Origin of the sequence: Psychrobacter aquimaris, from assembly GCF_016107525.1 — a bacterium.
GTDB lineage: Bacteria > Pseudomonadota > Gammaproteobacteria > Pseudomonadales > Moraxellaceae > Psychrobacter > Psychrobacter aquimaris.
In genome coordinates this window covers 1-57,671 of the sequence record NZ_JABASR010000012.1, presented here as the reverse complement: position 1 = coordinate 57,671, position 57,671 = coordinate 1, and the positions used below count along the sequence as shown (strand labels likewise).

46 protein-coding genes, 2 tRNA genes and 2 pseudogenes (1 of these 50 running past the window's edge) are annotated in these 57,671 nt (G+C 42.0%); 32 read left to right on the top strand and 18 right to left on the bottom strand.

What is annotated here, in order from left to right:
* The 6 genes from JFC10_RS11335 to JFC10_RS11310 form a co-directional block, all read left to right on the top strand.
* A protein-coding gene (locus JFC10_RS11335; RefSeq protein WP_198332887.1) for an ATP-binding cassette domain-containing protein crosses the window boundary here: on the top strand, positions 1-52 show its end. It extends 1,898 nt beyond the left edge of the window; the window shows 52 of its 1,950 coding nt (coding positions 1,899-1,950); the start codon falls outside the window, past its left edge; it ends in the stop codon at positions 50-52.
* A 474-nt stretch (positions 53-526) separates the two neighbouring features.
* Positions 527-1,111, top strand: a complete 585-nt coding sequence (gene petA / locus JFC10_RS11330; RefSeq protein WP_198332886.1) for a ubiquinol-cytochrome c reductase iron-sulfur subunit — start codon at positions 527-529, stop codon at positions 1,109-1,111.
* A 22-nt stretch (positions 1,112-1,133) separates the two neighbouring features.
* A complete protein-coding gene (locus tag JFC10_RS11325) occupies positions 1,134-2,339 on the top strand; it encodes a cytochrome b (protein ID WP_193012905.1) in 1,206 nt (401 codons plus the stop codon).
* The gene (locus JFC10_RS11320) at positions 2,339-3,055 is read left to right on the top strand and encodes a cytochrome c1 (protein WP_193012895.1); all 717 of its coding nucleotides are present in this window, start codon (positions 2,339-2,341) and stop codon (positions 3,053-3,055) included. Before JFC10_RS11325 ends, JFC10_RS11320 begins: the two co-directional genes overlap by 1 nt.
* 214 nt (positions 3,056-3,269) lie before the next feature.
* Entirely contained in the window at positions 3,270-3,884 is a 615-nt protein-coding gene (locus JFC10_RS11315; protein ID WP_193012896.1) for a glutathione S-transferase N-terminal domain-containing protein, read from the top strand.
* A 158-nt stretch (positions 3,885-4,042) separates the two neighbouring features.
* A complete protein-coding gene (locus JFC10_RS11310) occupies positions 4,043-4,480 on the top strand; it encodes a ClpXP protease specificity-enhancing factor (protein WP_198332885.1) in 438 nt (145 codons plus the stop codon).
* An 87-nt stretch (positions 4,481-4,567) separates the two neighbouring features.
* Here JFC10_RS11310 and dcd read toward each other — a convergent pair whose 3' ends face one another.
* The 8 genes and pseudogenes from dcd to JFC10_RS11270 form a co-directional block, all read right to left on the bottom strand.
* Positions 4,568-5,143, bottom strand: coding sequence for a dCTP deaminase (dcd, locus tag JFC10_RS11305; RefSeq protein ID WP_010199897.1), 576 nt, complete (start codon positions 5,141-5,143; stop codon positions 4,568-4,570).
* 156 nt (positions 5,144-5,299) lie between these two features.
* Positions 5,300-6,403: a DUF2804 domain-containing protein gene (locus tag JFC10_RS11300; RefSeq protein ID WP_198332884.1), complete on the bottom strand. Its 1,104-nt coding sequence runs from the start codon at positions 6,401-6,403 to the stop codon at positions 5,300-5,302.
* A 12-nt stretch (positions 6,404-6,415) separates the two neighbouring features.
* Positions 6,416-6,853, bottom strand: a complete 438-nt coding sequence (locus JFC10_RS11295; RefSeq protein ID WP_198332883.1) for a hypothetical protein — start codon at positions 6,851-6,853, stop codon at positions 6,416-6,418.
* An 83-nt stretch (positions 6,854-6,936) separates the two neighbouring features.
* Complete coding sequence (gene apbC / locus JFC10_RS11290; RefSeq protein ID WP_198332882.1) at positions 6,937-8,163, bottom strand: iron-sulfur cluster carrier protein ApbC; 1,227 nt, start codon at positions 8,161-8,163, stop codon at positions 6,937-6,939.
* Between the two features lie 234 nt (positions 8,164-8,397).
* Positions 8,398-9,643: pseudogene (locus tag JFC10_RS11285) on the bottom strand (magnesium transporter).
* Positions 9,644-9,820: 177 nt separating this feature from the next.
* Positions 9,821-10,621, bottom strand: coding sequence for a 3-hydroxybutyrate dehydrogenase (locus JFC10_RS11280; RefSeq protein ID WP_198332881.1), 801 nt, complete (start codon positions 10,619-10,621; stop codon positions 9,821-9,823).
* A 126-nt stretch (positions 10,622-10,747) separates the two neighbouring features.
* Entirely contained in the window at positions 10,748-11,377 is a 630-nt protein-coding gene (locus tag JFC10_RS11275; RefSeq protein ID WP_198332880.1) for a CoA transferase subunit B, read from the bottom strand.
* Positions 11,378-11,555: 178 nt separating this feature from the next.
* Positions 11,556-12,269 carry a CoA transferase subunit A gene (locus tag JFC10_RS11270; protein ID WP_193013059.1) on the bottom strand — a complete coding sequence of 238 codons (714 nt, stop codon included), beginning with the start codon at positions 12,267-12,269 and terminating at the stop codon, positions 11,556-11,558.
* Between the two features lie 346 nt (positions 12,270-12,615).
* Between JFC10_RS11270 and JFC10_RS11265 the strand changes: the two genes are divergently transcribed.
* The 6 genes from JFC10_RS11265 to JFC10_RS11240 all read left to right on the top strand — a co-directional run bounded on the left by JFC10_RS11265 (position 12,616) and on the right by JFC10_RS11240 (position 21,259).
* On the top strand, positions 12,616-14,031 hold the full coding sequence (locus JFC10_RS11265) for a GntP family permease (protein WP_198332879.1): 1,416 nt from the start codon (positions 12,616-12,618) through the stop codon (positions 14,029-14,031).
* Between the two features lie 382 nt (positions 14,032-14,413).
* Entirely contained in the window at positions 14,414-16,504 is a 2,091-nt protein-coding gene (metG, locus tag JFC10_RS11260; protein WP_198332878.1) for a methionine--tRNA ligase, read from the top strand.
* Between the two features lie 400 nt (positions 16,505-16,904).
* Complete coding sequence (locus tag JFC10_RS11255; protein ID WP_198332877.1) at positions 16,905-17,957, top strand: ABC transporter substrate-binding protein; 1,053 nt, start codon at positions 16,905-16,907, stop codon at positions 17,955-17,957.
* A gap of 105 nt (positions 17,958-18,062) precedes the next feature.
* On the top strand, positions 18,063-19,103 hold the full coding sequence (locus JFC10_RS11250; RefSeq protein WP_045455214.1) for an ABC transporter substrate-binding protein: 1,041 nt from the start codon (positions 18,063-18,065) through the stop codon (positions 19,101-19,103).
* A gap of 430 nt (positions 19,104-19,533) precedes the next feature.
* Complete coding sequence (locus tag JFC10_RS11245; RefSeq protein WP_198332876.1) at positions 19,534-20,433, top strand: ABC transporter permease; 900 nt, start codon at positions 19,534-19,536, stop codon at positions 20,431-20,433.
* 31 nt (positions 20,434-20,464) lie between these two features.
* A complete protein-coding gene (locus JFC10_RS11240; protein ID WP_045446787.1) occupies positions 20,465-21,259 on the top strand; it encodes an ABC transporter ATP-binding protein in 795 nt (264 codons plus the stop codon).
* A 100-nt stretch (positions 21,260-21,359) separates the two neighbouring features.
* Here JFC10_RS11240 and JFC10_RS11235 read toward each other — a convergent pair whose 3' ends face one another.
* Together JFC10_RS11235 and JFC10_RS11230 are read right to left on the bottom strand one after the other, a co-directional pair.
* Complete coding sequence (locus JFC10_RS11235; RefSeq protein ID WP_198332875.1) at positions 21,360-22,037, bottom strand: response regulator transcription factor; 678 nt, start codon at positions 22,035-22,037, stop codon at positions 21,360-21,362.
* 36 nt (positions 22,038-22,073) lie between these two features.
* The gene (locus tag JFC10_RS11230) at positions 22,074-24,164 is read right to left on the bottom strand and encodes a PhnD/SsuA/transferrin family substrate-binding protein (protein WP_198332874.1); all 2,091 of its coding nucleotides are present in this window, start codon (positions 24,162-24,164) and stop codon (positions 22,074-22,076) included.
* Positions 24,165-24,406: 242 nt separating this feature from the next.
* On the opposite strand from JFC10_RS11230, the gene JFC10_RS11225 reads away from it, so the two are divergent.
* The 13 genes from JFC10_RS11225 (at position 24,407) to JFC10_RS11170 (ending at position 44,727) form a co-directional block, all read left to right on the top strand.
* Positions 24,407-25,783, top strand: coding sequence for a cytochrome c (locus tag JFC10_RS11225; protein WP_227685829.1), 1,377 nt, complete (start codon positions 24,407-24,409; stop codon positions 25,781-25,783).
* Entirely contained in the window at positions 25,783-26,751 is a 969-nt protein-coding gene (locus JFC10_RS11220) for a c-type cytochrome (protein ID WP_198332872.1), read from the top strand. The genes JFC10_RS11225 and JFC10_RS11220 overlap by 1 nt, the downstream gene beginning before the upstream one ends.
* Positions 26,752-26,984: 233 nt before the next feature.
* Entirely contained in the window at positions 26,985-29,339 is a 2,355-nt protein-coding gene (locus tag JFC10_RS11215) for an FdhF/YdeP family oxidoreductase (protein ID WP_198332871.1), read from the top strand.
* Positions 29,340-29,409: 70 nt separating this feature from the next.
* Positions 29,410-30,507, top strand: a complete 1,098-nt coding sequence (locus JFC10_RS11210) for a formate dehydrogenase accessory sulfurtransferase FdhD (RefSeq protein ID WP_198332870.1) — start codon at positions 29,410-29,412, stop codon at positions 30,505-30,507.
* 772 nt (positions 30,508-31,279) lie between these two features.
* Positions 31,280-32,926, top strand: coding sequence for a sodium:solute symporter family protein (locus JFC10_RS11205; protein ID WP_198332926.1), 1,647 nt, complete (start codon positions 31,280-31,282; stop codon positions 32,924-32,926).
* Positions 32,927-33,035: 109 nt separating this feature from the next.
* On the top strand, positions 33,036-33,170 hold the full coding sequence (locus tag JFC10_RS14910; RefSeq protein WP_226914643.1) for a putative transporter small subunit: 135 nt from the start codon (positions 33,036-33,038) through the stop codon (positions 33,168-33,170).
* A 195-nt stretch (positions 33,171-33,365) separates the two neighbouring features.
* Positions 33,366-33,439 (top strand) — tRNA-Cys (locus JFC10_RS11200).
* A 123-nt stretch (positions 33,440-33,562) separates the two neighbouring features.
* A tRNA-Leu gene (locus tag JFC10_RS11195) sits at positions 33,563-33,649 on the top strand.
* Positions 33,650-33,813: 164 nt separating this feature from the next.
* Complete coding sequence (locus tag JFC10_RS11190) at positions 33,814-35,172, top strand: tyrosine-type recombinase/integrase (protein ID WP_198332869.1); 1,359 nt, start codon at positions 33,814-33,816, stop codon at positions 35,170-35,172.
* A 180-nt stretch (positions 35,173-35,352) separates the two neighbouring features.
* Positions 35,353-38,703, top strand: a complete 3,351-nt coding sequence (locus JFC10_RS11185) for a helicase-related protein (protein WP_198332868.1) — start codon at positions 35,353-35,355, stop codon at positions 38,701-38,703.
* The gene (locus JFC10_RS11180) at positions 38,700-39,506 is read left to right on the top strand and encodes a DUF4391 domain-containing protein (protein WP_198332867.1); all 807 of its coding nucleotides are present in this window, start codon (positions 38,700-38,702) and stop codon (positions 39,504-39,506) included. The genes JFC10_RS11185 and JFC10_RS11180 overlap by 4 nt, the downstream gene beginning before the upstream one ends.
* Positions 39,507-39,562: 56 nt before the next feature.
* Positions 39,563-41,452 carry a site-specific DNA-methyltransferase gene (locus JFC10_RS11175; RefSeq protein WP_227685827.1) on the top strand — a complete coding sequence of 630 codons (1,890 nt, stop codon included), beginning with the start codon at positions 39,563-39,565 and terminating at the stop codon, positions 41,450-41,452.
* 11 nt (positions 41,453-41,463) lie between these two features.
* Complete coding sequence (locus tag JFC10_RS11170; RefSeq protein ID WP_198332866.1) at positions 41,464-44,727, top strand: restriction endonuclease; 3,264 nt, start codon at positions 41,464-41,466, stop codon at positions 44,725-44,727.
* Between the two features lie 82 nt (positions 44,728-44,809).
* Here the strand turns inward: JFC10_RS11170 and JFC10_RS11165 are convergent, their stop codons facing one another.
* Complete coding sequence (locus JFC10_RS11165) at positions 44,810-45,880, bottom strand: hypothetical protein (RefSeq protein WP_198332865.1); 1,071 nt, start codon at positions 45,878-45,880, stop codon at positions 44,810-44,812.
* A gap of 100 nt (positions 45,881-45,980) precedes the next feature.
* Between JFC10_RS11165 and JFC10_RS11160 the strand changes: the two genes are divergently transcribed.
* The 5 genes from JFC10_RS11160 (at position 45,981) to JFC10_RS11140 (ending at position 49,623) form a co-directional block, all read left to right on the top strand.
* The gene (locus JFC10_RS11160) at positions 45,981-46,877 is read left to right on the top strand and encodes a competence protein CoiA family protein (RefSeq protein WP_198332864.1); all 897 of its coding nucleotides are present in this window, start codon (positions 45,981-45,983) and stop codon (positions 46,875-46,877) included.
* Entirely contained in the window at positions 46,802-47,449 is a 648-nt protein-coding gene (locus tag JFC10_RS11155; RefSeq protein WP_320157973.1) for a Holliday junction resolvase-like protein, read from the top strand. Before JFC10_RS11160 ends, JFC10_RS11155 begins: the two co-directional genes overlap by 76 nt.
* Before the next feature lie 445 nt (positions 47,450-47,894).
* Entirely contained in the window at positions 47,895-48,332 is a 438-nt protein-coding gene (locus tag JFC10_RS11150) for a hypothetical protein (protein WP_198332862.1), read from the top strand.
* Positions 48,333-48,501: 169 nt separating this feature from the next.
* Positions 48,502-48,924, top strand: a complete 423-nt coding sequence (locus JFC10_RS11145; protein ID WP_198332861.1) for a hypothetical protein — start codon at positions 48,502-48,504, stop codon at positions 48,922-48,924.
* A gap of 99 nt (positions 48,925-49,023) precedes the next feature.
* Entirely contained in the window at positions 49,024-49,623 is a 600-nt protein-coding gene (locus JFC10_RS11140; RefSeq protein WP_198332860.1) for a hypothetical protein, read from the top strand.
* 74 nt (positions 49,624-49,697) lie between these two features.
* Here the strand turns inward: JFC10_RS11140 and JFC10_RS11135 are convergent, their stop codons facing one another.
* The 7 genes from JFC10_RS11135 to JFC10_RS11105 form a co-directional block, all read right to left on the bottom strand.
* A complete protein-coding gene (locus JFC10_RS11135; RefSeq protein ID WP_227685826.1) occupies positions 49,698-49,949 on the bottom strand; it encodes a helix-turn-helix transcriptional regulator in 252 nt (83 codons plus the stop codon).
* Positions 49,950-50,132: 183 nt separating this feature from the next.
* Positions 50,133-50,591, bottom strand: coding sequence for a hypothetical protein (locus JFC10_RS11130; RefSeq protein ID WP_198332859.1), 459 nt, complete (start codon positions 50,589-50,591; stop codon positions 50,133-50,135).
* 186 nt (positions 50,592-50,777) lie between these two features.
* Positions 50,778-51,689 carry a recombination directionality factor gene (locus JFC10_RS11125; RefSeq protein ID WP_101204331.1) on the bottom strand — a complete coding sequence of 304 codons (912 nt, stop codon included), beginning with the start codon at positions 51,687-51,689 and terminating at the stop codon, positions 50,778-50,780.
* Positions 51,690-51,796: 107 nt separating this feature from the next.
* Entirely contained in the window at positions 51,797-52,894 is a 1,098-nt protein-coding gene (locus tag JFC10_RS11120; RefSeq protein WP_068326692.1) for a YqaJ viral recombinase family nuclease, read from the bottom strand.
* A 109-nt stretch (positions 52,895-53,003) separates the two neighbouring features.
* On the bottom strand, positions 53,004-53,996 hold the full coding sequence (locus JFC10_RS11115; RefSeq protein ID WP_068034979.1) for a DUF932 domain-containing protein: 993 nt from the start codon (positions 53,994-53,996) through the stop codon (positions 53,004-53,006).
* A 49-nt stretch (positions 53,997-54,045) separates the two neighbouring features.
* The gene (locus JFC10_RS11110; protein ID WP_082787166.1) at positions 54,046-54,336 is read right to left on the bottom strand and encodes a hypothetical protein; all 291 of its coding nucleotides are present in this window, start codon (positions 54,334-54,336) and stop codon (positions 54,046-54,048) included.
* A 142-nt stretch (positions 54,337-54,478) separates the two neighbouring features.
* Complete coding sequence (locus JFC10_RS11105; protein ID WP_068034978.1) at positions 54,479-55,399, bottom strand: YagK/YfjJ domain-containing protein; 921 nt, start codon at positions 55,397-55,399, stop codon at positions 54,479-54,481.
* 694 nt (positions 55,400-56,093) lie between these two features.
* On the opposite strand from JFC10_RS11105, the gene JFC10_RS11100 reads away from it, so the two are divergent.
* Together JFC10_RS11100 and JFC10_RS11095 are read left to right on the top strand one after the other, a co-directional pair.
* Positions 56,094-57,173, top strand: a complete 1,080-nt coding sequence (locus tag JFC10_RS11100; RefSeq protein WP_068034977.1) for a hypothetical protein — start codon at positions 56,094-56,096, stop codon at positions 57,171-57,173.
* A 43-nt stretch (positions 57,174-57,216) separates the two neighbouring features.
* A pseudogene (locus JFC10_RS11095) lies at positions 57,217-57,671 on the top strand (transposase); the annotation flags it as partial.

The following is a 57,671-nucleotide window of genomic DNA, read 5'->3' as shown; positions in this document are numbered from 1 at the left end:
TGAAGATGAAATGATGAGCAAGCTTGAGCGTTGGAGTGCGCTTGAGAGCTAACGTTAGCGACTGAAGCGATGTCTTATAGAACTCCGAGTTTTATAAGACACGAAAGGTAATGAAATAATCACCGTTTTGTTCTTATAAAGCGGTGATTATTGGTTTACGACTACTTACACAGTAGTTAGGTACTGAAAGTTAGTGAACATTGCCTTAATTTCAAGTATCATTCGCTATTGCTGAAAATCCTTATTAATTATAAGGTCATCACGTTCACAATCCTTGTTAAAACAAAGTCGACGTTAAACATTGATAATCCAGCTATTTTGGCTTGGTTGTCACATTCAACCTTATAATATGTCCTATCGAGGTTGCTTTATTTTTAACGCAATAATTTATTTTATCACCGAAATAGCTTAGAATAGCAACAATTAGCAAAATTAGGCACAGCTAAAGTGGCTTGATATTGTATATTTTCTAAGCCACAAACCCAGTGTGGGATAATCCCATTTCATTCACCTGGAGGAAGTATTAATGAGCCAAGCCGAAGGCGTTAATGTACAACGCCGTAGAGTTCTTATTGCCTCAACTGCCGCAATTGGTGCAGCTGGGGTAGCTGCCGTGGCGACACCTTTTGTCCGTTCTTGGTACCCAAGCGCTAAAGCTGAGGCTGCAGGGGCTGCAGTGACCCAAGATATTGGTTCTATCGAAGATGGACAAATGATCGTTGTCAAATATCGTGGCAAACCTATTTATGTGGTTAAACGCACAGAAGACATGCTAGCGACTTTAGGGCCAGTAACACCTTTACTGTCTGACCCTGAATCTAATGCATCATTACAACCCGAATACTGTAAAAATCCAGAACGCTCTATCTCGCCAGAAATCTTGGTGGTAGAAGGCGTCTGTACACATTTAGGTTGTGCACCAAACTACCGTCCTGACGTTGGCGCGGCTGACTTGGGCGGTAATGATTGGTATGGCGGATTTTTCTGCCCATGCCACGGGTCTAAATATGACTTGGCGGGTCGCGTCTTTAGTGGCGTTCCTGCACCTCTTAACTTACCTATCCCAGATTACAACATGGATGGTACCATCTTGACGATTGGGGAGGCTTAATATGAGCATGGGTAAAAAGTTAATGCATTGGGTGGACGCTCGCTTTCCAGCGACCGAAACCTATGAATATCATATGTCAAAGTACTATGCACCAAAAAACTTTAACTTTTGGTACTTTTTTGGCGTGTTATCAATGGTGGTACTGGTTAACCAATTGGTAACAGGTATTTGGCTGACCATGATGTACAACCCAAGTGCCGAAGGGGCATTTGCGTCTGTTGAATACATCATGCGCGATGTCAAAGGGGGCTGGCTCATCCGTTATATGCACTCGACTGGCGCGTCTGCGTTCTTTGTGGTCGTATATCTGCATATGTTCAGAGCACTGCTGTATGGTTCATATCAAAAACCACGTGAGCTTATTTGGCTCATCGGTATGGGTATTTACTTAGCATTGATGGCAGAAGGTTTCTTCGGTTACCTACTTCCTTGGGGCAACATGTCATTTTGGGGTGCACAGGTTATCTTGAACCTTCCTGCTGCTCTACCTGTGATTGGTGATGGGCTTGCAGAATGGGTACGTGGTGATTATATTATCTCAGGTATCACCCTAAACCGCTTCTTTGCTCTACACGTGGTTGCTATCCCATTAGTACTTGTGGGCTTAGTATTCATGCATATTGTAGCGCTACACCATGTGGGTTCAAACAACCCTGATGGTATTGATATCAAGAAGCTTAAAGACAAAAACGGTGTACCATTAGATGGTATTGAATTCCATCCGTACTACACGGTACACGATATGATTGGTATCGTGGTCTTCTTTATCTTATTCTTTGCAGTGGTATTCTTCTTCCCAGAAGGCGGCGGTTTCTTCCTTGAGCCACCAAACTTTGAGACAGCGAACTCACTGAAAACACCAGCACACATTGCACCAGTATGGTATTACACGCCATTCTATGCCATTTTACGTGCGGTTCCTGACAAGCTAGGTGGTGTGATTGCGATGGGTGGTGCGATTGCCGTACTATTCTTGATACCATGGCTAGACAGATCGCCTGTGCGCTCTATACGTTATAAAGGTATTTTATCCAAGATTGCGCTAACTGTCTTTGCGATTAGCTTTGTAGTATTGGGCTACTTGGGTGCGACACCTGCGACGCCGACATCCACTATCATGGCACGTGTATTCACTATTCTATATTTCTTGTTCTTCTTACTAATGCCGTTCTATACTGCTATTGAGAAGTGTAAACAGCCACCCGAACGCGTTACCGGAGGTCACTAATGAACACGCTAATTAAATCCCTAGCGGGTCTAGGCTTAGGCGCGGCATTAACCTTGACGGCTGGTACTGCACTGGCAGCTGGTGGCGGTGGATGTGGTACATTCACCAATGCTGACGGTGTGGTAGAACACTTAGCTTGTAGTACTGCCCCTATTGATTTTACCAATAAGGGCTCGCTACAAAACGGTGCGAAGATCTTTATGAACTACTGCGCTGGGTGTCACTCAGCCAAGTATGTTCGTCACTCGCGCATTGCTAAAGATTTAGAGATACCACCTGAGCTGGTCGAAAAGTATTTGATGGTCACCACCGATCAAATCGGTGACCATATCACTGCTGAAATTGATCCTGAAATTCAAGCGTCTTGGTTTGGCGCAGCACCACCAGACCTATCACTTGAAACCAGATTACGTGGCGATGACTGGGTATACACTTACCTATTGTCATTTTATGAAGACCCAAGCCGTCCTTGGGGTGCCAATAATTTAGTACTTGCAAATGCTGCAATGCCTCATGTCTTGCATAATATGCAAGAAAAATTGAGCGCTGAAGAGTTTGAAAGTGAAGTGGGCGATTTGGTTAACTTTATGGCGTGGATGGCAGAACCTAACCGTCATGACCGTCAAGTGATTGGTTTCTTCGTGATTTTATTCTTATTAGTATTACTCATTCCAGTTTACTTATTGAACAAAGAATTCTGGAAAGATGTAAAATAATTAAGTATTAAAAAATATATTGTCATCATAAAAAGGCACTACTTTGGTAGTGCCTTTTTTTATTCATCTTTTAACAATTAAGCATTTAGTCTCACTATCCTTGTTGAGAAAGCAGAGAAGTAAAGCGCTTATCATCAATGTTTACGTACGTTGCCTTGATAATCAAGGCAACTTTGTTTACGATGACAGGCTTTACTATTAACATTAGGCTTTCATGATTGATGCAAACGACATTCCAAGTAGTCAGCTGATTTTATACGCTGATGACGGCTACGACAGTCATGTGGTGCGCCTATTGCTTGAGGAAAAAAAGCTTGCCTATTATCTATCACGTTTGCACTCTGAGCGTCCTGAAGATTTGACTGAGCTTAATCCCTATCATACGTTGCCTGTTCTGCAACAACGTGAAATTGCACTGTATGAGATTAACGTTATCTTTGAGTATCTTGAAGAGCGTTATCACACCAATAAGCTACTGCCTGATACCCCGCAAGAGCGTGCCCAATTTCGCCAGCTGGCTTGGCGTATTCAGCACGATTGGCTGGTACTCGGTAAGCGTCTACTCATGCACCCTAATAGCTTTAATAAAGCACAAGCTGCTATTGCGAAAAAGCAATTAAGCGATTCTTTAATTACTTTGTCACCACTGTTTGCTCATAAGCCTTATTTTATGGCAGACGAGTTTGGGTGGTGTGATGTGCTGCTAGCGCCACTACTGTGGCGACTTGAAGAAATGGGAATCGAGCTACCACGCGCGATTAGTCGTCCCCTATTTGACTATCAACAGCGAGTCTTTGAGCGTACTAGCTTTCAAAAAAGTGTGCGTTAATTAGACAGCTGCCGACAGCTTGCTTACAATAGGAAGCAGTCTAATATAAGCGAATAAAACGAAAGCTAAGCAAATTTTATTGATGTTTTATCGGTAGTAAAACGCTGAAAAAAGTATTTTTTAATCATTAAAGACCATTAAATATAGGAAGCCAACAGATGAGCGAAACCACCTCTATTACTCCAACACGTCCCTATATGGTGCGCGCGCTATATCAATGGATAGAAGACAACGCACTTACCCCTTATCTGATGGTTGATGCCACTGCTGAAAACGTACAGATTCCAAGGGAACACGTGCAAGATGGTCGTATCGTATTGAATATCGCCAGCCGTGCGACTGGTAATATGAGTATGGAAAATGATTATATTCATTTTAGCGCGCGTTTTGGCGGCGTGTCACAAGAGATTTGGGTACCACTGACGGCGGTGCTAGGTATTTATGCGAAAGAAAACTCGCAAGGGATGTTTTTTGACCCCAATGAATATGATAACTATCAACCTGAAGAGGATGCGATAGCAAGCTCACAAAAAAGCCCTACTGCGACACCTAAAGCCAAACGTGATAATAAAGCGGGTTTGAAAGTGTTGAAATAGTGAAATCGGACACATAAAAAAGCCAGTCGTATCAAATATGACTGGCTTTTTTTATTGTCAACATAAAAGGGTGACGATTTTAGAAAATTAGGTTCTTGGCAATGTCACACCGCGTTGACCTTGATATTTACCGCCGCGATCTTTATAGCTGGTTTCACAAACATCATCAGCATCACTTTGGAAAAATAGCATTTGTGCTACCCCTTCGCCTGCATAAATACGCGCTGGTAGATTGGTGGTATTACTAAATTCTAAAGTAACATGTCCTTCCCACTCAGGCTCCAGCGGCGTCACGTTGACGATAATTCCGCAGCGCGCATACGTTGATTTACCAAGACAGATCGTCAAAACGTCACGTGGAATACGGAAATATTCCATGGTGCGTGCTAGCGCAAATGAATTGGGCGGAATAATACATTCGTCGCCGACGATATCAATAAAACTTTTTTCATCGAAATTTTTAGGATCAACGACTACTGAATGAACATTGGTGAAAACTTTAAACTCAGGTGCACAGCGCACATCATAACCATAGCTTGACGTACCGTAGCTGACCAAACGCTCGCCTGCATCATTGAATCGCACTTGACCCGCTTCAAACGGCTCAATCATGCCATGTTCTTCGGCCATTTTACGAATCCAGCGGTCAGATTTGATAGACATTGTTGTTCCTTAGCAAATATTAAATGATGGTGATGGTCTGAATAGTATTTTGATAGCGACGATTATACGGAATTGATGGCCCGATTTATAGAGCAGTAGCGACTTTAAAATCAATACCTCTAATAACTTCCTCATCATCACTCTATATTTTACAGACTACCATTTGGCAAAGTGATCTTCTGCTAAGCCCATTACTTTATCGATTTTAATAACTTCGTCTTTTAGACGAATCTCACCACTATAAAAGCCAAGCCATTGCTCAAAAATACTGGCAATCACACCAAAGTTATCCATCTTCTTATAAACAGTCATCGGTGTAAAGGTTAAATCAATATCAACATTGCTCCAGCCTAGGTTTTGATGATAGATACGCCAAGTATTTTGCACGGCTGTATCCACTTCTTGACGTATAAATAGCACTGGTGGTAAATAATAAATCTGCCCATCTAGCCAGCACGCATTTTCGCTGACCCCTGTTTCATTGACACCCATCGACAAGTTCAACGTAAAATGACGACCATCGGGTAAATAGCTGTTGATACAGGTCCAAAACCAATTGGTCTTGTGACGCATATAGCCGAGCGTCCAATCTAGATTGGCGATAGTCGTTTCGGAAAAGTGGATTTGTTTGGCTTGAGCATCCACGTTAAATTTTGAATTGGCTTTAATCAGTAAATGACCAGCTAGGGCTATTAACGGCTCTTTTTGGGTGAACGTCCAGCCTCGTCTACCCGTCGGCGTACAGATAGCAAGTGGCTGCGAATGCCGCGCCAATGTTGCATGCACTGCAAGAGACTGACTGTCCAGCATTACCTCAACTTGTAAAGGCGTAAAAACCAAGTTTACGGTGAGCTTGGGATGAGTAAATAGCATCTGACCTTGATAGCAGCTACCTTCTAAACTCGTTTGTCGAGTCAACGGCTGCAAGGCTTCACAAACCTCTAACTCATCCGTCGCATCGTTATAAACATAAATGAAGGCGCTACTTGCCAACTTAATCGTTGCCAATGCCAGACAAATCCGATAAGGCGGTTGGATAATTTGAATAAAACAGAATTGATTGGCTTTTAAATCTTTGCGCCAGTTTGTCAGCGCCTTTTGCGAGATTAGATGACTGTGGTAGTCCAAATAGTTGATATTTTTTACTTGTGCAAAAACACCAAAAACAGGCTGAGAATTTTTAATAAGTTCATTGAGAACAACTGGCTTCATGCTGGTGGATAAGTGTTGTTGATCTTGCTCGTTGCTATTTTGATTCATGATTGAGGCATCCTAGCCAAACTTTTCTAAAGGTACTATTTTTCCTTGATAACTCACGGCAGTATGTACAGTTTTTCTTTTTGCCTTCGCAGAACCCACAAAAAACGCTTCCGTTATCACCTTAACTTCAATGCTGGTCAATCCATCTGCCAGTATTTCTGTCACATCGGTAGCGGCTATCGCGCTCATCCATAAAAAGTGTCTCGGAAACTTAAGTAAGAGGTCAGTTAACGCCTGTGAAAATTTGTTAAAGTCAGCAATCACCATTCGGCGATTGCTAAAGTTGGCGTTGACCTGATGGCGTTTACTACTCCCATCTTTATAGTAGCAAACGGCAATCACTTGATTGTTTGAGAGCTCAATCACGTATATCGGCGGGCGCAATAATTTCAAAAACATATACTGCGTGGGAATATCCTCTAAATGGCGTTGATAAATAGATAAGCTCACAATACTCCCTTTTTGAAAATCTAAGCCCTTCAAATTTCATTTACTTAGGCTATTTAACTATTACTAGAAGCAATTAAAAACCATTAAAAAATACGCTTATCATCGATAGGCTTTGCAAATTTATTAATATTGGCTTCGATATTTTTAGCAATGCTCATATAGTAAGGCGCAAATTCATCATCCGCTAAGACGCTTGGCTCACCTTTATCCACTTGTGCACGAATTCCACTGGCAAGTGGCAGCTGCCCTAATAGCGGCACCCGATATTGTTCAGCGATTTTCTCTCCACCGCCTGTACCAAAGATAGCTTCGGTATGATTACAGTTACTACAGGTATGCAGCGCCATGTTTTCAACCACACCAAGTACTGGAATGTTGGTTTTATTAAACATCTCAATGCCTTTTTGCGCATCAAGTAGTGCAACGTGCTGCGGCGTCGTAACAATCACGGCACCCGTCACTGGAATACGCTGCGCCAATGTTAGCTGAATATCTCCCGTACCTGGTGGCATATCAATCACTAAGTAATCCAGCTGCGGCCAATTGGTTTGGTTATACAACTGCATCAGCGCACCAGTGGCTTTTGGTCCACGCCACGCGACAGGCGTATTGTCACCATCGAGCAAGCTACCAATCGATAGCATCGCCATACCATGCGCATTGATAGGAACAAACTGCTCATTTTCCAGCTCAGGTTTGATATTATCGACGCCCAGCATCGTTGGCATACTAGGACCATAAATATCGGCATCCAGTACGCCAACACGGTTGCCTAGCTTTTGTAATGCCAAAGCAATGTTGACCGTGGTGGTGGATTTACCAACGCCACCTTTACCTGATGCTACGACGATAATATGGCGAATGCGTGGATGCGCGGCAAGTGACGCTTGTGTCGGCGCTGCTTTGGTAATCGGCGGTTCGGCATCAGCCGTCTTACTATCAGCTGTTTCTGACGACTGACTTTGACTATCCATTGCATTGGTGGTCTTGGGCATTGCCTTTGGTAAGCTTGATCCTGTCCCTTTCGCTGGTGCTGGCAAACGAACATTCATGTGAATAGTCTTGATACCATGCGGATGTAGCAGTTGCCCAAGCTCTTGTTGGATGATTTCAGGATTACTATTTACGGGTAGACGCAAGTCTAAGGTGAGCTGGTCACCATCGCGCTCAAGCCCCGTTACCATGGTGGCAATGCTGACAGTACCTACTTCGTAACCCAGCAGCACCTTGTCCACAGCACTATCGCGCTCTGCCCGCTGCTCTGGTGTTTCTGGTTTTTTGGTGGAGGTTTTCTTCATAAAGTTAAACATAGCGACCATTACTTCCTATACAAGTGGGTGGGCATGGCAAAAACTCAGTGAATACTGTCGTAAATAGCGTAAACAGTATACCTCATGAGCATTTTAGCCAAACCTTTTATAGTGACAGTGTAGCTGAATTACCCATATAAAAAAACCACAACGATAGTGGGATTAAGCTTTATAGAAGGTAGTCTATAAGGCTAATATTTATATAATGATTACTATCTTTTAAGCAGTTTTACTTTAGCCTATAGACAAAAACTGTGAAGCAATAAACAAATAAATCAGCACACCTGACGCATCACAAACAGAAGTAATCAAAGGCGCACTGGCAGTGGCAGGGTCAAAACCTAATTTATTAAGCACAAAAGGTAGGCTCATACCAATCATCACCACAGACATCATGCTCAGTGCCAGCACTAACGATACCACGGCATCACCACGTACATAACCGATGATTGAGATAGCAACAGCCATCGTAGCCCCAAGCATCAACGCAACTAGCGCTTCTCGACCCAACAATGAAAACCAGTCGCGCATGACCACATCACCAGTCGCCAAAGCTCTCACCATCAAAGTCGCTGACTGCGAGCCAGCGTTACCGCCACTGTCGACCAATAAAGGTAAAAATAACACCAACCAAAACAACCGCTTACGGTATAACACTCGAATGCTGATGTCTTTTAATTTGCCCACCATGGTCGAGACACCGCCCGACTTATGGAAATCATCGGTAGCCTCATCACTGGCGACGTCCATCGCATCATCGTGGGTAACAATACCGACCAAAGCACCACTATCATCGGTAATCGGCAAGGCAATTAAATCATAGCGGGCGACCATTTTCGCAACGTCTTCTTGATCGTCGTTGACATCACAAGATATGATGGAATTGACCATAATGTCATTAATCATCTGCTCAGGAGCAGCTAAAATAAGTACTCGTAAAGAGACAACGCCTAATAACTTACGCTCGTCATCAATCACATAAGCATGATAAATAGTCTCAGCATCAGGTGCTTCTAGTCTAAGGGCTGCCAGTGCTTCAGTTACGGTCATATGAGCAGCTAAAGTCGCATAATCAGACGTCATCAACGCACCAGCAGTGCGCTCCTCATAGGCAGATAACTTACGAATATCTTCACGTTGTGCCTGTGCCAATGCTGGTAACAAAGCATCCCGCTGCTCCTAATTTAGGTGCTTATATAAGTCGGTACGCTCATCTGCGGGCATCTCGCCTACTATCTTTGCTAGGTTTGCGCGCGGAAACTCATGTGCCATCGCGACCTGAATATCCCTCTAGGTAAGAAAATACCGTAGAACGATTTGGCAGCCGTTCCAATAGCTGCCAAGCAAGATTTGGCTCCATGAGTGCCAGAGCATTAGAAACATCAATGGGTCGCTGGTCTTGGAATTGATTAACTGATTGCTCAAACTTCTGCTGTTCGATCGCACAGTTTAACTTTGCTGCAAAATCTTTATTATTCATTATCTTTACTCTGTGCGACCCAAAACGGTCTTCAAGCGCTCACAAAAAAAGAGCCAATCTAATTGGCTCAAATTAATATAAAACCAGATGCTAATGGACTGACCTTTTATTTTATTAGCAAGCTAATGATCCTTAAACCAATCAAACAGCCCGCAAACCCATTAATTCACTACTCAGTTAATTCATAAACCAACCATGACTGGCAACGATAGACTGACCTGTGAATACATTGCTCGGGAATGCCGCTAAAAATAATGCCAATTGGGCAATATCATCAACGGTCGTGAATTCTTTATCTACCGTATTCACCAGCATAATATCATTGACTACAGATTCTTCACTGATACCTTTTTCAGCCGCTTGTTGCGGAATTTGCTTTTCGACCAATGGCGTTTTGACAAACCCTGGGCAAATCACATGTGCGCGTACATTATGCTCAGCGCCTTCTTTTGCCAATACACGGCACAGCCCAAGTAGACCGTGTTTCGCCGTGACGTAAGGCGCCTTAAACATTGATGCCTCATGCGAATGTACTGAGCCCATATAGATAACCGTACCGCCCTTGTCATCCTTATACATGTGCTGTACCGCCGCTTTAGTGGTTAAAAATGCGCCATCTAAATGAATGGCGAGCATTTTTTTCCAATCATCAAACGCCATTCTGTTGATTGGGTCGATAATCTGAATACCAGCATTAGAGACCAAGATATCAATACTGCCAAAGGTATCAACAAGCTGCTGCACACCATTATTTACGGCATCTTCAGACGTTACATCCATGGCAATGGCAAGTGCACGCCCGCCTAGCGCTTCGATAGCATCGACCGTTTTCTGGGCGGCTGCAAGATTAATATCAGCAATACCAACCGCCGCGCCTGCCTTCGCATAAGTCTCAGCGATATTACGTCCGATACCACTGGCAGCGCCAGTGACTAATGCCACTTTGCCCGTTAAATCCTGTTGTAATTGGGTCGCCATATATTGTCCTTAATAATGGGTAATGATATGAAGTTATGAGGTAAACCAGTAAATAAGCCACTAAAATCTAGTGGCTATCAAATAAAGTATTACGCAGCCTTTACACTATCAGGTCATGTATCAAAACTATTGAGCAATGCTCACTGGCGTTTTTGCTTGTAGCTCATCAAAGCTAACGCCATCTGCCAGCTCAACCAGTTTCAATCCATTGTCCGTCACATCGAGTACTGCAAGCTCAGTAATAATACGATCAACCACCCCTTTACCTGTCAATGGCAGCTCGCAATTAGCAAGAATTTTTGGCTCACCGTGTTTGTTGACCTGCTCCATCAATACAATCACGCGCTGCACACCAGCGACTAGATCCATTGCGCCACCCATGCCTTTGACCATTTTTTTGGGAATCATCCAGTTGGCTAAATCGCCTTTTTCTGACACTTCCATCGCACCCAATATCGCCAGGTTGACATGACCACCGCGAATCATCGCAAATGACTCTGAACTACTAAAATAACTGGCGCCCGCCTCTGCGGTCACGGTCTGCTTACCAGCGTTGATCAAATCCGCATCGACGTTATCCGCCGTTGGAAACTCGCCAATACCTAATAGACCATTTTCTGACTGTAGCCAAACATCTACATCTTCAGGAATATAATTAGCAACTAAGGTGGGTAGCCCAATACCTAGGTTTACATAATAGCCATCTTCTAATTCTTTTGCGGCACGCTGTGCCATCTGCTCTCTTGTCCATGCCATGGTAACTTCCTTATTTTTATAACTACCCCAAAAAATATGATTAGCGGTGTCAAACTCGCTTCGTCTACTAAATATAGCACTTTCACTCGTTTGCCTTGCTACCCAAATTTTTAGGAATAGTATTACGATATTCTGTTATTAATTTAATATTTTAAAAACTTTTCTATAAAGCCTTTAATTAATTGCCTTCAACAGCTTTAGTCGTGGTTTTTTCAATACGCTTTTCAGGATTACTATTCAAGACGATACGCTGCACAAAGATACCCGGCAGATGCACTTCATCAGGATCAAAGGTGCCTGTCTCTACGATTTCTTCGACTTCAACGATGGTGATTTTTCCTGCCATGGCGCAATCTGGATTGAAGTTACGCGCAGTCTTGTTAAAAATTAAGTTACCCGCTTTGTCCGCTTTTTGCGCTTTTATTAATGACACATCAGCGCGTAATGAATGCTCAAGTATATAAGTGCGACCATCAAAATCACGGGTTTCTTTGCCTTCAGCGACCAGTGTACCGACGCCAGTTGCGGTGTAGAAGGCAGGAATACCAGCACCACCTGAACGTAATTTTTCAGCCAAGGTACCTTGCGGCGTTAATTCAACTTCTAACTCGCCTGCCAAGTATTGACGCTCAAATTCTTTATTTTCACCCACATAGGATGAAATCATTTTTTTAATCTGGCGCGTTTGTAATAGTAATCCCAAACCAAAATCATCGACCCCAGCGTTATTACTGATGCAAGTTAACTCTTTAACACCACTATCACGCAATGCGGCGATTAACGCTTCAGGAATACCGCACAGACCAAAACCACCGATAGCGAGTGTTTGTCCATCGCTGACGATACCTTTCAGTGCTTCTTCGGCACTGCTATATACTTTTGATTGACTCATGCTTATCTCCTTGCAAGTCTATTTTTTGTTATTAACTTCTATCATCAATGATTATGAGTGGGTAACATCACTCAATATTTCCATATTTATATTAATACAATTTCTATCGATATATCATAATTAAAAATCTTGTGCTAACTTAACATATTATTCTCGTAGCGAGAAGAGAATAACCGTAAGAACATACAAGCCAGCGCAGTAGCGGCATATATGGTAGGTCAATATCTTATTAAGACAGATTGATGTTTAATAACATATCAAATATTCCATATTTTGAGTGATTTTATTGACCAATATCAATACGTTCTGCATACTCGCTGCCTTAATTTTGCCAAGGAGGGCGATCATGTTTAGTACCTTTGCTATTGTCATTACTTTATTATTATTGATGTTTTTTGCTTATCGCGGTTATTCCGTGCTGATATTAGCACCGATTATGGCGACATTAGCAGTCTTACTGTCAGGTGATTTTTTAAGCACAATTCCTGTCTATACTGATGTTTTTATGGGGGCGCTAAGTGGATTTTTACTTAAGTTTTTCCCTATATTCTTGCTGGGTGCACTATTTGGGCGTTTGATGGCAGACTCTGGTGCGGCGACCGCAATTGCCAATACCGTCGTCGCAAAGCTCGGTGCTAGCAAAGCCATACTCGCGGTGATTTTGGTCTGTGCCATTTTGACCTACGGCGGCGTATCGTTGTTTGTTGTGGCCTTTGCCATTTATCCCATCGCCAAAGACTTGTTTAAGGCGGCTGATGTTCCAAAACGCTTGATTCCAGCAGCAATTGCTCTAGGGTCGTTTACGTTTACGATGACAGCATTGCCAGGTACGCCTGCCATTCAAAATGCCATTCCGATTCCTTACTATAATACCAATGTCTTTGCCGCGCCTATCTTGGGTATTATTGGCGGTACCATCATGTTCATCTGTGGTTGGTTGTGGCTACAGTCACGAGCCAGAAAAGCCAATGCCGCAGGTGAAGGCTATGGTCAGCATGACGAAGAAGATGTAGGAGGCGTTGGCGCAATCAAAAAAGAAAATGACACGCTCAGTACGCATCATACCTCATTTACTATTGCTATGATTCCGCTGATACTGGTCATTGGTTTAAATGCTGTATTAACTTACGCTGTCTTTCCATCAATGGATTTTAGCGGCTTGCAAACCCAATTTCCAGAGCTGAATATCGCAGGCTCACTGGGTTTATGGTCAATTATCATCTCGTTAGTCGTGGCTTGTATCGTTTTAATTGTGCTGCGTATCGGTCATTGGAATAACCTACAAAAAACCATCAACCGTGGTACTTATGATTCAATGTTGCCGATTTTTAACACCGCCTCAGAAGTAGGATACGGCGCGGTTATCGCCTCGCTGGCAGGCTTTCTTATCATTCGTGACAGCATTTTAAATCTAACACCTGATAATCCTTTAATTTCGGAAGCCGTCGCGATGACCACGTTAGCTGGTATTACTGGCTCATCGTCTGGTGGTTTAAGTATTGCCCTCTCGACGTTGGGTGCAGACTATTTAAGAATGGCGCTCGCAGCGGGTATTGACCCAGAACTCATGCACCGTGTTGCTGTGATGGCAGCGGGTGGTCTGGATACCTTGCCACACAGTGGTGCGGTCATCACCTTACTCGCGATTTGTGGTTTGACCCATAAACAGTCTTATCTAAACGTCGCCATGGTCACGATGGTGATTCCACTCATTGCTGTGGTCGCCGTTATCACTTTAGGGACGATGTTTGGCTCATTCTAGGAGGCATTAGAATTTGAATCATTTATCAGTATCGACTATGAATACCTAAGCGGATAATACGTAAATAAAAACCCACTCGGCAACTTGCTTAGTGGGTTTTTTATGGACTCTTTCTCATTATCACTTCTAAATACAACTGACTATTTATCTCTCAGAATTGAGTGATACTCTATATACCGTATAGAGTTAAGCGCTTTATTAGTTACTGTATTAATTACTAAGGAATATCACAAAATTATCTGAATTACGGTATCATAGGCACACTTTTTGAATTTTTCTTATTTTTGGAAATTTTTGGTCTTGATAATATCGTGTCCAATAAGCATAAACCGCTTAGGACATTTGATAACTAACCCGTTTATATAAAAATATAGGTGATTTTGTGCGTGAGATTCTAGTAACCAGTGCGCTGCCCTACGCCAATGGAGACATCCATTTGGGGCATCTTTTAGAGCATATTCAAACTGACATTTGGGTACGTGCGATGAAAGCACAAAGCCATAAAGTCACTTATGTGTGCGCGGACGATGCTCATGGCACTGGCATTATGCTCAAAGCAGAAGCCAATGGCGTGACGCCAGAGGAGCAAATTGCAGCGGTAAAAGCCTCACACGAAGCGGATTTTTCGAAGTTCTTGATTAATTATGATAATTATCACACTACGCATTCAGAGGAAAATAAACAGTTTTCTGAGCTGATCTATCGTCGTCTTAATGATGCTGGCCATATCAGCACGAAAGACGTTGAGCAGCTATTTGATCCTGAAAAGCAATTGTTTTTAGCGGATCGCTTTGTCAAAGGAGAATGCCCGGAATGCGGTGCGCAAGATCAATATGGCGATAACTGTGAGGTTTGTAGCACAACTTATAATGCCGTAGAATTAAAAAATCCGCGCTCAACTATTTCAGGCGCAACACCAATACTAAAAACCTCCAAACACTATTTCTTTGATCTGCCAGAGTTTGAGCAGTTTTTACAGGATTGGACACGTAGTGACAACCGTCTACAAACCTCGGTCGCCAACAAGCTACAAGAATGGTTCGACTCTGGACTAGCCAGCTGGGACATTTCGCGTGATGCGCCCTATTTCGGCTTTCAAATTCCAGATACCCCAAGCGACGAGCCAGACAAATATTTTTATGTTTGGCTTGATGCGCCGGTCGGTTACATGGCAAGCTTTAAAAACCTTTGCGATAAGCGTGCGGATACAGACGAAGCGCTTGATTTTGACCGTTATTGGGCACAAGAAAACGAGCACAAAACCGAGGTCTATCACTTCATTGGTAAAGACATCGTTTACTTCCATGCGTTGTTTTGGCCTGCGATGCTAGCTGGTAGTGAGTTACGCACGCCAACCGGTGTTTTTGCCCACGGCTTCTTGATGGTCAATGGCGAAAAAATGAGTAAGTCACGCGGCACTTTCATTAATGCCAAAACTTACGCAGAGCACTTGCACCCTGAATATCTTCGCTATTACTTCGCCAGCAAATTGTCTGACAAAGTCGAAGATATTAATTTTGACCTAAATGACTTCATGCAAAAGGTCAACTCTGACTTGGTTGGTAAAGTCGTCAATATCGCCAGTCGCAGCGCTGGGTTCTTAGTGAAGAAATACGACGGCATGCTGTCAGAGGTTTGCGTAGAGTCAGAGCTACTGGAAGACATTACCAAAACGGGCGATGAAATTGCTGCCGCTTACGAAAATCGTGAGTTCTCGCGTGCCATGCGTCTCATCATGCAATGTGCCGACAAAGCCAACGAATATATCGATGCCAAAAAACCGTGGTCACTCGCGAAACAAGAAGGTACTGAACAAGAAGTTCAAGATGTCTGCTCAGTCGCTATTAATATTTTCCGTCAATTGATGGTTTATCTTGCACCAGTGCTACCCGAGCTGACAGCCAATGCCAAAGAATTCTTGAACATTGACGATCTAAGCTTTGCTAGCCGCAATCAATTTCTACTTGGTCATAAAATTAATAAATTCAAACCTTTAATGCAGCGTATTGAAGAAAAAGATATTGAAGCGATGGTAGAAGACTCTAAAGCGTCATTGACGCAAGCCGATGCGCCTACCACGACCAAAGACAGTAAGTCAGCGGCCAAAAATGCATCGCCAGCAGCGACAGATGCCGAGCAAACTGACTATATTGATATTGAAGATTTTGCCAAAGTCGAGATGAAAGTGGCACACGTTTTGGCCTGCAACCATGTCGAAGGCGCAGATAAGCTTTTACAATTTACCTTGGATGTTGGCGAAGATAAGCCGCGCAATGTGTTCAGCGGTATCCGTAAGTTTTATGAGCCGGAGCAATTGCTTGATAAAAAAGTGATTTGCGTCACCAATCTTGCCCCGCGCAAGATGAAATTTGGTGTCTCAGAAGGTATGGTGCTATCAACTGGCAATCCAAAAACCCAGCTGACGGTGGTTACTTTACCTGACAACTGCGTTATTGGTGATGTGCTAGCCTAAGATAGATTTACTTAAAATAGGTTATCTGAACTAAGGCATGCCCTCAATCTGAACGAAAGCACCTAAATGGTGATAAAAATGAGAACACGCCCTAGCAGCGCTTATTAAATAAAAAAGATGCCCCTATGGCATCTTTTTTATTATCCAAAATCCATAGACAGTAAATAATAAAAACCAGTCATCACAAAAACAATAATATCGACAAAAATCGACTTATTTCCTCCTTAATAGAGACAATGACAAACACGTTTTAATTTCTTATTGCCATAAGTTACATTACTGTCATAATATGAACGTAATGATCAATGGATTGATTACTTTGATGTTAGCCCGTTATCTCAGTATGCACATAACATTGACTCGGGTAACCTGCACTCTCTAACCTATGAGCCCCAATAAAATGACCTTTGCTACTACTTTACGCTTCAGCCTATTCGGTGCTGCTATGAGCGCCGCGCTTGGATTAATTGGCTGCTCAAACACGAACGACACTGCCGCAACGACAGATACAAGTACTGCTGCAGATTCTGATAAGCCTGCTAAGACATTAGCCATCACGCAAATTGTCGAACATCCTTCGCTAGATGCGATGCGCCGCGGCATTATTGATGAGTTGGCAGATAATGGCTATGTTGAAGGCCAAAATCTAACCATTAATTTTCAAAGTGCTCAAGGCAATACAGCGACAGCAGGTCAGATTGCTAAGCAGTTTGCAGGAGACAACCCAGATGCCATCGTGGCAATCTCAACGCCATCAGCTCAGTCTATCGTTGCGTCAACTAAGACGGTTCCGGTTATTTATACGGCTATCTCAGACCCTGTAGCGGCCAAGCTCATTAACGAAAACAATGTGCCTATCCAATCTAATGTGACAGGACTGTCTAGTGAGCTACCTATCGAGCCGCAATTGGACAATATTCAAAAAATTGTGCCCAATGCAAAAACCATTGGTTATGTTTATAGCCCAGGTGAGGTCAATTCGGTGGTGGTACTCAATCAACTTAAAAAAGCCGCGCCTGCACGTGGACTTAAAATATTAGACGTAACCGCCAATCGCCCGACAGATGTGGCCATGGCGACTCGTAGCCTTGCTGGTCGCGTTGATGTGATTTATACCTCACTAGACAACAACGTTGTATCCGCCTTTGAAGCGATGGCAGGTGCTGCCAATGAGCTTGATATCCCCGTCATTGCCTCAGACGAATTTAGCGTAAGACGCGGTGCCACGGCTGCACTTGGTGTCAATGATTATGACTTTGGTCGTACCACAGGCAAAATGGTGTATCGTGTGCTCAATGGTGAAGCAGTCAATACGATTAAGCCTGAAGTGATGAATACCTTAACCTTATATGCAAGCCCAAAACATGCGGCTGAACAAGGCGTAAGCCTGACTGATGAGCTGCTAAAAAATGCTATTAATGTCGATCAAAAAGCGCAAAACGCCAGCAAATAATCTTTAGCTCATGATATTTTAGCTCTCTATATAGATAGCTGCTTTACCCTTTATCCATCTATTAAATAATGTACGGACACATTATTATTTTCAGGAGTGAGACCCATGTTGTATCAGAATCGTTTTGGTCATTTTAACTTTAGCAAAGCACTATTATTAGGTGGCGTTTGTACTGCTATCTTGACGGGCTGCAATCAATCAGCACAAGATACCAGCACCACTGATGCAGCTGCTACTGGCGATGCAGCCACAGCGATGAAGACCGTTGCCATTACAGCTATCGTCGAACATCCAGCGCTTGATGACGTCCGTAAGGGCGTTATCGACGAGCTTAATGAAGCTGGTTTTAAAGATGGTGAAAACTTAACGGTTAATTTCCAAAGCGCACAGGGGAACACGGCCACTGCGGGTCAGATTGCTAAGCAATTCGTCGCAGACAATTCAGACGTTATCGTTGCGATTGGTACTCCATCAGCGCAGTCTGTAGCTGCTGCCACTAGCAGTATTCCTTTAGTATTTTCAGCAGTTACTGACCCAGTTGCCGCTAAACTAGTGACAAAACTAGATGGCTCTGGCACCAATGTCACTGGCGGCTCTGATGCACTCCCTTATGAGCCACAAATTGAATTGATGCGTCAAATCATTCCTAGTCTAAAAAATGTCGGCTATGTTTATAGCCCAGGCGAAGTCAACTCAACGATTATCTTAAAAAACCTGAAAGAGAAACTGACACCACTAGGTATCAATGTACTCGAAGCGCCTGCCCAGCGTAGTACTGATATTGCGATGGCAGCACGTAGTCTCGAAGGTAAGGTTGATATGATCTATACCTCAACCGATAATAACGTCGTATCGGCTTACGAATCACTATATCAAGTCGCTAAAGAGAGTAAAATCCCACTGATTGCGTCTGACACCAGCTCAGTTGAGCGTGGTGCAGTTGCCGCATTGGGCGTGAATTACTACGAGCTCGGTCGCGAAACAGGCAAAATCGTTGTACGTATTTTAAATGGTGAAAAAGCAGGGGCTATTCCTGTCTATACTCCGCAAATGTTGGATCTATACGTTAGTCCAAAGCATGCCAAAGAAGAAGGCATTACTTTGTCACAAGCGGTTATCGATAAAGCAAAAGAAGTGGTAGAATAACGCACTTTTACAGTTAGCTCATTACAGCTATCGTAAGGTAAATGCCGAGTTTGATGAATTTGGTGTCAGCTGTCATCTACCTTTATGCGATGAGACTAAATGTTTAACATCAGAAACCCAGCTATGAATCAGTAGGCTGGGCTTCTTATTTAAACAACATTGATTAAATATAAACTATTTGCATCGTTTCTAAATTTGCCCTATTTTTAATCAAAGCTTTGAACCAAGGTAGCTTATGATAGCTGTTGATCGTGACATGTTTTGGTTTACCCTAACCGCAGATTGTTTAATCTGTTAAATTCACCGCTTAGTCGTTTAGCTAAAATTAACGTATAGATGAGACAGCGCTGGTCTATATCGCGCATTTATTCTATGAATTAATACTAAAACGTTAGTTGCTAAACGCTTGGTTATGACTTATTGATCTCTTATGTCTTTAATTGCTTTTTTTGGTGCACTTGAAAGCGGTCTGATTTATGGCCTAGTAGCACTTGGTGTGCTGATCTCATTTCGCACCCTCGACTTCCCCGACTTGACCGCTGACGGTAGTTTTCCACTAGGTGGCGCTGTCGCTGGTATTTCTATCATCGCTGGTATCAACCCATGGCTTGCCTGTGCTTTTGGTATGTTGGCAGGTTCAGTCGCTGGTATTGTCACGGCATGGCTACACGTCAAACTTGGCATCCTGCAATTGCTTGCCAGTATCTTGGTGATGGTCGCACTATATTCTATCAACTTGCGGATTATGGGTGCGCCGAACTTGCCATTATTGGGTGAAACCACGGTCTTTAGCACCTTGGTCACTGATGGCAACGGCTATTGGATGCGCTGCCTGATTATTGGTCTCGTCGTGCTACTGGCCATGTTATTTTTAAACTGGTTTTATAGTACCGAAACGGGTCTTTCGATGCGGGCGACGGGCTCTAACCTCAGAATGGCACAGGCGCAAGGCATCAATACCTCATGGATGACCATCATTGGTATGGCGATTTCTAACGGTTTGATTGCTTTAGCAGGTGCATTGTTTGTGCAGACCCAAGGTGGCGCAGATATCTCGATCGGTATCGGCACCATTGTCATTGGTCTGGCAGCGGTCATCATCGGTGAAACCATCATTCCTGCCAAGCGTATTTGGCTGATTACCTTTGCTGTGGTTGTCGGTGCGGTGCTGTACAAGCTATTTATTCAGGTAGCGCTATCGAGCGATACGCTACGTAGTATCGGCTTTGGCCCGCAAGATTTAAACTTGATTACAGCGCTACTCGTCGTATTTGCCTTGGTATTGCCAAAAGCTAAAAATAAATTTTTAAGTCGTAAAGTTCGGGCTTAATGTCAATGTGCAACCATAAGGAATAATTATTATGATGCAAGCTACAGATTTGCGGTTGACCTTTAATCCTGGAACGCCCATTGAAAACCCTGCCCTACGCGGTATCAACCTCAATATCGCTGATGGTGAATTTGTCACCGTCATCGGTACCAATGGCGCGGGTAAATCAACCTTTTTAAATGCGGTCAGTGGTACCACGCGCGTCGATAGTGGTTCAATCTTATTAAATGGCATTGATGTCACCAAAAAGACCGCGCACCAACGCGCCCATTGGGTGGCTCGTGTCTTCCAAGATCCGATGGCGGGGACTTGTGAGGCATTAACCATTGAAGAAAACATGGCGCTGGCTTATAAGCGCGGCGGCAAACGTGGTTTGAGCTTTGCATTAAACCAAAATAACCGTGATTTATTTCGCGAAAAATTATCAGTATTAAAACTGGGTCTAGAAAATCGTCTGACCGACCGTATGGGTCTGTTATCTGGCGGTCAGCGTCAGGCAGTGAGTCTGCTGATGGCTTCACTACAACCTTCTAAAATTCTATTGCTTGATGAGCACACTGCTGCCCTTGACCCTAAAACTGCTGCCTTTGTTTTAGAACTGACCGATAAGATTGTGACGGACAACCAGCTCACTACCATGATGGTCACACACTCAATGCAGCAGGCATTGGCACATGGCACCAGAACGGTGATGTTACATCAAGGACAAGTGGTGTTAGATGTGGCTGGCGATAAACGTCAGGGCATGACTGTACATGACTTACTTGATATGTTTGAGCAAACTCGCGGCGAAAAAGTCGAAGATGATAGCTTGATATTGAGTTAAATAACTTAGCAAAATTCTTCAACTCTTGAAAAAATAGAACGTCTGTTTAATAGCAGGCGTTTTTTTATGACTACTTTATTTGATACGACTGTTTTAATTTTTAAGCATCAAGCATAACCAGCTTTTGAATCAACTCACTGACATGTTGTGACTGCATTTTTTTCATCACTTGTGAACGATGCACCTCTACCGTACGGACGGAAACGTCTAAATGGTCAGCGATATTTTTATTCAGATTACCTTCTAACAATTCATTGGCAACCTGCTTTTCTTTATCAGTCAGCTGTGCATAGAGCTTTTTAATATCATAAAGTTTGGCGCGTTTTAGAGAGAGCTCTTGCGCACGCACAAGTGCTTCTTGTAGACGGCGGCTATTAATCGGTTTTTCCAGATAATCAGCCGCACCTTGTTTGAGCATATTGACAGCATCAGCAATCTCGCCATTTCCGGTTAATGCTATTAGCGCTATGGGACTATCATGTTTACTGAGATGCACTTGTAGCGCTTGACCACTCATCTCTGGCATCATCAAATCACTAACTATCACTGCTGGGCGATAGATACTGACTTGTTGTAAAAAAGTCAGCGCACTTGCCCACACTTGGGTTGACAGCCCTAAGCTGCTAATCAAAAAATCACAGGACATGCGCACACTTTCTTCGTCATCAATGATATGAATGATAAGCGATTCTGGCGTAATGCCTGATGAATCGTCAGACAGATGACTGTTTTTATCTTGCCAGCACGTAGGCTCATTTGAATGTTGATTAGACGTCATATGTGACCTTATGGCTAAATACATTATTGATATTCATTAAAGTTTGTCGTTATTATTCGCTAAAGATAATGGCAGATAGAAAGATATTTGTGCGCCCACCGTGTTTGACAGCTGATAGTTAGCATTGGTTTGTAGCAGCTGGATTTTACCATTTAAGGTACGTTTAAAGCGTCGCGGCTCATTACTCGCTACTTGATAAACTTTCTCAACTTCATGTTCGGCATCAATATTGTTTAGCTGCACCATACCGCCCTGTGACTTGCATAAACGCTGACATATCATCAGCCCTAATCCTAGGCCATCTGCTTTTGTAGACCGAATAGCATATTGACTGGGTAGGCTCTCTGGTAGGTGCCACCCATTCAGCTGGGCTTGGTCAAAGCCGCCAGCATCATCGCTTAGATGCAATACCAACCATTGCTTATTATTATACTCCTCTGCCTGACAGCGTAGCATGATATGGGTCGCTCCTTGCTGCGCAGCATTGGTTATGCTATTTATCAGTAACTGATCTAATAGTAAATTTGGCAAGGTTAAATGCTGATAATCACTTGCCAGCCAAAAATTGATACCTGCTGCTTGCTCACCCAATAATAGGATACACTGTTGATAGGTGGCTGCGATATCGACACGAGTTTCATTTGCTTGCGACCGTCCAGCCCAGCGGCGGATATTAGTCACCACAGCAGCGACGCGTTCTGTTTCATATACAATCTGCTGCAGAGCATTCTCTGTCGCTGCATTATCAGGTGACGCTGCCTCGACCGTCTTTTTGGATGACTGCGCTTGTTGACTACGTATCAATAACCCTTGCGCATAATTTTGAATGGTTGCTAGCGGTTGATTGACTTCATGAGCGATAGCACCGCTCATCTCACCGATGACCGCAAAGCGCTCTGATTGGTGTAACTGCTGATCATAATCACGGATTAGTCTATTTTGCCGCACTATCTTTTTTTGCCGCCGCCATGCCAGCCAGCTCATCCAAGCATAATTTACTGTCGATATCAGGATAACCAAAATAATCACAGCCATCCATAATCGATGCGCCTTTATCCAGTCGATCATATGCGCACTCAACTGCTTTTGGGCGGGATGGCGATTCATCTCATAAAGGATGCGCTCAGCATCACTACTCGATTCTGCTGGCAGCCAACGCTGCTCTGCTTGACTCTTGCCAAATAAATTTTGATTGATCTGGCGCACCAAAGCATCTGGCGCTTGCTCGGTCGCTGCCAATGTCCAATTTGGGTATATTTTTGTTGAAGAATGGCAGTTCGATACGGTAGCCACTGGATGAATCAGACGGTACTGCTTGTCATTTATTTGACCGCGCCTTGCCATCTCCTCCATCAGACAAAGCGGCGTAATAGCGGCATCTACTTTGCCACTAGCCAAGGCATGCAAAGTACGCTCTATCGGATAACTGACAAACTGTGTTTGGTAATGATTTGGCGTGATGCCATTTTGCTGTAATAAATGTGCGCCCAATAAATAACCGCCAAACGCGTCAGTGTCGACAGCAGCAATATGACGTTGCTCTAGATCCTGCAAATGATAAATATCACTGTCGGCAGCAACCCATAAAGCACTGGCGACCTCTTCCATCGCACTGGGCTGTTTTAATGGCGTATGTTCATTTAGTTTATTAAATTCATTGGCTAGGGTGACTGTCGTCGAAAGCTGATTTTGCGATTTTTGCCCATTAAAACCCTCAGCATCAAATCCTTGATTACTAAATCTTTTATCACGAGCGTTTTGCGCATTGCTATTTAATTGAGCCGTATCTGTTTGTAAGGTAGCCAGCCAGCGCCACCTGATGGTATTCATTTTTATAAACTGTACTTGCGGGCCAAGCACTAGCGCAAACTGCTGTGCTTCTATTTGCTGTTGCCAATTCTCCAGCGCCAAGGGTACCAATATCACGGTGTCATTTGATAACTGATCATTAAGCTGATCAAGCCACGGCTGCCAGCGATTTTGCGCGGCTGTCTCGCCTTGAGGTGCCAGCACACCCAAATAGTAAGTCTGGGCGGTTGCCTTAGATAGCGGTAACCAAGCAGCCGAGGCTAAAACGATAATAAAACAAGTCTTTAAAGCAGCCCAAATTTTAGACTTTTTATGCATACACCTAGCCTTATATTTGACCTAGCAAACGCACATTATAAGTAAAAACCTTAATTATAATGTGGTTTTCCACAATATCACAATATTACCCGCTACCCTATACTAGATGACAGTCGTGTAACTTTTAATTCGCTGAGCTTAAATCACAAATATTCGATTTCAATAAGGATAATTAATACGCCTCATGAAATATGAGTGATGAATTATAAGCTTGGTAAAAATATCTTATGGAGGGCGGGCTTATGAAAAAGTGGCCACTGATTATAATAATAGCAGCCATCATCGGGCTGGTGGTTGCCTTTATTATTGGGCAATTACTGCCAAATATGCGCACCAACAGTAGCGATATCGAGGTCAATATCACTGATCCTGCTCTCATCAAGCAGGGTGAATATATCGCACGCACCGCTGATTGTGTCGCGTGTCATACCACACTCGATGGCGAGACTTATGCGGGCGGCCTGCCTATGCTAACGCCACTTGGGGCAATTTATTCAACCAATATCACACCCGATAAAGAGACTGGCATCGGCAACTATAGTTTCGACGACTTTAAAAACGCCGTTAAACATGGGGTACGCAGTGATAATAAAGCCTTATACCCTGCTATGCCGTACCCATCTTACCAGCTCATGCCAGACGAAGACTTAGCCGCTATGTACGCCTTCTTTATGTCCGATGTAAAAGCCGTTAAACAAGCCAATCTAAAAAGCGAGCTACCCCCCATAGCAAACTGGCGCTGGCCCTTGGCATACTGGCAGGTCTTATTTGATCGCAAGCGTGACTTTGTCCCTGAAACTGACAACGCCCTATTGACTCGTGGTCAATACTTAATCGAAGGTCCTGGGCACTGCGGCTCTTGTCACACTGGGCGCGGTATTGGCTTTCAAGAAATCGCTCTAAGTAATGCAGATTCTAACAAGTATTTGAGCGGTGCCATCATCGATGGTTGGCGCGCCAAAAGTATCCGCGGTGAGCATCGCGGACTTGGCACTTGGACAGTTTCAGAACTAAATGATTTCTTTAAAACCGGACGTACTGATACCACTGCTGCCTTTGGTGCCATGGCCGAAGTGGTTGAGCATAGCACCCAGTATATGACCGACTACGATATCAACGCCATGTCATCGTATCTTAAAACGTTAACACCAGCACCAAACAAAGAAGCCACACTGCCTGCGAAAAAAGACATCACCACGCAAAAACTACTAGATGGCGACTATGATTCGCGCGGTTCGATTTTGTACGCCGAATATTGCCAAGTTTGTCATCGTGTCGATGGTAAAGGAGTCGCGCGTATTTTCCCAGCGCTTGATGGCAATAGTGCGGTTTATTCTAACAATGCCGATTCGGTACTACAGATTACCTTGAGCGGTGGTCGTATGCCTGAAACCCCACATGATCGTATGGCGTTTACTATGCCTGAATTCAGCAATCTTAGCGATGCGGATGTGGCAGAAGTGGTCAACTATGTCCGTAATAGCTGGACCAACCAAGCACCCGAAATCGATATCAATGATGTGGTAAAAATGCGGGCTTTCCTCGCCAAAAAACCAAAAACCAGTACGGATATCGCCCCAGACTTAAGTATTGATGCGCAAACAAAAGGAGCAAAATAATGAAAAAATCTCCACTCAACTTGCCTACTATTGCTAGCGTTATCTCTCAAAAAATCAATATGAGCAACCTAACCACTGCTATCCTTACTGCTTCAGTGCTCAGTGTCGCTGCTATCAGTAGTGGTTGCTCACAGCCCGAGCCTGTCGAGCAAAATGCGCCTGAGTACGGCTTAGTCACCGCTGATGATGCCAACGAAGATATCGGTACTTATGTGCTGCCGCAAAATACTGCTATCTTGGATGAGCCAAATGCTGATGAGATATTTTATGGTAAACGCTTATTAAACGAAACCAAGCGCTTACTGCCAGAGCATGTGGGCGCGCAAATGAACTGTAACAGCTGCCATATTTCACAAGGTAAAATTCCACTGGGTGATCCGTACATCAATAGTTATAATTTCTATCCGCGCGTGATGCCACGATCTGGTAAGGAAGTCGATTTAACCAAACGTATTAATGGCTGCTTCCAGCGCTCAATGAATGGCAAACCGTTAAAACCTGAGTCACCTGAAATGCTGGCAATGTTGGCTTATATGAAATGGCTGTCGCAAAATACACCAAAAGAGCAAAAGGTCGATATCCAAAATGCGGGTAAAATCGATGAGTCATTGATTCCAGACCCTGTCCGCGGCGAACAAATTTATAAAGTTCAATGCGCGACCTGTCATGGTGATAATGGCGAAGGCCTCAAAGACAGTCGCGGCGATATCGTCTTCCCACCACTATGGGGCGATGAGTCCTTTAATATAGGTGCTGGTATGGCGCGTACTTATAAGGCAGCGGCCTTTGTAAAATACAACATGCCGATGGGTATTCAGACCAAAGGGCTATGGGGTCATGGCAATGTGCTGAGCGATCAAGATGCCGTCGATGTGGCGCATTTCTTTACTCATCAGCCGCGACCTGACTTTGCTGGTAAGATCAATGATTGGCCAAATGGTAAAAAACCTAAAGACACGCGTTACTGACATATTAAGAAGATGGCATTTATGAAGAGCTTACTTAAGAGGACTTCACTTAAGAAGACGTCATTCTACGCTCTCTTGTGAGTAAGCATTTACACGACAAACCTTTGAGAAAATACATTTTTCTTAAAGGTTTTTTTGTTATCTATAGTTAATGCTTCTACAAACTTCTTACTCATCATTATATAGTTGTTGTATATCAAAGTTAGCTACCGCCATTTACTATGAGGTTTGTCATGCGCAAAATTCCTGTCTACTCCCATCCTGCTGCCGGTTGGCCTGCGCTGATTTCCTCTACTCGTAAACTGATGGACTATCAAACTTTTTTGCGAGGCGGTTTGAGTGTATTCAAAAGCAATCAGCCTCATGGAGGATTTGACTGTCCCGGCTGCGCTTGGCCAGATCATAAGTCACATAAAGCCATTGATGTCTGTGAAAATGGCATCAAAGTCATCGCCAGTGAGACCATGACAAAAAAAGCCGATGCTCGGTTTTTTGCGCGACATAGCATCACCGAACTACAAGCGTGGTCGGGTTATGAGCTTGAGCACAGTGGTCGCTTATCAGAGCCTTTATACTATGATGCCGCACAAGACCGCTACTTACCGATTTCTTGGGACGCCGCTTATCAATGTATCGCTGAGCAGTTAAGACAGCTTGATTCGCCAGACGAGGCGCTATTTTATACCTCAGGCCGTGTGACTAACGAGCCAGCCTTTATGTATCAGCTGTTTGTGCGCTGTTTTGGCACCAATAATTTACCAGATTGCTCCAATATGTGTCACGAACCAACGTCGGTAATGCTAGGTAGACAACTAGGTATTGGCAAAGCGACCGTGAAATTGGAAGACTTTGAGCAAGCCAAACTGATATTGATGTTTGGACAAAATCCTGCGACCAATCATCCGCGCATGCTTGAAATGCTTGCTCATGCTCACGAGCAAGGCTGTCGAATCCTCTCAATCAACCCTATGCGCGAACAAGGCTTACGTAAATTTAGAAACCCGCAAAAGCCCACGCATATGGCAGCTGGTCAAAGTGATGAGATGGTCGATGAGGTCCTTCAAATTCAGATCGGCGGCGATGCAGCACTATTAACAGGTATCGCTAAGTGGCTGACTAAAAATAATAAAATCAATCAAAACTTTATCGATGAGCATACCTCAGGATATGAGGTACTCGACGCGTGGCTTCGCCAACAATCATGGCCGGATGTGGAACGCGGGTCTGGTATCAGTAAAGAGGAAATCATTAATATTGCAAAATTGGTAGCGGCAAGTCCTGCGACCATTTGCACGTGGGGTATGGGCATAACTCAGCACGTCCAAGGCGACGACAACGTAGCGATGATTACCAACCTATTACTATTGATGGGTATGATTGGTATTGATGGCGCAGGCGCGTCTCCCGTTCGTGGTCACTCTAACGTACAGGGCGACCGCACCATGGGCATCCATGAGCGCCCTGCACAAAAGCTACTCGACAGCCTTGAGCGCGTTTTTGAACGTCCGATGCCGCAAGAAAACGGTTTTGATGTGGTCTCTGGTGCGAAAGCATTGATTGCCGGTAAGCTAAAAGTCTTTATGGGTATGGGTGGAAATTATGCCGTTGCAGCACCAGATACCACTGCTATTCAACAAGCTTTGACAACCACTCAGCTTAATATTTTCGTCGGCACCAAGCTGAATGAAACTATGCTGTATCCGGGCGCGAACAATCTGATTTTACCTTGCCTAGGTCGCACCGAACGTATTATCACCGCCAAAGGTGAACAGTTTGCGACGATTGAAGACTCCATGTGTCAGATTGTACCCACTCGAGGCAACCTGAAGCCTGTCAGCGATACGCTGAAATCTGAAGCACAAATTGTGGCAGATATTGCCACTCACGTGCTTGGTGCTGATTCGTCCATTCCTTGGCAAGCGATGAGTGAAGACTTTGACATCGTTCGTGATTATATCACCCAAGCGATTGACGGTTTTGAAGACTTTAATCAGCGTATTCGCGCAGCTGAGCGTGGCTTTCACTTATATCATCCTGCGCGTCATCGTGTGTGGAATACCGACAGTGGCAAAGCGCAGTTTGAAGTACCACAATACCCAATTACTTACGTCGCCGCACAAATGGCAGACGCTAAGGGCATGGATGATAGTGAGAATACAACGCAAAAGGTTTGGCAATTGACCAGTGTCCGTAGCCATGACCAGTTTAACACCATGATCTTTGGGTTTGAAGATCGCTATCGCCAAACCAATCGCCGCGATGTGTTGCTTATGCATCCAGATGAAATGACTCGTTTGGGTTGGCAAGCAGGTGACAGAGTGATGGTATCCCGCCATGCCAGCACAGTTAACTTGAAAGGCACAGACAATTTAGATCAGCCACGCATGCTAGGGCCTTTAGTATTGACTGAGATGGATATCGCCGCCAACGCGGTCGCAACTTATTATCCTGAATGTAATGACTTATTTGATTTAGACACGTATGCACCAGACTCTCACATACCAGCGTATAAATCGACGACCGTTGTTTTGCAACGTGTTGAGGCAAATGCTAGTACGACCGATCAGGCTCAGTCAGCAACGAGCTGATGCTTAAGTAATGGCTATATTTAAAAGGAACAATAACTTTGGCAATGACCATACGATATAACGAGGTATTATGATTACCCAAAGTGATACTGAAAGTGACGCAAAATATAGCGATCAATTCTTGGTAAATAGCCTAACAAATAAGACCTCAGAAACTCTAGAGTCATCTGCAACACCGCTTGCGCGTAATCACTGGGCGCAAAAGCATCATTATCCGTCAGATAAATATGACCATAACAATATTGCTGAGACCCATGCTGCTAAGACTAGTATTGCGCAGACCAATATTCATCAAATCAGTATTGAGTGTCAATCTGCTAGCTTAGCAGTGGAAGCTGCGGTTGCTATCGTTATCAATGGTATTCACTATGCAGTATTGATGGCAAGCCCTCACCAGTTAGAGTATTTAGCCGTCGGCTTTTTGTTTAGTGAGGGCTTAATTCAACATAGCCATGAGCTGCTGGATTGGGAAGTTACCCAACTGAATGATATTGCAGATTATCAAAAGTTCACGCAAGATTCATTTATGCAGGACTCGTTTATAAAGGATTCTACGAATGAAAGTCTTGAATTTTCAGCATTTGAACAAAGCTTGTCGTCACTGCAAGATTATGACATTTATGTGGTGGAGCTAGTACTAAACCAGCGTTGCCATCAGCGTATCCAAGCACAAAAACGTCAGCTAGCAGGGCGTACAGGTTGTGGTATGTGCGGCATCACTGGACTGACACAAGCGCTGCCTGACTTGAGTATATATCGTCAAAACAGGCAAAAAGCAGATACACCAAGCCTTGATTATCTATTAGCAATACGGCAGCAAGTCGATACTGCACAGCACACACATCAATTAACCGGTGCCGTACACGCCGCTGCGACGATGTACAATCAGCAGTTATATCTATTCGAAGATGTAGGACGCCATAATGCGCTTGATAAGCTGATCGGTTGGCAACTGCGCCAAAGGGTAGAGGTTAGCTGTGTGCTTATGACCTCACGTCTCTCAATAGAGCTGGTACAAAAATCCATTCGTGGTCGCATACCTTGGTTGGTTGGTATGTCTGCGCCTACTAGTACCGCGGTAAAGGTTGCTGAGCGTTATGGTTTAGGATTGGCAGGTTTTTTGCGTGATAACAGAGTCACTTACTATACAAATTATCCAGACCTCTAGCACTCTACGGCAACTTTTCTGTTAAGAGCAATCACCTACAACTGTTTAATGAAAACTTCAACCAAACATACATCATTGTGATTTAAAAAATAGTGACATAGCCATTGTTACTAACCCGAATGTATCCCCTCTAAAAGCCTATCTTCTAAAATCTCATTTGTTCGTTCTATACAACTCTCTCTATGTCCTCACTAAACCTTATCTAGCGAATATTGGATAAAGTTTGAGGTTGCCGACATAATAGGTTACTATTAGCGCGCAAATATGTTACATAGGCTTAACAAATATTTAATTTTATTTATTAATGTCTCTAAGTAACACATCAATCGCAATGGTTAAGTAGAAACCTCTTACCTATTGCTTATTACAGCTGATAAGGCTGTCTAAATCGAGTTCGGGTCATGCAATCATGGCTTAGTGCTTATTCGTAATTTTGCTATAGACGCTCATCATATGGGCCTTCTCTAGTACTCAGCTACCTTTGTGTATGCTTATTAATAGCATCATGGTTTATCCATTAACTGATGCCTATCGAGAGTAGCACCTGTCTTTTTGATTTAACACTATGTGAGTCATCAAACAGCGGCATGACACTTAGCACTTGCTTACCACTACAGTTGGAATTTTCGCTATTTATATTAGCCACATACATTCGCTCAGTATTAGGGTGATGTAGGCTGTGCTGTATTCCTAATGGTTTGGTATCTTTCGTTTCTACTGAACTTTATTTATCAACAAACAATTGCGAGGTCTGAGTTTGAAAACTGAGTCATTGTTCCAATTTTCATCATTAACTATTATTTTATTGTTATTAGCATTTTATGGTGGCACCTATCTACTCTCTTTATTGATTAAAAAGGATAAAGAAACGACTTCTGGTTTTATGGTCGCAGGTCACGGCGTGGGCTTCGGTATGGGTGCAGCCAGTATGACCGCCACTTGGATTTGGGCGGCATCATTTTATGCGGCTGCTACCTCTGGCTATAAATACGGAGTATCAGGTCCAATACATTATGGCTTTTGGGGTGCCTTGATGATTTTATTCATTTACCCTTTTGGTATGCGTTTTCGTGAATTGGCTCCAAATGGTCATACCTTAGGTGAACTTATCCACGCCCGCCACGGATCATCAAGCCAATTAATTTTAGCCATATCCAATATTATGGGCAGCTTAATTAGCTTGATGGTCAACTTTACTGCCGCGGGCGCCTTGGTTTCAGTCTTATCACCGTTATCGTTTCAAACAGGGGTAATGATCGCGGGTATTGGTGTGCTAAGTTATACCTTAACGTCAGGCTTTCGTGCCTCGGTCTTTACTGACTTTGCTCAATTGGTCGCCTTGATGGCGATTGGTGTTGTCATTATTCCAGCGGTACTGTTTTCCATGGGTGGCCCTTCAGTTATGGTCGACGGACTCTCTAACCTGACGTTAGAGCAGCAGGATTTCTTTTCCTCTGAAGCCTTCTTTCAGCAAGGTGCACCGTATTTTGTCGCGGTTCTAGCCTATGCTATTGGCAACCAAACCATTACCCAGCGCTTATTTGCGATTGATAAAACCAAGATTAAAGCGACCTTTATCACTGCCACAGTCGGCTACGCTGGTATTGTCATTGGGCTTGGTATGATTGGATTAATGGCGGTGACTATCGGCATCGAACCACTTGATGGCAATATGAATAACTTAATCCCGCAAATGGTCAGCACCTACTTACATCCTGTATTTATCGCACTATTTTTCATATTAGTAATTGGTTCATTATCATCGACCGCGGATTCAGATTTATCGGCGCTATCGACGATTATGATGGCCGATGTCTACGGTAAAAATATCGCTAAAGGTCGCGTCAAACCAAAAACCATGATGCTCGTTGGTCGTGGCACGATGATTATTGCCACAGCTGCTGGATTAATTTTTGCCAGCTTTAAGCTCGATATTTTAGTGATGCTGGTCTTCGTTGGCGCATTATGGGGCGCCATTGTCTTCCCTGTCATTGCTAGCGTCTTCTGGAATCGCGTAACCAATGTGGCATTTACCTCAGCTGTGATCGTCGGGCTTTTATTATTCTGCGTTGCCCGCTTTGAGCTAATACCCATTACTGGCTTCACCGCATTATTCTTTGAGATATTGGCCAGTGTTGGTGCGGCTGTGGTCATTGGTCTGATGGTTTTTGGTTTCTTAGGTCGTAAAATAGGTATGGTAGCTGCCGCTATCACGCTGATACTAATGTTAATCTTTGCTACTGGCTTCCTACGTCAATATATGGTCTTACTCGCCTCATTGACGGCTTACGGTGCCAGTACCATCGTCTGTGTAGTAGTCAGCCTCATGGGAGACGAGCACTTTGACTTTGACCTCATTAAACAGCGGGTTGGCGACTATGATGAAAATCCAAAAACCTCATCGCCAATCAAAATTTAAAGGATCTTAAATTAAAACTGTCTTATACGAATCATGGTGGGTCAGTCTGTAATAGCTCAATAAAACCGACCTACCATACACTGCGACAAAATACTATAAAGGAGATATTATGGATAACGTCTTTATCTATGGATTGTATATTTTAATTTGGCCAGCGATTACGCTTGGCGTGCTGATATTAATTTGTACCGCAACCTATCGCGATATCAAAAACGCACAACGCAATAATCAAGATATTGTTTAGCACATTACATCAGGTAATGTATTTTAACAAACCATCACTGAGTTTTAAGCTTGATAATGGCTCCACCTGACCTAATGATGCTTTAAATAATCGCTAACTTATGGTCAAATAGCAATAACTTAGCAGATAAGTGACATTTAGCTAAAAAATAACTTGTAATTTAAATTATTTTTGCTAATATAGGCATCCTTGATTGGCTGGGTGGCAGAGTGGTCATGCAGCGGACTGCAACTCCGTTAACGCCGGTTCGATTCCGACCTCAGCCTCCAATTATTTAGGTTAAAATTTTATTCATATTATATTAATTTTAGCTTGCTTTATTAATATAAATGCTTATAATAGCGACCACTATCTAACAAGTAGAAAGCTTACTTTTAGATTATACAAGTTTTGCCCGGGTGGTGAAATTGGTAGACACAAGGGATTTAAAATCCCTCGCTAGTAATAGCGTGCCGGTTCAAGTCCGGCTCCGGGTACCATTACATAGTCCTATACTATCTTATAGAGCAGCTAAAGCCCCTGATATCAGGGGCTTTGTTGTATCTGGCGTTCCATACTGTCCTATGAATCTATCCTAATCCATGCACTTTGAGTATACTGTCAAGTATACCGAGTTTTGAGTCTACTCATGGAGACCTAGTATATGGAAAGAAAAGCGATCAGTTCAGACCGAAGCATTAGCAGTCATAAACCTGAAGATAAGAAGTACTTCGTTGCTGTCAAAAATCATCCCAAACTCTTCTTAATGGTGCGTCCTACTGAAACCAAATCATGGATGTATCGCTATTACCCACCTTCAAACCCCAAACAAAGTATTATCTCCATCGGTATATATCCGAGTATCTCGTATGCTCGTGCCTGTGAAGTTTGGCGCGAATATGAAGACCTACTAAGCAAAGGTATTGACCCAAAACTTCATCGTGAAGAAATAAAACAAACTCTTATTAGTAAAAATAAACATTGTTTTAATCACTTTGCTTGGGAGTACTTCAATACTCTTGAACAAACTCAAAAAGGTAATACTTTAATTCGTAAGAAGGGTCGCTTGGAGCTTATATGCTCCTACATAGGTAATGAGCCCATTAGTGAAATTGGCTCACCTAGAATGCTTGAAGTGTTACTAGACATTCAAGCCAACTCATTAAACAAAGCTGGCAAGCCCACAGATAAGGCTGAGCGCTGTGCAGGTATCGCTAGTGATGTATTCGTCTATGCGGGTGCGCGTGGCTTTTGTAGCAGCAATCCTGCGGCATTAATTAAAAGCCAATTGGCTAAGTCTAGCTATGGTCATCGTCCTGCCATCACTAAGCCTAAAGATTTAGCTAAGCTACTACGTGATATCGAGACTATAGAAGGTGATCCAAACACTATCAACTCCCTTAGGCTATTAGCATTACTCTTTGTGCGTAATGGTGATCTACGCCGTATGCGCTGGGCTGACTTAGATCTAGAGGCTGGTAGGTGGCGGTTAAAGCCTTTAAAAGGCCAAGGCAAGGTAAACATGGTCAAGGACATGGTCGTGCCCCTACCTCGTCAAGCAGTAGCTATTTTACGCGCGCAGCAGCAAATCAATGGTCATACTAAGTTTGTCTTCTACAGTGAAACAGCAAAAAAGCATCAGATCATCTCTGATGCGACAGCGAATAAGCGTTTAAAAGATTTGGGCTACAAAGACATTCATTGTGCTCACGGCTTTAGAGCTACAGCGAAAACCATCTTACAGGAGCAATTAAAGTATCCTCTCGTGCTTGTTGAGATGGCTTTGGGACATACAACCAAAGATCCTAATGGCACGGCATATGGTCGATTTGAGTACATTGATGATCGTAGTGATATGATGCAGAAGTGGGCTGATTGTTTAGATGCTTTGCGAGAAGGCAGAGATACAGCAGAGTTTAGAGCGGATGCGCAAACCAAAGCTGACTCTACCGCGCAGCTGCAAGCATTGATTGATCAACTTGGAGAGGATAAAGTACTTGAGTTGCTTAGCAATAAAGTTTAAGACTAAAATTTGAAAGATTATTGAGCAATATACTATCTATTAAAAACTTAGTTTTGATAACAATTCTATTCAATTGATACCTAGAAACTGCCATGGTGATCTTGGAATAAGGTAGTCATATTTATAGTAACAATAATAGCTCTTGCTCTACCAATTCATCACCCAATTAAAAGCTGAATTATGAAACTTATAGACAACTTGAACCACAGATTTGGCGATGACATAAAGGAAAACCTGCATGCTGGCTCTAAGCTACAGATAGCCGCCTCATTTTTTTCTATTTATGCTTATGCTGCGTTAAAGCAAGAGCTTAAGAATATCGATGGGATGCAGTTTTTATTTACCTCTCCCACCTTTGTACCTAATGATGTCACTGATAAGTTCAAGAAAGAAAAGCGTGAGTTTATTATTCCTAAGTTTAATAGAGAGGACAGCCTATATGGTACTGAGTTTGAGATTCATCTCAGGAACAAACTGACTCAAAAAGCTATTGCTAAAGAATGTGCCGAATGGATACGTAAAAAAGCTGTTTTTAAGTCAAATACTACCAATTCACCCATGCAAGAGTTTGTATGCGTTAAAGACAATGCATCATTATTTACTTACATGCCTATCCAAGGCTTTACTCCTGTTGGACTTGGCTATGAAAAAGGCGACGCTGTCTCAAACATGGTTAATCGGTTTGATTCAGACTATGCGCTACCCTACCTGAATTTATTTAATCAAATATGGCAGGATCAGCAAAAAGTGACTGACATTACTGACGAGATTGTTCGCCATATTGAGTCGGTATATCAAGAGAATGATCCTGAGCGTATATACTTTCTAATACTCTATAATGTTTTTAAAGAGTTTCTTGAAGACCTAAATGAAGACGTTATGCCTAACGACCTAACAGGCTATCATGATACGTTGATTTGGCAAAAGCTTTATAACTTCCAAACTGATGCAGCCGTAGGCATTATCAATAAACTTGAAACCTATAACGGTTGTATCCTAGCTGACAGCGTTGGTTTAGGTAAGACGTTCACTGCACTTGCCGTAGTCAAATACTACGAGCTGCGCAATAAAAGTGTCTTGGTACTTTGTCCTAAAAAGCTTGGTGCCAACTGGACTAACTATAACGCCAATTTGACCACCAATATTTTTGCTAAAGATCGTTTCAATTACGATGTGCTTTTTCATACCGACCTATCTAGAAATAGCGGTGAAACCCTAGGGATAGACTTAGCGAAAATCAATTGGGGCAACTATGATTTAGTAGTTATTGATGAATCGCACAACTTTCGTAACCGCGAGAACTTCAAAGATAAGAAGACTCGCTATGATCGCTTGATGGAGCAAGTCATACAACAAGGTGTGAAAACTAAAGTACTGATGCTTTCAGCTACGCCAGTAAACAACCGCTTCAATGATTTGAAAAATCAGTTAGCATTAGCATACGAAGGAGATAGTAAGAATCTAGATGATAAGCTCGATACTAAGCGAGATATTGACACTATATTCCGAAATGCTCAGGCAAGTTTCAATAACTGGTCAAAACTGCCATTAGAGAATCGCACCACTAAAGCCATATTAGATATGCTCGATTTTGACTTTTTTAAACTATTAGATAGCGTCACTATTGCACGTTCACGTAAGCATATTCAGCGCTTCTATGATACTGAAGAAGTTGGACAATTCCCGACACGCTTAACGCCCCTTTCATATCGCTGTGCCATTACTGAAGACAATAGTATTGCCTTCAATCAGATTTACAAAGAGCTAGCCTCAATTAGAATGGTTGTGTATGCACCGCTCACGTATATATTTCCTAGCGCTTTAGAAAAATATGAAGACTTATATGATACTGAGGTTGAAGGTAAAGGACGCTTTAAACAACAAGATCGAGAAAAAAGCTTACAAGCCTTGATGACGGTCAACTTACTCAAACGTTTAGAGAGCTCTGTTCATGCGTTTCGTTTAACATTGCACAACTTAAAAAATCGCTTGGAGCAAGCCTTATCTAGCATCGCTGAGTATCAGGCTCGAAAAAGTAATGATCTATTATCTATAGATATTAGTACAGGATACGATGACGACGCCTATGATGAAGGGCTTGATGAGTCAGTTAATCCTAATGATTGGGTGGGTGGCAAGCTTAAGGTTCATCTTGATGACATGGATATATTAAAGTGGCACACAGATTTGGAGGCAGACTACGCTGTTGTCAGACGACTAATCGCCACTATTAGTACGGTCACGCCAGAGCGTGATCATAAGCTTCAACACCTCAAAAAACACCTTATCGATAAAATTAATAATCCTATAAACCCTGGCAACCAAAAAGTACTTATATTCACTGCTTTTGCGGATACTGCTAACTATTTATACGAGCATATAGCTCCAGAGCTATTGCATGATTTCAATTTACATACTGCTAAAATCACTGGTAGTGAAAATCATACTACCATTAAGAGTATGGTTGGCAGCCGCAAGGGCTACGACATGCAAGGGTTATTGACACTTTTCTCGCCTAGATCTAAACAGAAAGATGATATCTTTCCTGACGAAACTAGAGAGATAGATATCCTAATAGCTACCGACTGTATTTCTGAAGGGCAAAACTTACAAGACTGCGATTATCTTATCAATTATGATATTCACTGGAATCCTGTGCGCATCATTCAGCGCTTTGGGCGGATAGACCGAATTGGCTCTAGCAACGATAAAATTCAACTGGTGAACTATTGGCCTGATATCAGTCTAGATGAGTATATTAATCTGCGTGAGCGCGTCGAGAATCGAATGATTATCGTAGACATGGCTAGCACAGGCGATGATAACGTACTTAGCGCTAAAGCTAATGATATTGCTTACCGCCATGAACAGCTAAAACGTATGCAGACTGAAGTCCTAGATTTAGAAGACGCCAATACAGGCGTATCTATTACTGATTTAGGCCTCAACGACTTTCGAATGGACTTGCTTAGCTATATAGAAGCAAATCCTAACTTGAAGCGATTACCTAATGGACTACATGCCGTCGTTCCTGCCAATAACAGATTGGGACTACCTGCTGGCGTTATTTTTGCTCTGAAAGCACGCCAAACTTCTGAAGTTAATGGTCGTACAAACAATAAAACTGACGGTGAGAAAACAAACCAGCTCTACCCTTATTATCTCATGTATATTGATAACGATGGCAAAATCATAGCGGACTATACTCAAGCGAAGCATTTGCTTAGCTTGGCACGGCAGGCTTGCCGTGGTCAGCCTGAGCCCATATTAGAAGTATGTAAGACGTTTAATAAGCGCACCGCTGACGGTCAAGATATGAGTCACTATAGCTTACTACTAGACTTAGCTATAGAAGCCATTAAGGAAGTTAAAGCTGACAAAGATATCGATAGCCTATTCAGCGGCATGACGACTACCGCTTTAAAAAACGACATAAAAGAGCTCAATGACTTTGAACTTATTGGGTTTGTTGTGGTAGAAGAGCTAACTTCAAACAATGCTCAACATATAAGAACTGCTAGCGAATTATGATTTTATACCAATACCCTCAATCAGCTGCCGTTGATAGATCCATACCCAAAAACAAGCTCTATGAGCAAGGCGCTGCTAACAGTAAGCTTAAGCAAAAGTTTATCGATGAAGTGGCAAAAATCACTTGGGCATATAAGCTCTCTGCTGGCTCGCTAAATATTCAAACTGATACTCTGCTTCAAGAAGTGCAGATATTTAGAATTGTCGCTCGCACTGCTGATATAGACTTAAGCATTATCAAGTACATTGATAAGCTCATCCCTACTCCAGTTATTTTTGAAGTTGTCTATAACGATCGGATTAAGGTCATTGCTACTTATAAGCGGGTTAGCCAAGCAGACAAAACAAAGGTTGTACTCAACAAATATTATAGCTCACAATGGCTAGCTGATGATCAGCGCAAGCCTTTGCCACTGATACTTAATCTGACTGACCTATATACCCATCTAATTGAGCAGTTGCTGCCTGTTATTACTAATGATGCCGTGACTGACACGCTTACTGATACGCCAAAGCCACCTAGTCAACATATTAAGCCAGAGACCATTGAGGGTGACACGCCTTCTACTGAAGTGAGTAACGTTGCAAAAGCAGAGCTGAAGCCGACAGCTACCGTCTCTATAAGTACCAAAATGGGTATAGAAGATAAGCTCAAGCATGTGCAGCAAGTAGAGAGCCTGACCAAACAAGTTGAGCAACTGCAAAAAAAAGTCAATAAAGAACCTCAATTCAACCGCAAGGTAGAACTCAATATGCGCCTACATAAGCTAAAAAATGAGCTTAATCAGCTCATTAATAAATAACCCCTATAAATAATTGTCACACTTGAATCATCTTCAATAAATTTAGGAATACCTCGATGACCAACTCCGTTCAAGCAAACGAAAACAATAGCGACACTCTCAGTATGCACAGCCCTAATCTAGTTGATGTCAATGTACAAAAAATTATGGCGCTATTTCCTAACTGTATCACTGAGTCAGAGGATGAAAACGGTAAGTTAAAAAAAGCAGTAGATTTTGATTTATTACGTCAAGAGCTGTCACAGTCGTTGGTTGAGGGCGGGCAAGAACGCTATCGGTTAGACTGGCCCGGTAAGCGTCAGGCTATATTAGAAGCCAACTCACCTATTGCCAAAACCCTACGTCCAGCGCGGGATGAGAGCGTCAACTTTGATACAACTGAAAATCTATTTATAGAAGGCGATAACTTAGAGGCGTTAAAGCTATTGCAAGAAAGCTATCTCGGTCAGGTCAAAATGATCTATATTGACCCGCCCTATAACACGGGAAATGACTTTGTCTATGAAGATGACTTTAGCGAGGATACAACTGACTTTTTAGCGCGTTCAAAGCAACTCGATGAAGAAGGCAATCGTTTGATCACCAATACCGAAAGCAACGGTCGCTTTCATTCTGATTGGCTGACGATGATGTATAGTCGCTTAAAAATATCAAAAAACTTACTCAAAGATGATGGTGTATGTTTTATCAGCATCAATGATTATGAAGTCGATAATTTAATTAAGATTTGCAAAGAAGTTTATGGTGCTGACAATGTTGAATGTCTAATCTGGAATAAGGAAGCAGAGGGTTCATCGGGCACCCTAAAAAAGACGTTGAGATTTAGAGTAATACATGATTATATTTTAGTATGCTATAAAAACAAGACACAAGTATTTTTCGATAGAGTATCCGAACCACTAGAAGGTCGTGAGAATGAGTTTCAAACGGCTAACTTAGCTGTTAATGAGAGCAACATTAAAGAAGGTCATCCGAACTGGATGGAGTTGACCTCGCCTAATGGTAAAAAATGGTATAAACATTGGAAATTCAACAATGATGACATTGAAAAACTGTTAGAAGATGATTTAATTTACTGGGGCAGTGATGGAGATAGACAACCGCGCTTAATCATTCCCACAGATCATAGACGTAAAGTTTTCAGTCAATCGATTATTAATAAAGGTGGTACAACGCTAGGTCGTAAAGAATTTGAAAGTATAATGCCAGAGAATGTATTTTCTTTTCCAAAGTCCGTGAAGCTTTTAGAGCATCTAATAAATATTACAAATCCAAAAGATATAGTTATGGACTTCTTTGCTGGCTCTTCCACTACTGCCCATGCAGTAATGAAAGTAAACGCTGAACAACAAAGTAATTATAAATTCATTATGGTTCAGCTTGATGAGGTTATTGATCCAAACAAACAAAAAGAGGCTTATCAGTTCTGTATAGATAATAACTTTAAAACTAATATTTCTGAAGTATCCAAAGAACGCATCCGCCGAGCAGGCAAGAAAATCGTAGAAGATAACCAAGATAAAGACGGTATCGAAAACCTCGATATCGGCTTTCGCGTACTTAAAATCGACAGCACCAATATGAAGGATGTGTACTACACACCTGACAGCTATGACCAAGCTACCTTAGCCAATCTTGAGTCGCATATCAAAGAAGACCGCTCAGGTGAAGACTTATTATTCCAAGTCATGCTCGATTGGGGCTTGCCGTTATCACTGCCTATCGAAGTCAAGAGTATCCAAGGCGTTAGCGTTTACTACGTAGGGATCAACAGCTTAGTAGCATGCTTTGATACCTTAAGCACTGAACTGATCGATGAAATCGCCAGAGATCAGCCGCTAAAATTTGTCTCAAGCGAATTGGCAATCGCTCAAGATCAAGACAAAACCAATATTAAAGCACGTTTTGCTCAACTGTCACCTGATACGCAAGTGAAATTCATCTAAGGAGCTCAGTCATGAAAATTGAATTTAAAGAGCTTCAATACCAGCTTGACTCGGTTAATGCGGTTGCAGATTGCTTTATCGGACAACCCAAAGAGATTGCGCAGCGATATACTATTGACCAAGGTAAGCAAAACCTATTACCTGAGCCAAAAGGCGAAAACTTATCCTTATTTACTGAGGATGAGCTGGCTAGCACTGTGCAATCCTCATTATTCGATGAGCTACATATTGGCTATGCCAATGCGCCTATTGACGACCCCTCAAAAGTATTAGAGAACATAAAACGTGTGCAGGCAAGCCAAGGCTTACCACAGTCATCTGAGCTAATCACGGATGACACCTCTACTAAAGGTGGTAAAGGACAGAACCTAACCACTAGTGCTATCAACCTAAACATTGAGATGGAAACGGGTACGGGCAAGACCTACTGCTATATCCGCTCTATGATGGAGCTGAATAAGCGTTATGGATGGTCAAAGTTTATTATCGTCGTACCTAGCATTGCTATCCGTGAAGGCGTGGCAAAAACTTTTGAGATGACGGCTAACCACTTTCAAGAGATTTATGGCAAAAAGCCCAGATCGTTTATTTATAACTCTGACCAATTACATGAGCTTGAAACCTTTAGCTCAGACGCTAGCGTTAATGCAATGATAATTAACGTTCAAGCTTTTAATACCATAAAGCAAGGCGCTAACAATAAAGCCGCCCGTAAGATTTATGCTGAAATGGATGACTTTGGCTCACGTCGCCCTATTGATGTGATACGTCGCAACCGCCCTATCCTTATTCTGGATGAACCTCAGAAAATGCAGTCTAAGAACACGTTAGAGAGCCTGAGTTATTTTAATCCTTTATTCATCATGCGTTATTCAGCGACACATAAGCGTGATTACAATCTGGTTTATCGCTTGGACGCGCTAGATGCCTACAATCAAAAGCTGGTTAAAAAGATTACCGTCAAAGGGGTTGAAGTCAAAGGATTGTCTGGCGCTCATAGCTACTTGTATCTACAAGATATAGAAGTGTCTTCATCCGACCCTACTGCCAGGCTTGATATAGAAGAAAAAACCAAGTCAGGCGTCAAGCGTCGTGTCCGTCGTGTTAAAAAAGGTAGTGATCTATACACACTATCCAACCAAGCCACACAGTACAAAGACCGTTACGTCGTCGCTGAAATAGACGCTCGCGATCAGTCTTTGACTTTTACTAATGGTATAAAAATTCATGTTGGTGAGGCACTGGGTCAAATTGATGAGCAGCTAATGCGCACCATTCAGATAAGAGAGACCATACGCGCTCACTTAGAAAAAGAACGGGTACTCTTTAATCAAGATATAAAGGTACTGAGCTTATTCTTTATCGACGAGGTAGCAAAATACCGTCAATACGATGAACAAGGCAATCGTATTGACGGACAGTATGCGCAAATATTCGCTGAGCAATATCGGCAGCTAGTCGATGAAATGGTAGGTCTAAATATAGAAAACGATGCTTATCTTAACTATCTAAATGAAATTGACGTCGATCGCACTCATAATGGCTACTTTTCAGTCGATAAAAAAAGCCAACAGATGATTGATCCTACAACTAAGAAGTTTGATGACGAAGAGCTGGGCGGTAAAGTCAGCTTGACCGATGATATCGATGCTTACGATCTTATTTTAAAAGATAAAGAATCATTGCTGTCATTCCCTGAGCCACATGACTCAGAAGAGACTCGTCATAAGAAAAATGTTCGCTTTATATTCTCACATTCTGCGCTAAGAGAAGGCTGGGATAACCCTAACGTATTTGTCATTTGTACCTTAAAACATTCAGAAAACACCATTTCTCGCCGTCAAGAAGTAGGTCGTGGTCTACGTTTGGCAGTACGCAAAGACGGTATGCGTATGGATGCCAACCATTTATCCAAAGGTGATATTCATCTTATAAACAATCTTACTGTAGTCACTAATGAAAGCTACACCGACTTTGTGACTAACTTGCAAAAAGAACTGGCAGCAGCCTTGTCTAGTCGCCCCACAAAGGCAACCAAAGACTATTTTTATAATAAAGTACTAACGCTAGATAATGGTAGCAAGCATGAGGTAAGCGAGCGTGACGCTGATATGATTGTCCATTATCTTATTAAAAATGATTACATAGATTTTGATAAACATATCACTGACAACTATCATGAAGCCGTCAATAATGACAGCTTAGCACCGCTACCAGAGGCACTTGTACCTTTAACAAATCAAATAGTAAAACTAATCGGCGGTATCTTTAATCCCAAAGACCTTGAAGGTATGACCGAGAATGATAACAAGACAACACTCAATCCTATCAATGAGAATAATTTTAAGAGAAAAGAATTCTTAGAGTTATGGAATCGGATTAATCACAAGGCAGTATTTGAGATTAAAATCGATAGTGAAAAACTTATAGCGCAGAGCATTCAATCCGTTGAAGCAGCAGCAAAGCAAAGGAATAACAACTTTGTAGAATCACTTAGCTATAAGCTCGCTCAATCCACTCAGCGCGATACTATCACTCATGAAGAACTGACCGCTAGGCAGTCGTTTAGCAACCCTACTACCTCGACTGAATCAACGAATGTCTCTGTACGTTCACAAGTCAAGTATGACTTGATAGGTTCACTGAGTGAACAGACGGATCTTACCCGTCGTAGTACCGTGGCTATTCTGAAAGGCATTAATAACGCAATTTTTGCGCAGTTCAAAAACAACCCTGAAGCCTTTATCCGTGAAGTCGCTCGCCTTATCAACGAAGCACGTATCAGAATGGTCATCCAAGGGCTTACCTACTATACGACCGAACAGACCTACCCGCTTAATGAGATTTTTGTGTCCAATCAAAAAATCCCTAGTGACTCGCTGAAAGTGAGCCGACATGTCTTTGACTATGTAGCGACGGACTCAAGCATTGAGAGACGGTTTGCTCAGGAGCTAGAAGGTGCCATTGACGATGTGGCAGTATATGCCAAGCTGCCTGATAGATTCAAAATACCGACCCCTGTAGGTGACTACAATCCTGACTGGGCCATTGCTTTCAACGAAGGCAAAGTGCGTCATATTTATTTTGTGGCTGAAACAAAAGGCTCAATGATAGACGCTGACTTACGTGAAAAAGAAAAGTATCGGATAGAAAGTGCTAAACGTTTCTTTGATGCATTAAACTTAAAAGCCAGTGAGGACAACAGCCTTACAGATCAAGCTGTAAAATACGGTGTGATTGATAGCTTTGATGAATTGTTAAAGCTCGTTGGGTAAAGTACCCATGACGTAATAAAAACTAAGCCACCTTTCAAGATGTTAAGGTGGCCTTTTTTGAGGCAAAATATATGTAAAGAATTTAGTTTGTAAATATTGAATAATTCGGCACACCTAAAAAGTACCCTCTCATCGTCATCCGATCAAAGCTATAGACATGTGCATGAGGGGCTTCCTTACAGCGCCCTACTAGGGGCGGCTTTTGATCAGGTCTGCCATTAGCCAGCTCTATTACTCCAGAGCAAATTGGACAGACCGCAGTGAACTCTGTAACCCTTACTATGTTGAGCTTATCTTTATTTCGGTACATTTCAATATCAGCATTATCATCATTAATATTAGCAAAGAACATAGGTGCTTTAATCACGCGATGTTGAGGCAACGACTGTAACGGCATAAGAAAATATCGCCAGTTAAGATAAGCCACAGGAATAAATACTATAAAAACCATAGCTTGCCAAAGCTTAAAGCTGGGTAAATCACTTAATAATAAAAGGACTAATATTGAGTATATGACAATAAAAACATCTAACAATGCATTAAACATCAGTAATAACATAAGTAATATTCCGCTCACACTCAGCATCTTCAGCTCACCTTTTTTGAAGAAAAGCCGAACAAGTAAAGATAGCTTAATATTAGAAGTAGCTTTACGCTCGTAAGTAACAATACTTACATCTTCAGTATCATCAACCTCCTCATCAGACTCTACAGCAGCAGACTCATCTATCCGTTCCTGCACCACATCCTCATTTTCGACAACCTCAATATCCATCCATATCAATGTTTTATTCTTTGACCCACCCCCTGATGCTGAAGTGACAATGATCGGCTTATATCCTAGGTTTATAAATGCTCTTTTACAATCCGGTTGATCCTCAATAAATGCTGCCAGCGTGAGTTCAAGCTTGGATATTTTGACTGCATTTTTAGCAAGTTGACTGTCCACTCTTTTTTCATCAACATTTTTTGCTTTAGCATATATCTGTTGCCTTGACAGTTTCTCAGGCTCAAACCCCTCATCTGAATATTCAATTTTTCTCAGCTGCTCATTGACGATAATCTGTAAATACTTATCCCAAAGGGTATCACGAGGATAGTTTAACAGCTGATCATGCAACTCACCAAAGACTATTAAGTGCTTGTTTTTCATAGAAGTGTACCGGTTAAAGCCCTAATAGCTAGCTGTTTTAAAATTCAATTCCACCTCATAGTCACCTCACTCCTAACTAACTAACAAGAGGATGGTAACTATGTCAATGTCAATCGCTGTTAATGAGAAAAAGCAAATCGTCAATGTTAAGCAAGTCGAGCGAGGGCTGGCTTGTATGTGTTTTTGCTTTGAATGTGGTGAGCCTGTTGTGGCTCGTAAAGGTGAGAAGAATGAGCATCATTTTGCGCATCTTAATAATAAGGAAAGCTGCACTATTCATCCTGAAAGTATCCTACACAAGTTTGCTAAACAAGTCATTATGGAAGAGAGATATTTAACACTGCCATCACTGCCTGACGACGAAAATAGCGAGGATAAAACTTGGGAATTTGATCAGTTAATCGAGGAACAAGCTGTTGGCTGTATTCGGCCTGATATAGTCGCAACGGTTGACGGGGAAATGATGTTTATTGAAGTTGCTGTGGCTTCTTTCATCGATACCGATAAAGCGGATTTTATTAAGCAATTAGGTATTAAGACCGTTGAGATCGATTTGAGAGAAATCATTACGCAAGGTATTGAGTTGCCAAGTGAGGAAGCAAAGGATCATATTTTAGACTGCGTCACTAATAAGCAGTGGATATTCCCATCACCTAACTTATTATCAATACCAGTAGCCCCTACACCATTACCTGAGCCTCTTTATAATTGCCAGAGCAGTACTGATGAGAATAGCAACGGAAGCTTTGATAAAGGCTATACGATCTATCGCTTTACCATCAACCATGCTTGGGTAGATGTCAGAGTTTTCAATTCAGGCATGGTATCTATTAAGTGTGTGACCTACAACCATGATGTCATTGAGAAACTAAAGCAATGGCGTAACGAAGGCGGTGGTCAGTACAATCAAAAATATAAGTCATGGAATTACTTCAAGCCGTTTTCAGACACTGTCTTTCAGCGACTGCAAGAAATGGACATGACCCCTACTGCTTAAATATGTTTCTATTTGAAAATACGGAGAATAAAGCTATGACAGTCACTACTACTTTACTAATTATAATACTGCTGATGTTAGCCATGCTTATATGGGCTATACAGCGGATACAATTACAAAATAAGGCCTTGCTACAGAGTGAACGAGATGTTGCGCAAATTAGGAACGATATGCTTGAAAGAGAATCAGGCTTTCAACAGCAATTAGCGAAAGACATTAAGGAGGCTCAAAAGCGTTCCAACAATATGCAGCGCAATGTACTAAAAGGTCAAATTGGTGAGCAGTTCACACCCTTTATCACTGATTTTCCTTACAACCCTTCGGACTGCCGATTTATGGGTGAACCGATTGACTACGTCATTTTCCAAAACTTGCACGAATGCGCTGATGGCAACGTGCCTATCGAGGACGTGCATCTCATTATTGCAGAAGTTAAAACAGGAAATGCGAGGCTAAACCAACGACAGAAAATCATCAAGCAAGCTATCCAAAATGGTCAGGTGAGCTTTAAAGAGCTTAGGATAAAATACTGTGAAGATACGGAAGATATGCGTGTTCAGGTAAGCGTATAAATCAGTAAAACTATACGTTTTGACTCTTATATAATTTGCTAGAATTTTTAATGCAGTTGGTAATAGATAAGACTAATTACTAGAAAAGTCTTTTTACTCAATCTCTAGAGACAGGATTAAATTATTGATTTATATGGTTTTTTTATTTGAAAATAGTCTGTAAATAGTCTTTTTATTGAAAAGACTATTTTTATGGTTCTATTAGACCTAAATATTATACTGCTGAAAATCAATCTGATGACTTGCATATTCCTAGTTTCAAAGTATAGCTTTATCTGTTTGCTATTACACTATTTTGTAGCCCAACGTTATCCTATAATCTTAGATATTTAAGAGAGCTTTTATCGTTGTATATTTATTTCCCTCTGACGTTTTCTTATAGAGTAAAATTTTGTTCTTTAATATATAATGCTCTTTTGATAAAAATCAGTTTGTAGGACAAACAATGAAGTTACTCTCGTATGTTGCATGTTTAGCTGTATGTTCAATAGTAACTCAAGCACAAGCTGGACCAACTATTAAAGATTTTATGAAATTAGATAAAGGTGAAGCTTATTTTAATTGCGCTTACAAAGGTAAGACAGCCAGTAAAAAGTGTTTAGTTAAACACTCCTACGTTAAATCTAATATTCACCCTGTACTTAAACAAATCTATGGATCTAATGAAAATTTACCGCTTATGACCATTAAGTGGCCAGATAATGATACGAGCCGTTATGTCAGTATGGATAGCTTCGAGCTGGGAAACTTAGAAACTAAAGAACTTGGAGGATTTAGTCTCAGAACAACAGAGCAATGCCAAGAAGGCTGGTGTCTTGATCTATCTCGTGGGCTGATTATTGACAACGCATCTACTGGTAAAGAACATGTCCGTTTATGGTGAGACTGAATTTATGTCTCTAAGAATGTAGATTGATGAGCAGTATTTTTTAATACTCGACAATTGAAAACCTAAATACAATTATAATCAATAACGGCTAACAAGCTTATAGCCTACTTGTTAGCTATACGGATGAATAGATTATTTTTTAAAAACAAAAAAGGAAACTATTATGAGAAACAGTCTTTTAAAAATCGCTATTGGAATCAGTTGCGCTGCTATGTTCTCAGTTAGCCATGCGGACGTAGCCACCATAAATAAATACTATAAAAATTCTAAGCTTGCTCCGAAAGTACAACGTTGTAAGGGAAACCAAGATTGTAATGCTTTTTATGCTTTATCTAAGCAATGGCAATCTACTCCAAACTGTCTTAAAACGTCTTATGGTGCAGACTGTGAAACTAAGAAACAAGCAAAAGACGGTGATGGCTATGGTTTATGGAAAGGTGGTTATTTTACAGACACCTATCATTTAGCAGAAGCGGGTGAAGCAGTTTTTTATAGAGGTGGTGCGGCAAGTAAGGCTGATGAACGCATTTTTGCTCAAGGCTTATCAGTGCTCTATTACTTAGAGTCGAAAAATGGTAATAGATAATGTATTAAGTAATCTTATTTATAACGTTAGTTATATTTAACTATTGAAACTGACTTCAATTCTGATATTTAAAAGACACATCGGAAAAGGATTATAATAATGAAAAGTGTTTTGTTGGGATGTACTATTGCTCTTGCTTTTTTAGTTGGCTGTGAGTCTAACGCAGGTAATAATTCAAGTGACAAAATACTATCCGAGGAAGCAGTAGACTCGGTATCCTCTCAGGAAGTAACAGAAACAGTAAGCAAACTTCAGTATAATTCAGATGGCATCATTATTTGCGAAGAAAACACTGACGGAGTTTGCACTGATGATGTACTCCAAGATCTACGTGCTACACAATTACGTGAACAACACGATGCTGGTACTGAATCCCTATCAGAAGTAAGTGAGATTACTACTGATAGATCGGGTGATGAGGCTTCCCGTAATAATGCTACAAGAGTTGACTACAAAGAAATAACAGGGCCCCTAACACCTGCTCAAGCGGCACACATCGATTATCTAGTTGACAATGATCTTGAAACCTCACAAGAAATGATAGACTTACTCAATGATTTTACACTCGATGGTAGTGAAGAGGGTTCTTTACGTAAATTCATTAAAGAACGTTCACGTTTTAAAGATGGTTATAATGCATCGGAAGACTGTCGTAACCCAGACTTAACAGAAACGGAATATGCTAACGCTTGTACTTAATGACTGGTAGATGGACAACAACCCTAAACAAAAAAATAAGCCACTGTTAGTGGCTTATTTTTTACCACTGCCTATCAGCAAAACCTATCAGCTATTTTTGTATTAATCCATTCTGCGATCTCACTCGCTACCCACACTACCCTTACCTGTGTTAGTTGTACCTTCTTAGGAAATGTTGGGTCATAACGATCAGAATTTTCATTAACCATCTCATAAATCGTAGAACGACTAAGACCGGTATAGCTACCAACATCTTTGATACTCAGTAGTTGTGGTATGTGATTACATTGCTCGATTGCTGGCTGTGCTGCGTTTGAATTTTCCATGATTATCTCCTAATTATTGTATGGGAACATCTGTTCTCATACAGTCAGGGAGTCCTGTATTTTTTTATGAGACTTATATCGTCCGATAGACCTTGTGCATAGATTAATAAAAAGGAGCTGAATCATCAGCTCCTTTTTCTGTGTTAAAAATACTTTTAATAATAAGTTACATACACGACTATCTTAACTATTTAGAGCTTTACTAAGCCTTTTGTTTGTGTAGCCTTTAGCCCGTTTATAAATATACTCTTCAATGAGATATAAAATAACTCGATCTTTGAAAAAACGCATGCTGATAAGACTGTGTTCATCTATATCTGATGGCGTACTCTTAGCTGAATCAGCTAGGATCGTACGCAGGCTTTCAATTTGAAGGTAGAGGGCATTAAATTCATAGTCTTCTAGAGCATCGACCAGTGAACCAACATATTCTACAACCATGGACTCGTAAACCTTGCCGCAAAATTCTTCTGTTTGGAACTTATAGCAAATATCATCCCATACATTTTTAAGATGTTTTGTGGTTACCGTATCTTCACCAAAGCTCTGTAAATAACGTTCAGTCTGATTGGCAATTCTTTTAGATATTTTCTTAGACAGTTGTACTGAATTACTTAATGCCATTGTCTTTTCTAAATCCATTTTAGCTATCCTTACGTTAAACAGTAATAATCTGTTTTTAATATGCCGTTATGAAGAACTAGCACATTGTAAGACTTAACCTAGGTATTAAGCCACTAAAAATAAACCGATAAGAAATAAAACAAGCGACCTAAAATCGCTTGTTTCAACCTAACTAATTTACGCCGCATATCTTCCTCAATTTCTTTAGCTTACAGCTGTCACGCTTTGCAGCAGCCCTTGCTCAATGCTAGTCACGTTATGAGTGGCTAACCCGTTCTGATAACTCCCCTGTTGGCTATTGCTTACGTCATCTGTCTCCATGGGATAAAATTCTTCAGCCACATCAAGTAAGCCATCGTTATCAATTTCAAAGGATGAATTGACGTAACCCTGTTTTGCAGCCTCTTCTAGCGCTGCTTGATCAAAGCCGTGTTCGCTAAGCTCCGCATCAATTGCCTGCGCATCTTGCACTGCTTGCTTTAGTGTCACCCCATCACGTAGTGTCAAATCCACAAAGTAAATCGGCGTACGATAGCTTTGCGTGGTGCTTTTGCCTCTTAGGGTTAATTGCAGTGGTAAGCAGGACAGCTTATTGCCTGATACCGCAGCAAAGTAGCTCAGCCGTGCGGCAAGCGTGCGAATACTGTTAAAGCCTGTGGTGCGAAAGATAAACGTGCCTAACTCGTCGTCTTCACTCAGATTTGCGTAAAGTCTGCCATACGGCTTACAAGCACCGCCTTGCGCTAATGGGCAACGATCAGGTGACGGGCAAAGCAACGTTTCCACGCCATTGTTTGTACGGCGTTGACACTGCTCACCGTCACCCACGCATAGTGGCCGTCCGGTTTGTCTATCGAACAAGGTGTACTCAGCTCGCAGGTTTAGCTCAGGATCGTTAAACAACATGCGTACCGGTATGTGTCTCAGCTTACCGTCATTATTTGCGCGTAGCTTTTCATCGAGTGGATGGTTAATCCAGCCATCCTTATTTTGAACTTGGCTGGTGATAGTGAATTGATCGTCTTTAGCAGGCAAACGCTTGCCATCTTTTTGAATGACACGTCCAATACTGATACGACCTAAAACTGGTGGGGTTATGGTTAGACCTTTAATCATGGTGATATTCCTTATGGGTTTAATAAAATGTGTTTAGCCATAAAAAAGCCCACCGATTAGGGTGGGCAGTTATGCGCTTGTTTTGGTTAAGTGTAGTAGGTTTCGGCTTAGTCGTTTAAGATGACGAAGCGACGACTACCTTGCTTGGTTTTACTAAATTTAGCTAACAGCTCAGGATGCGCTTTGATAACGGCTTTGCTATCCAGACCGATACTATCTTTCGAGCGCTTCCAAGAAATTGCGCCTTTTTCAAACACAGCGACTTCATTATCGGCAATCAGTGTTTGCAGCTGGTGCTTAACCTGATCATGGCGCTGCTCTAACTCTTGCATGTAATCACGATAACTCAGCAGTTGCTCAAATAACTTATTGGCACCATCGTCATCTCGTAGATCAACCTTGCTTGAGGGTTTGGGCGTTGGATAAAGCTGCTTTAATGCTCGAGCTGCGGATTCTGAATGATCAGGCGTTGGTGGGGTGTCGGTCTGCACGTATTGCCAGAACAGACGCTCATGCTCCATGATGGACTCAATCAAGCGCTCATCCCGCTCAACCTTGTATATCTTAGCCTCGTGTCCACAAAGCAGCACGCAGATATGCGCCGCAGTTTTACCAGTGACCGCCAGCTGATGCTGCACTTGGCAGGTGACGTATAACGGCACGCCATGCTTCCAGAGCTTGGCACCATGTTCACCAGCGGTTTTGCACTCTAAAATCTGTACCTCACCACTACCAGTAATGGCATAGTCTAAATTTGCTAGCATGAATGGCTGCTCAGGATGCTGTAAGATAGCATTCACGCGGCGTACCTTATTGCCGGTATGTTCTTGATAGTATTTAGCGACCATCGGCTCTAAGGTATTGCCCCAATAGAGGGGTGAATAACCCTCAATGCTCTCATCGATGTCGGAGCTCATGCGTCCTGTCTTAATCATCCATAATTCCAGCATAGAGAGATACGGATGAATACCACAAGCAGCTGCTGCGTCAGAGCTGCCAATGCCTTGCTTGCGTACTTGTAGCCAGTCCTCACGGCTTAAATCTTTAGTATTAATTAAACGCTTGGCAGTCTTTGAAGTATTAGATTGGGCAGGTTTATCAGCAGTATCATTTTGCTTGGTTTTCACTACTGATGGTTTAAGCCTAACGGTTGCACGTTTGGTTTGTCTCGGCTGAGTAGTGCTGTTTAATGCGATCATGTTCATGACAAACTCCTTCGATAAATTGATTATTGGTATTAAATGAAATAAGCGGCATAAAAAACCACGCTCGAAGGCGTGGTTGATTGTATTTTCAGGTTTTAAATGTGGCTGGTTAAGCCAGCATCAGTAGCGATTCTTCTAAACCCTTTTGTTTAAGCTTAGCGCCAGAGCCAAACCAAGCGCCATCTAATCGATGGTCTCTCGACATCGCCCTGCGTTCATGATCGACGTATTCAGTGATACTACATAGCAAGCCGTAAGCGGTATCTTTGGCAGCATCAAGATCGGCTCCGCGACCTTGACCGTTAAACATGTTCATCACCTGATTCATCGCCTTGGCATTGGGCACCGCGTCTTTCTCTTTTTTAGCACTGTTAAACAGAATGATGTCATTGTCCTGATCATTAAATACACGGCTAAGATAGTTGGCTGCTTCTGCTTGGGTCACACGGCGCTCTGATAACTGCTTCATCTCATAGCTATGCTCATCCCATTGTTTCACCGACACGCCCAATTGCTGCTTAACCTTATCGGCATCAAAGGAGGTGGAGTGCGGTACTTTTACTACGCCTCCTGAACCATTCGCTAAGCTAATTGCTAGCGTGTTATTGCAGACCACACGGATCGATGTGAACTGAGCAGTAGTCGCTAACGTGCCGTCACAAGCGGTTGCAAGCAGTAAGTAGCCATTACTGACATCTTTACCCTTGAGCGTTGCTGACTGGCCTGTACGAGCCAATGCCCATAGCTTACGACCGCCCTTTAAGATGCCTGCCGTTTCAAGCTCAAAGTCAGACTGTTCCGTAAGATCACGATAGAACTCTAGAATCTCACGCGGCTGTACTTCCTGATAGCGTTGACTGACCACCGATAACGGCTCGAAGTTATCAGAGCGGTACAACACCTTTTGCTCAGCAAAGGGCAGGATCAGATTGTGACCTTTGTCATTGTTTGCCATGTAGCTAACGTCTGAGGATTCTATACGCCAATCCATACCCGCTTGCTTTGCCCAGATCTCGATAGGCTGCTTGGGAGCCAGCTCATTACCTAAGCCATGCCAAGGGGTTTCGCCAACGTATGCCATTGTGTCTATTAAATGTGCCATGATCATTGTCCTTTTAGATTTGATTAGAATTATGGGTTATGTAGATAGGTTAAATGCTGAAAGTTCTTGAGCAGGTATTGCAGGTATAACTGGGCTTTGCTGCTAAAACGAGTAAGGGTGGCTGTTGTAGCTTGTCTTTAGCCAAGCTAATCGCAGAAGCCAGTGCAGTACCTACCACTACACCGATTGCTGAATTGATTTTGTAGTACCTACAGATGCTTACACCAAGACCTGATAGGGCAGATTGTGAACACAGTTGCTCGAAGAGATTAAAGGGACTGTCAGTATCGGCAGTGCTTCTGACGTTCGCTGAATGACAGTGTGGGCAGATGGGTCTCATGAATAGCTCCTTTTTCGATTGCGCATAAAAAAGGCCTGCGATTAAGCAGACCTTTAATTAGGATAGTTTGGGGTTAAACAGTCAGGAGAGCGATGCTTCCTGACTGATCTCATAGGAATACTATATATCTAAAAATATTTTGTTATTCAGGCAAGCCTCTACGTTTTTTTGTACGATAAATACCATGACCAAAGGTACGCATGTTTGGTAACCAAAGTTTAAGTTGCTGCTCATTCTTGCTTGGCTTCGTTAGGTATAGAGCTGAAGCTAGAGCATTTTCAACTTCAATAGGATTATTTTGATGTATCATGCCGATACCTAGTTTGTCATGTTGCTTATACTGCTGCTTACGTTCTTTATCATGGTAGCTATAATATTCGCCTAGACCAGCGGTTACCTCCTTCCATTTCTCACCCACCTCTTTAGCAATATACCAATCATTCTGTCGCTCTGAACCATCATACATAAGCAGTAAATGACAGTGCAGCCCACCTTCTTCCCCACCTTGCTCAATAGCCCAAGCATTGCCTTGCAAATGCTCAAAGCAACTCTTTGGCTTGCAGTTTTTTGCTTTACCGATAAGCTCTCGAAACTTGCTCATGTGATAATTGAAGTCTTCAATGGTCACATGGTGGCTGGTTTCTTTTGCGTATTTTAGGTCGATACGTATAAAGAGCAGTCTTGAATAATGCCTGATTAGATTATTAATATAGCACCCTAGTTTATTTTTATTTTGAGATTCTTGGTAAATGAACGCATTACGTTCATTTTCAATATCATTTTTATAGCATGGCAGCATGTCGATAAAACGCTGAGTTTTATCATGATCCCAAATCACGTTTTCTGGATAAGTATCACCAACGATCGCTTGAGTGCTACTAAAAAATGATAAGACTGGCCGTGAATAAAATAGCTCACTATCGAAGTGAGTCATGAACGGATAATAAAATCCGTTCAGTTTATTTAAGACCTCATTAAAACAGATAGTGTTCGCTAGTATATCTGTAACAAGACTATGGACGTTTGCAGCAGCTAGCGGTTGGTTTAGGTGTGAGTAAGACATTATGGTATTCCTATGAAGTTAGTTTCATAGGGTGGGATCAGTCCGTATTTTTATAATGATGGTCGCTGAGAGTTATGCCCTCAGCAGTAGAACAAGTAGCTGCTGTGTTTAGATAATAATATAAATAACCCACTAAGGACGAGCTGCCGTAGTGCAGCTTTGTGTAGGCGAGCTCTAGAAATTATGGTGATAGGTAGCAGTGGATTATAGGACTTTAAAGACAAATGGTTAAAGTGGAGTTAGCTGAACGGCACTACCAATTAGTCTGAACAATTTTTCGCTATAATATTTTAGAAACAGGTGGATATCACAAATTTTTAAAGCTATCTACTCTGACTTAGAACTAGGTTTGATAAGCATATTTTCGCTATTAAACTACCACTTCCGATTAAAGCTGCTCATCATTATCTCTAGCAAATCCTAACTCAATAGTTGCTTGGCTTCGTCTACGCCAGTTTAGTATAGACTCGCGACATCCATCGCTTTAGCTAATCAGCCCATCGTTTAATACGTAATAAAAATATAGACTCTTACTGTAAGCTGGTATATATTAACTATAGGTAAATTATATCGCCTAATAACAAGGCCTGCATGTATTTATTGCTAGAAATAAACTATAAAAAAAACAATGTAAAACCTTATAAAAACTAGTTTTTGTATTGTGTTTTTCTATAATCTTTTATGAGGAAATGACATGGTGGATGGACAATTAACTAGGCTTCCTGACAACCAGCACTATCCATTTGATCAAGGATCAATGGAGTATCATAATTCTCAATACTTGAGAACTATGTCAGACTTGTACATAAAAAGTATAAGATCTGGGACTAAGCGTATTGAAGATTACTTCAAAGAATTAGATAAAATGAGTGTTACGGATGCAAAATCCCTACTATATACGTATAATATTTTACTTAATAAAAGTTGGGAAAATATAAATTATGACAATGATGATTATAAAAACTTATTGATCAAAGAGCTTAAAACCTGGAGTTCACCCATTGATAAATTTAATGAGTTATTGGATGTTAGAGCAACGAAGGTTTTACCAAAAAGTTATCTTGACTGGTTTAAAAATGATCTACGATGCTCACTTTTTATCACCAATCTTATCTATAATGTTTTTAAAAACTCAGCTTTTAAAGGTAAGGATGAGCTAATAACAGCAATTACAAGTTTTTTGCCATATAACATTATTTATTTTAATAGCCATGTAAATAACGAATTTGGTTATTTCAATAGAGTACAGATAATAGATGATTGGAAAGTTTCGAATTTACTCTCGATAAAATCCACGTATTTGAAAGGCCGTACACCTGATAAAGAATTAAAATGGCTTGATGTTGCTAACCATAATCAAATTGAATGGGTATATAGCTATATAGATAATGACAAGGATCAGCCTATAATCCTCAAGGATGTATTTTTCCCAGAGACTTTTGAAGAGAAATATGAGCTGGTACTAGCCCATTTAGACACACTATCAAACATTGAAAGCCCTAACATAGGAACTGAAAAGAATAAAGGTTACTCTGAGCGTAGCTATATGTTATACAAAATGAGAAAAGCTTGGGATGGTCGAAAAAATTATAGCTCTAAAAACGAAGAAGGCGATGGCATTATAAAAATATATAAGAAAAATCAGACTAAGTTAGAAAAACTTATAGCCTTTAGTGGCTTTACCGCTCAGAAAATGATAAACAATTCTATCGAACAGATGTATGATCAGCTTATTAAAGATGATACTGAAGCAGTAGATAAGAGCCTTTCCTAAAAAGTGTGTAACTGCTTATAATCCACTAACAGGAGAATAAGCAATGACTAACCAATCTGACATCAAGAAACTGGCTGAGCAAATGGCCAGCAGCATGAAAAGCTTCGATGACATCAAAGACTTTCAAAAGCAGCTCATGCAGTCCTTCATCGACACTGCCCTAGAAGCAGAAATGGAAGAGCATCTCGGCTACCCCAAGCATGAAAAGGCAGACAGGCCTAATAAGCGCAATGGGCACACTAAAAAGAGAGTCCGTAGCGACACAGGCGAGCTTGAGATCTCCACCCCCAGAGACCGCGACAGTAGCTTTGAGCCTGTACTTGTCAGTAAGCATCAAACCCGTATTTCAGGTCTTGATGACAAAATCATATTTCACTACAGGCATAGCCTTACGTCTTGCGCTTCGGGCAAGTGTCTCCCAGACACTTGCTGATCCTCGCTCATACGCCAAAGGTCAAACCACTACTGAGATTGTCGAAACCATCAAGGACATCTACG

Coding starts and splice junctions, on each gene's coding strand:
- JFC10_RS11135 (WP_227685826.1), bottom strand. CDS start 49,949: ATGGAAAATTCAAACGCAGCACAGCCAGCAATCGAGCAATGTAATCAC.
- JFC10_RS11145 (WP_198332861.1), top strand. CDS start 48,502: ATGAGAAACAGTCTTTTAAAAATCGCTATTGGAATCAGTTGCGCTGCT.
- JFC10_RS11230 (WP_198332874.1), bottom strand. CDS start 24,164: ATGCATAAAAAGTCTAAAATTTGGGCTGCTTTAAAGACTTGTTTTATT.
- dcd (WP_010199897.1), bottom strand. CDS start 5,143: ATGTCTATCAAATCTGACCGCTGGATTCGTAAAATGGCCGAAGAACAT.
- JFC10_RS11185 (WP_198332868.1), top strand. CDS start 35,353: ATGAAACTTATAGACAACTTGAACCACAGATTTGGCGATGACATAAAG.
- JFC10_RS11125 (WP_101204331.1), bottom strand. CDS start 51,689: ATGATTAAAGGTCTAACCATAACCCCACCAGTTTTAGGTCGTATCAGT.
- apbC (WP_198332882.1), bottom strand. CDS start 8,163: ATGTTTAACTTTATGAAGAAAACCTCCACCAAAAAACCAGAAACACCA.
- JFC10_RS11180 (WP_198332867.1), top strand. CDS start 38,700: ATGATTTTATACCAATACCCTCAATCAGCTGCCGTTGATAGATCCATA.
- JFC10_RS11165 (WP_198332865.1), bottom strand. CDS start 45,880: ATGAAAAACAAGCACTTAATAGTCTTTGGTGAGTTGCATGATCAGCTG.
- JFC10_RS11100 (WP_068034977.1), top strand. CDS start 56,094: ATGGTGGATGGACAATTAACTAGGCTTCCTGACAACCAGCACTATCCA.
- JFC10_RS11210 (WP_198332870.1), top strand. CDS start 29,410: ATGATTACCCAAAGTGATACTGAAAGTGACGCAAAATATAGCGATCAA.
- JFC10_RS11110 (WP_082787166.1), bottom strand. CDS start 54,336: ATGAGACCCATCTGCCCACACTGTCATTCAGCGAACGTCAGAAGCACT.
- JFC10_RS11175 (WP_227685827.1), top strand. CDS start 39,563: ATGACCAACTCCGTTCAAGCAAACGAAAACAATAGCGACACTCTCAGT.
- JFC10_RS11115 (WP_068034979.1), bottom strand. CDS start 53,996: ATGGCACATTTAATAGACACAATGGCATACGTTGGCGAAACCCCTTGG.
- petA (WP_198332886.1), top strand. CDS start 527: ATGAGCCAAGCCGAAGGCGTTAATGTACAACGCCGTAGAGTTCTTATT.
- JFC10_RS11255 (WP_198332877.1), top strand. CDS start 16,905: ATGACCTTTGCTACTACTTTACGCTTCAGCCTATTCGGTGCTGCTATG.
- JFC10_RS11140 (WP_198332860.1), top strand. CDS start 49,024: ATGAAAAGTGTTTTGTTGGGATGTACTATTGCTCTTGCTTTTTTAGTT.
- JFC10_RS11225 (WP_227685829.1), top strand. CDS start 24,407: ATGAAAAAGTGGCCACTGATTATAATAATAGCAGCCATCATCGGGCTG.
- JFC10_RS11235 (WP_198332875.1), bottom strand. CDS start 22,037: ATGACGTCTAATCAACATTCAAATGAGCCTACGTGCTGGCAAGATAAA.
- JFC10_RS11270 (WP_193013059.1), bottom strand. CDS start 12,269: ATGAGTCAATCAAAAGTATATAGCAGTGCCGAAGAAGCACTGAAAGGT.
- JFC10_RS11300 (WP_198332884.1), bottom strand. CDS start 6,403: ATGAATCAAAATAGCAACGAGCAAGATCAACAACACTTATCCACCAGC.
- JFC10_RS11155 (WP_320157973.1), top strand. CDS start 46,802: ATGGAATTACTTCAAGCCGTTTTCAGACACTGTCTTTCAGCGACTGCA.
- JFC10_RS11215 (WP_198332871.1), top strand. CDS start 26,985: ATGCGCAAAATTCCTGTCTACTCCCATCCTGCTGCCGGTTGGCCTGCG.
- JFC10_RS11170 (WP_198332866.1), top strand. CDS start 41,464: ATGAAAATTGAATTTAAAGAGCTTCAATACCAGCTTGACTCGGTTAAT.
- JFC10_RS11160 (WP_198332864.1), top strand. CDS start 45,981: ATGTCAATGTCAATCGCTGTTAATGAGAAAAAGCAAATCGTCAATGTT.
- JFC10_RS14910 (WP_226914643.1), top strand. CDS start 33,036: ATGGATAACGTCTTTATCTATGGATTGTATATTTTAATTTGGCCAGCG.
- JFC10_RS11265 (WP_198332879.1), top strand. CDS start 12,616: ATGTTTAGTACCTTTGCTATTGTCATTACTTTATTATTATTGATGTTT.
- JFC10_RS11120 (WP_068326692.1), bottom strand. CDS start 52,894: ATGAACATGATCGCATTAAACAGCACTACTCAGCCGAGACAAACCAAA.
- JFC10_RS11105 (WP_068034978.1), bottom strand. CDS start 55,399: ATGTCTTACTCACACCTAAACCAACCGCTAGCTGCTGCAAACGTCCAT.
- JFC10_RS11150 (WP_198332862.1), top strand. CDS start 47,895: ATGAAGTTACTCTCGTATGTTGCATGTTTAGCTGTATGTTCAATAGTA.
- JFC10_RS11190 (WP_198332869.1), top strand. CDS start 33,814: ATGGAAAGAAAAGCGATCAGTTCAGACCGAAGCATTAGCAGTCATAAA.
- JFC10_RS11275 (WP_198332880.1), bottom strand. CDS start 11,377: ATGGCATGGACAAGAGAGCAGATGGCACAGCGTGCCGCAAAAGAATTA.
- JFC10_RS11320 (WP_193012895.1), top strand. CDS start 2,339: ATGAACACGCTAATTAAATCCCTAGCGGGTCTAGGCTTAGGCGCGGCA.
- JFC10_RS11130 (WP_198332859.1), bottom strand. CDS start 50,591: ATGGATTTAGAAAAGACAATGGCATTAAGTAATTCAGTACAACTGTCT.
- JFC10_RS11220 (WP_198332872.1), top strand. CDS start 25,783: ATGAAAAAATCTCCACTCAACTTGCCTACTATTGCTAGCGTTATCTCT.
- JFC10_RS11240 (WP_045446787.1), top strand. CDS start 20,465: ATGATGCAAGCTACAGATTTGCGGTTGACCTTTAATCCTGGAACGCCC.
- JFC10_RS11315 (WP_193012896.1), top strand. CDS start 3,270: ATGATTGATGCAAACGACATTCCAAGTAGTCAGCTGATTTTATACGCT.
- JFC10_RS11250 (WP_045455214.1), top strand. CDS start 18,063: ATGTTGTATCAGAATCGTTTTGGTCATTTTAACTTTAGCAAAGCACTA.
- JFC10_RS11325 (WP_193012905.1), top strand. CDS start 1,134: ATGCATTGGGTGGACGCTCGCTTTCCAGCGACCGAAACCTATGAATAT.
- JFC10_RS11310 (WP_198332885.1), top strand. CDS start 4,043: ATGAGCGAAACCACCTCTATTACTCCAACACGTCCCTATATGGTGCGC.
- JFC10_RS11245 (WP_198332876.1), top strand. CDS start 19,534: ATGTCTTTAATTGCTTTTTTTGGTGCACTTGAAAGCGGTCTGATTTAT.
- JFC10_RS11280 (WP_198332881.1), bottom strand. CDS start 10,621: ATGGCGACCCAATTACAACAGGATTTAACGGGCAAAGTGGCATTAGTC.